The organism is Cohnella thermotolerans DSM 17683, from assembly GCF_000429825.1.
GTDB lineage: Bacteria > Bacillota > Bacilli > Paenibacillales > Paenibacillaceae > Cohnella > Cohnella thermotolerans.
In genome coordinates, this window is record NZ_AUCP01000001.1 from 115344 (window position 1) to 171338 (window position 55995).

Consider the following 55995-nt stretch of genomic DNA (forward strand, 5'->3'; position numbering starts at 1 on the left):
CGGGGTGTACCCGGCTTCCGCCCCGCGGATCAAATCCGCCGTGCTGCGCAGCTTCTCCCGCCAAGGATCGGGCAGCTCCCCGATCTGTTGTTCGAGCCGCATGAGCCCGGCCCGCAGCCGTTCGTGCCGCGCCGCAAGGCCGAGTTTCTTCTCGTAGTCTTCCAATATCTGTTCCGAGCGCTTCAGGTGTTCGTAAACCGCTTGCCGGCTGATGTCGAAATCGTCGGCAATCTCGCTCAAGGAATAATCGTCGTGGTAGTAACACTTCAGGAACATCTGCTGCTTCTCCGTCAGGAGAGACCCGTAAAAATCGAACAAAACGTTGATCCGATTCGTCTTCTCCAGCGCGTTCTCCCCATGCACAAAGGTTCACTCCTTCGCCTATGTCAAGGAAAACCACTTAACAGCCAAACTACGTTCCTTATGTTACGCAACATCGGGGCGGATGTCAAGGGATTTGCCTTAACAGTTTGGAGCCGGTCATGCGGCGCCTGCGCCAGCTTCGCAAACGCCTGATCGAAGGGCGGAGTGGACACTCAAGACCGGGGTCGGTCTTCCGGCACGGCTATCCACCCGACATAGGCTTCATCTGCGCGGTCGATCGGGGTGAAGAGGACGACGATCTTCCCGGACGACGGCGTCCACTCGTATGGGGAGATCCGGAAGTAATCTTGCATCAGCGCGGCCGGCCCGGTTCCGTCGGCTTTCGCCAGAACGAGCCTGGCCCCGCGAACGGCATCGCCTGCGCTCTCTCCGATCGCGCCGAGCTGATAAGCCAGCCGGGTCCCGTCCGGGGAGAACCGGAACCGTCGGGTCCGACGCGCCCCCCTTGAGACGCCGCCAAGTAGTAAAGAGCTGCGCCATCTCCCGGCTCCTGCGAAAAGTTCGGATTTTTTCGCGTGGCTTCGTCAAGTCCGTCCGGCCAAGGCACCACAGACAGCTTCGCGCCCGTGTCCGAGCAGAACGTCAGCTTGCCTTGTTCACTTATCAGGAGCTGCCTGGCGAACGGATTGTAAGCGTACCTGGCGTAATCGACATCGTCCGTCGACAAGATTTGCTTCTCTTGTCCGGCTTCCAGATCGACGACTTGGAGGCCGAAAACGTCGTCGAAGCCGTTCTTCGCCAGCAGGGTCCGCCCGGGCGTCATCCATTCGATCGCGCCCCAGAAGCCGCGCTCGAAGGGCAGGTCCTCGGACTTCCGGCCGGCCAGTTCGTATTTGGCGAGCCCGTATTTCGGGCCCGCTCCGTCGCCGAGCCGCTCCCCCGTATCCTTCAAATAAATAAAGCCGGAGCTGTCCGGAAGCACAGCGGCTGCGCGTCCCCTTTCCCCCTCGTCCACTGCTCGCGTGTCCCGGTCGCCGCATCGGCGCCCCAGATGCCGCCGCTCTCTTCCCCATAAGAGGCGATCCATGCTCCGTCGGGGCTCGTGCTCCGATAATCCGGAGAATCGCCCGCACCGGCGGAATCGCCGTCGGTTTGCCAATCCGACAACTCTCCCCTCGCCAGATCCAGACGGACCGTTTTGGCTTGATTGTTCGCTTCATTCCGAGGATGCCGGCTCCGGCTTGTCCGAGGACGGCAACTCGGCATTTCGGCAAGATGTCAGGGCGGCGGACACGATAAGCGCGATCGCGAGCGGAACGGCTCGTTTGAACACGGTCATGCTCCTTTTCTTGGAAAATCGCATCAGCATGGAATTTTATCGCCCATTTAGACGGAATCCGGCCGAACAATGTTTCGCGACGGACTTCGGCGAGCCCATTTTTATTGCGAAACTGGAAAAACCGTTGCTTCGAGCGACAATTCGGGGACCGCGTAAAGGTTAAAACGACGGCGTTCGACAACGCCGTAAACTTTGCCACGGCGATCGCCCCAACCAGATCGACTTCGGCCAAGCACCATTCGACGACGCTTGACCTTTTGGGACAGCCCCAGTTCTCCGCAAAGCTCCATCGGCGCGTGGGTCTGTCCCAGAAGGTCTAAATCAACGTCTGGGACAGACCACTGCTCGTTTCCGCCGAACGCCGGCTAAAGAGGCTCAAAATTTGAGCTACATTCGCCCATTCCGCCGAACGCCGGCCAAAGAAGTTCAAAATCTGAGCTACATTCGCCCTTTCCGCTGAACGCCGGCCAAAGAAGTTCAAAATCTGAGCTACATTCGCCCTTTCCGCCGAACGCCGGCCAAAGAGGCTCGAAATTTGAGCTACATTCGATAAGTCATGAAAATGACTGAGGGCTAGCCCCCTTTCCTCCTGAAGAAAGCGGTGGTTGTGGAAAACAAGGCAAGCAAAAAGGCGGGATAAACGTTCTTCTCCCCGCTTATTCCTGGCTTCAAGAAGCTGACTCTCGGTAGATTTATCTACTTTTGGGACAGCCCCGCCGTTGCACGCGAGATCGCGAAGTGAGGAACTCGCTTCCTCTCTTGGGAAGATGCGGGCCGGTATGCGGCGGAAGTCCATGCTTCGGGCTGTCTCCATTTCGTCAATTGTGCGGAAAATGGCAACTCAATTTAAAAAGAAGCTCTCTCCTGCGCGAGTCGATCGCACAAGAGACAGCCTCTTTTCCACGTCGGTCTCTTACTTGGCCCCGGCGTACACGTCCAGAGCCGCCTGAAGCGCCGCCCCGGCGGGAAGCTTCACACCGTGGCGCAGCAGCACGGCCTCGAACGCCCCGAGGAAATGCAGGACGTTTTTGCGGCTGCAGCTGTAGCCCATTGTGCCGATCCGCCAGATTTTACCTTTCAGCGGCCCGAAGGAGCTGGCGATCTCGATGCCGAACACGTCCAGCAGCATCGCGCGCACGGACTCCCCGTCGACGCCCTCGGGAATATTGACACAGGTGACGACGGTCAGCTTGCACGCAGGGTCGCCGTAGAACGAGACGCCCATCGCGCGGAGTCCGGCCATGAGCGCGGACTCGTGCAGGCGATGGCGGGCGAACCTGGCTTCCAGCCCTTCCGCGAGCACGATGCGCAGCCCTTCGCGCAGCCCGTACAGCATCGACGTCATCTCGGTGTGATGGTTCAGGCGGGCCGGGCTCCAATAATCCTGGAGCTGCGCCAGGTCGAGATAGTTGCTTTGGATCGGCCGCCGCTGCGCTTCCGGCGCCGCGTAATCCGGACCGCGCAAGCCGCGCTCGACTCTTTTGCGGGACAGCACCTTGCGCTCGGCCCGTTCGTTGTATGTGATCGGGGACATGCCGGACGGAACGGACAGGCACTTCTGCGTCCCGCCGATGACGGCGTCCAGATGCCACGCGTCCGTCTCGACCGGAACGCCTCCGATTGTCGCGACCGCGTCGACGACGAGCAGAACGTCCAACTCGCGGCACACCCGGCCGACCTCTTCGAGCGGCTGCACCCGGCCGGTCGACGTCTCGCCGTGGACGAGGGCGACGATGTCCGGCTTGGTCCGCCTGATGGCCGCGATAATTTCTTCCGGATCGAACACCGTTCCCCATTCCTTCTCGATCGTCGTCACTTCGGCCCCGCAGCGCTCGGCGATCTCGTGCAGCAGATGGCCGAATCTTCCGTAGATCGGAACGAGCACGCGGTCGCCCGGCTCGATCAAACTGTTCAGAACGGCTTCGAGGCCGGAGCGGGAAGTGCCGTCCACCGGGTAAGCCCAGCGATTGTCCGTCCGGAAGACGGCGCGGAGCATCTCCATCGTGTCGTTCATAAGCGCGGTAAATTCGGGATCGAACTGCCCGAGAATCGGATAGGACAAAGCCCTGAGCACGCGAGGATCCACCTCGACGGGACCGGGCGTCAAAATCGTGCGCGGCGACGGCGACAGTTCGGCGTATGTTTTCATATCCTTTGCTCCTCGTAAGCCAATTCGTATAGCATGGAAGCCAGCACCGACACGCCGTCGGCCAGCATCCTCGGTTCGGTAAATTCATGGGGAGAATGGCTGATGCCCGCCTTGCTCGGCACGAAGATCATCGCCGTCGGACAGACGGCCGCGAGCAGTTGGGCGTCGTGCCCCGCTCCGCTTACCATCCGCCGGTACGGCAAAATCAATTGCTGGCAGATCCGCTCCGTGGCGCGGGTCAACGACGGATTCATCGGCACCGGCTTCGTCGACAGCCACGGCGTGATGCGATGCTTCAGCCGCCGGCGGACGGCGATCCGCTCGATCTCCGATAACGCCAGCTCGCTGAAGGCGTTCAGCCGCCACTCGTCCGCATGGCGAATGTCCAGCGAAAAATCGACCGTTCCCGCGATGACGTTGGGCGTATTGGGCTGCGCTTCGATTTTGCCGACGGTGGCGACGAGCGGCTCGCCCCATTGGGACGCCAGCGCTTCGAGGCGCACGATGCATTCCGCTGCGCCCGCGGCCGCATCCTGCCGCATCGTCATCGGCGTCGTCCCGGCATGGTTGGCGGCTCCCTCAAGCGTGATTGCGTACCGCCGCTGGCCGACGATCGTCTCGACGACGCCGATCCGCTTCTCCATCCTCTCCAGCACCATGCCCTGCTCGATGTGCAGCTCGACGAACGCGGCCAGATCGGTGCGCCGGCATTCGGCAAGATCGTCGCGTCCGAACCCGCAGTCTTGCATCGCTTCCCGCAGCGGCACGCCCTCCTCGTCGGCCCTATCGCCATCTTTCCGCCAGTCGTAGACGCCGGTGGCGTTGCCGGAACCCCAATAGGCGAGGGGAAAACGGCTGCCTTCCTCCTCGCAGAAGGAGACGACTTCCAGCGTCCGGCGGGGAGAGCCGTGCATTTTCTTCAGGAATGCGACAGCGGCGAGACCGGCGACGATGCCGTAAGCGCCGTCATATTTGCCGGCCGAGCGGACCGTGTCGATATGCGAGCCGGTCAGCACGACGCCGGCGTCCGGATTCGTGCCGGGCAGACGGCCGTACAAATTGCCCACGGCGTCGAAGCGCGTCTCGAGTCCCGCCTCGGCCATTTTATCCGCCAGAAAGCGTTGGGCTTTCGACCAGGCCGGCGTGTACAGCAACCGGGTCACCCCGGGCTCCGCACCATCGGAAAAAGCCGCCAGCTCGTCGAGCAGCCGGGTCAGCTCGCCAATCATTTCGTTCGTTTCGGGCAAATTCGAGATCATATCGTCACTCTCCCCTTGAACGCCGAACGAATCGGGACGCCGCTATTCGGAAGCAGGATGCCGCGAGCCGATTCGTATACGGTACGGCCGCGGACCAGGGTCGCGGCGACCCGGCAGGAGAACGTCCGGCCGACGTACGGGCTGATTTTGTGGCGCTGGTACAAATCGTCCTTCGTCAACGTATAGGAAGCGTTCGGATCGACGATGGCCAGATCGGCGTCGAAGCCTACGGCGATCTCCCCTTTGCGGGGATAAAGCCCGAACCGCTTCGCGGGCTTCGCCGACAGCATCGCCGACAGCTCCGGCAGCGGAATGCCCCTCGCCACGTGGCCTTCGTGCAGCATCAGTTCCAGGCTGCTCTGCGCGCCGGCGATGCCGCCCCACGCTTCCGCGAACGTCTTGCCGGGCGCGTTCTTCAGCTCTTCCGGGCACGGCGAATGGTCCGACGCGATCACGTCGATCCGGCCTTCCGCGAGCAGCTCCCACATCCGTTCGATCCTCGCCTCGTCGCGAAGCGGCGGCGCGCACTTGGCGACCGGGCCGAGCCGCTCCATGTCGAGCTCGGACAGCGCCAAATAATGCGGGCACGTCTCGACCGTCACGTCCAGCCCCCGTCGCTTCGCCCGGTCGATCAGCTCCACCCCTTCGGGGCTGCTGATGTGCACGAAATGCAGCCGGCAGCCGGTCTGCTCCGCAAACAGCAGCGCGCGGTTCACCGCCTCCAGCTCGGCGATGACGGGACGGGTCGCGGCGAAATCCAGCGCTCCCGTCCTGCCGGCGCGCGCCGCCTCGTCCGCCAGCTTCGAGGTGATCGCGTCGCTCTCCGCGTGCAGCGCCAGCAAGCCTCCGAAGGAAGCGATCCGCTTCATCCCTTCGAGCAGCGTCCAGTCGTCCACCTCGCGGAACCGTTCCTCCCCGTCGCCGCCCGGGTTCGAGAGGAACGCCTTGAACGCGAGCACGCCTTCGGCGGCCAGCGGCTCCAGGTCGTCCAGATGGCCCGGCACGAGTCCGCCCCAGAACGCGTAATCGACGGCCGAACTGCCGGCGGCCAGCTCTTCCTTCATTCGCAGAGCCGGTACGTTCACCGTCGGCGGCAGCCCGTTGAGCGGCATGTCGACGTAGCTCGTGCAGCCGCCGGCCGCAAGCGCGGCCGAGCCGGTCGCGAAGCCTTCCCAATGCCCCATGTTCGGCTCATTGAAATGAACGTGAACGTCCACCATGCCGGGCAGAACCCATAACCCACGCGCGTCCGTCTCGGGCGTTCCGTCCTCCGCCTCCAGGCGGTCCGACAGCGCCGCGATGCGGCCGTCGCGAATGCCGATATCCATCACCCGCACTTCCCCGGGGAGCACCGTCTGCCCTCCCCGGACGATGCGATCGAAGCGTTCGCCCATCGTTAGTCCCCCTTAACTTCCGCGATAGGTGCTGTAGCCTCCCGGCGCAACCAGCAGCGGCACGTGATAATGGGACTCCGGCTCGGCCAGATGGAACCGCACCGGCACCCATTCGAGGAACGCGATGTGCGCGCTTCCCCGGTAATAATCGCCGACGTCGAACAGCAGCTCGTAGCTGCCGGCCATCATGGCTTCGCCCGCCAGCAGCGGCTCGTCGAGCCGGCCGTCTTCGTTCGTGTACGCTTCCTTCAGCAGCTCCCTGCCGTCTTCGGCCAGCCGCCAAAGCTGCACGCGCATGCCGGCGGCAGGCGTTCCGAGCGACACGTCCAGCACGTGCGTCGTCAGGCGCCCGCTCATGGCCGCCCCTCCCGAGCCGGCCGCGCCGGCTTCGCTTCGCTCCCGCGACCCGCCCGATTTTCCAGGCTGTATACGAATTTCCGTCCGCCTTCGAGTTTCGGCATGCCGGGATCCTCCCACCGCTTTATCGTAGTCGGTTCAATCGCTCACCAGATCGTTCAGCCGGAAGCCGGTGATGCGCCGGATTTGCTCCAGCGCCGCTTGCCGCTCTGCCGGAACGTCGTGATGAATGCGCTCCTTCATGGACGCCAGAATGTCGTCCTTGTTCTTGCCTCGGACGGCCAAAATGAACGGAAAGCCGAACTTGCCGACGTATCGTTCGTTCAGCGACGTCATCTCCTCGTATTCCTCCGGCGTCAGCCGGTCCAGGCCGGCCCCCGATTGCTCGGAGGCCGAATAATCGGTCACCTTCATCCGGGTGCCCAAATCCGGGTGAGCCCGGAGCAGCTCGAGAATCGCCGCTTCGGGCGAAGCGAGCACCGCCCCCATCATCGCATCGTGCAGCTCGGCGACAGATCGGAACGGACGCGCTTCCCAGCTTCGCTCCGCCACCCACGGGGAATGCTCGAAAATGCCGCCGAGCTCCCGGACGAACGTCTCCCGATCCATTCCGTTAACGGCTTGCAGCGTAAGTTTGGTCATTTCCAGTACCCCTCGTGCACGGCGACGACTTCGCTCTCGATCTCGGGGAAAGGCCCGATGACGACGATCGGCTTCCTTCCGCTCGCGAACACTTCGGTGCAAGGAAGATCCAGCGTCAAATTGCGCTCGTCGTCTCCCGTCAGCTCCGCGAGCCGCTTCTCCGTAATGCCGAACACGACCCGGCCGACGTTGCCCCAATAGATCGCCCCCGCGCACATCGCGCACGGTTCGGCCGTCGTATACATCGTGCAATGCCAAAGCTCCTCCTTGGAAAAGCGCTTGGACACTTCCTCCATGAGCGTCCGCTCGGCGTGGCCCGTGCAGTTGTGCTCGGTCACCTCGATATTGCCCTGCTCCCACAAGATCCTTCCGGCCCTGTCGACGAGAATGCAGCCGAACGGCGTGTTGCCGGATTCCCTCGCGCGTCTGGACACCTCGATGCTGCGCCGGAGATACTGAATGTGCTGTTCTTTACTCATTAGATGCCGCCCCTCCCGTTTCGATCGCCCGCGCCACCGACCGGAGAATGCCCCCGTAGCCGGTGCAGCGGCACAAGTTGCCGGACAACGCCTCTTCGATCTCTTCCATCGTCGGCTGCGGATTGGCGTCGAGCAGCGCCTTGACCGAGACGATCATGCCCGGCGTGCAGTAGCCGCATTGGTAGCCGCCCTCTTCCAGAAAACATTGCTGAACGGGATGCAGCCGCTCCTCCTCCGCCAAGCCTTCGATCGTCGTAACGCTTTTGCCCGAGCATTGGTACGCCATCGTCAGGCAGGAATTGAACGGCTTGCCGTCGATCAGCACCATGCACGCGCCGCAGCGGCCGATGTCGCACGAGCGCTTCGTCCCGGTCAGCTGCAGGTCGTCGCGCAATAGATCGAGCAGCCTGCGCGTCGGGGGCACGGCAAGCGACACCTTCTCGCCGTTGATTTCGCATTCCAGAAGCGACGGCGCGCTTCGTTCCGCCAACGTTTTGTCGGTCATGCCGGTTCGACCTCCTCCGATTCAAAATCGGGAACGGCTTGCAGCGCCTCCGGATCGATCGGCAGCTTCGCCGTCCGTACGCCCACCGCGTCGTAGACCGCCTGGGCGATCGCCGGCGCCAGCCCGACCGAGCCGATCTCGCCGATGCCCCGCGGGCCGTGCTCGTCGCCTTCAGGCAGCCCTTCGATCGGCAGCACCTCGAACCGTCCGCGAAGCTCGGCGATCGTCGGGATCAGATACGTGTCGAGGTTGCGGGTCAGGTAGACGCCCTCCTTCATGACGGCGTCTTCCATCAGCGTAAATCCGAGCGCCATGCCGCTGCCGCCTTCGATCTGGCCGAGATAGCCTTGCGGATTGACGACCGGGCCGGCCGCCACCGCGTGGAACTGGTCCAGCAGCCGGACCCGCCCGGTCAGCGTGTTGACCTCCACCTTCACCGCCACGGAGCTGTATGAGTACAAATAGTGCGAGCCGACCCGCTCGACGGGGGAAGTCGGATAGCTGAAGCTCGTCTCGCAGACGATCGGCTCCGGCGCCAGCTCGGCCAGCCGGCCGTAGGCGAGCAGCAGTTCGCCGGACGCCGCGTCGCGGATGCCGCCTTCGCCGAGGCGAAGCCGGTCGGCCGGCAGCCGCAGCGCTTCGGCCGCAGCGCCGAGCAGCCGCGACGAGAACGGCGCGCGAAGCCGCCGCAGCGACTGCCACATCATGCTGGTCGAACGGGAGGCGGTGCTGGAGCCGCTGTCGGGAACGGCGTCCGTGTCGCCGATCACGATGCGCAAGTCGGCGCTCCCGAAGCCGAATTGCTCGATCAGCATTTGCTCCAGCGAAGCGATCAGCCCTTGCCCGAATTCTTCGTAGCCGAACGCCGCCTCGATCTTCCCGTCCGGCGTGAGCGTGAGCCGGCCGCCCGCCGGATCGGGAATGCCGACGCCGAGTCCGGCGCCGTGCATGACGAACGCGGCTCCGTACCCAATCTTGAGCCAAGGCTCCGCAGGGGCAGCTTCGGCCGCCGCCCGCTCCTTCTCCCGCCACAGGCGGCTGGCCGGCAGCGCCTCCCACACCTGCCGGGCGCCGTCCGTCGGGGCGATCGGCTGGCCGAGCGGTCCGGGATCGTCCGGCTTGCGAAGATTGATCCGGCGGAATGCCCAAGGGTCCATACCGAGCTTCTCGGCGAGCCGGTCCATCTGCCCTTCGAGCGCGAAAATCGCCTGATTGCCCCCGAACCCCCGGAATTCGCCCGACATGCCGTTGTTGGTGAACACCGACACGCTTTTTACTTCGGCGGCCTCATATCGGTATGGGCCGAGCACGTGCTCGACCGCGAAGTTGAGCACTTCCGCGCTCAGCGTCGAGTACGGGCCGGCGTCGGAGACGACGCGCACCCGGTGCGCGAGCAGCTTGCCGCTTGCGTCCGTCCCCGTGCGCATCGTGATGCGCATCGGATGCCGCTTGAGCCCGGCGCGAACCGATTCGAAGCGCGAGTTGTGCAGCTTGACCGGCCGCCCGGTGGCGAGCGCCAGCAGCGATCCGTACGGCTGCACGTTCAGCTCGTCCTTCCCTCCGAACGAGCCGCCGATCGGGCTGGACACGACCCGGATGTCGGCTTCGGGCCGGTTCAGGATGCGCGCCAGCTGCATCCGGTCCATCAAACCGTGCTGCGTCGGCGAATAGACGGTCAGCCTGCCGTCCGCTTCGGGAACGAACAGCCCGCCTTCGGTTTCCATATAGACGTGCATCTGCCGCGGCGTCGAATACGTCTCTTCGACGATATGCGCGCACGCCCGGAACGCTTCTTCCACGTCGCCGAACGCGTAATCGTTGCGGTGCAGCACGTTGCCGTGCTCGTGGAGCCGCGGCGCGTCGTCCCGCAAAGCGAACTCCGGATCGTCGACGACCGGCAGCGGCTCGTACTCCACCTCGATCCGCTTCAGCGCTTCGGCCGCCAGCTCCGCCGTCTCCGCGGCGACGGCGGCGACCGCGTCGCCGACGAACCGGACGCGGTCCTCGCAGAAGACGGGATGGTCCGGGTGGGCGATGCCGAACCGGTTCAGTCCCGGCACGTCCTCGCAGGTGAGCACGGCATGAACGCCCTTCATGGCGAGCGCCTTCTCCGTCCGGATCGAGACGATCCGGGCGTGCGGATAGGGGCTGCGCAGCACCATGCCGTGGAGCATGCCCGGAACCGACATATCGGTCAAATAAGCGAGCCGTCCGGTCACCTTCGGCGGACCGTCGGGCCGGACGCGCCATCTCGTTCCGCTTGTTTCTCTGTTCAGCAGCATTCCTTCACCCCCTCGCTTCCGCCGGGCGGCAGAACGTCTTCCACAGCGCGGCGACGACCAGATTGGCCGCCGTCTTTTTCCGGTACGAATCGGCGGCGAACGGATCGGGCGCCGGAACGTAATCTTCAAGGATCGCCTCGTGAACGGCGGCCAGCAGCCGGGCATCCGGCGCCTTCCCGAGCAGAGCGTCCTCGGCGCGGGTCATCCGCTTCGGCACGGTCTGCCCTCCGCCGGCGGCGATTCGGATGTCTGCGATCGAGCCGTCCGCAGCGGACGCCGCCGCGATCGCCACGGTGACGAGCGACGGAGTGAACGCCTCGCGGCGTCCCACTTTATGATAGGCGAACGTTCGCCTCGCGTTCGAAGTCGGAGCGTCTTCCGCGATCGGAAGACGAATGGCGGTCAGCACCCGCGGAGCGGCGGAAGGGGCGCGAAGCCATTCCGACACGTCCTCCGTTCGGGAGCCTGTGCCGTCGTGCCAATCCAGCCTGGCGTCCAACGCCAGCAGCGCAGGCATCGCGTCGCCTACCCGGTAGACGACGTTGCCGCCGATCGTCGCCTGGTTGCGGACGGATCGCCCGGCAATTTGTTTGATCGCCTCGACGAGCAGCGGAGCTTTGTCCGCCAAGGCGGGATGCGCCCGGCAGTCGTCCAGCCGGGCGAGCGATCCGACGACCAGTTCCCCGTCCTGCTCCGCGATGCCGGCGAGGCCCGGAATCGAAGCCAAATCGATCAAATGCGGCGGCATGACCGCCGTGCCCGCTTCCCATTGCGTCCGGAGCAGCGTGCTTCCGGCCACGTAAACGGCGTCCGGTCCGAACGCTTCCTTCAGCCGGACCGCTTCGGCCGGATCGCGCGGCTGCCAGACGGAGGGTCGCCGAAGGATTTCCTTTTGTTCCATTGCCATCCTCCATCCCTCCTTGATGGCCAGATTCGAATCAAAATCTTTGCTCGCGAATGTAGGGCGTTCCGAGCGCCTCCGGCGAGCCTGAAGGCTTGTTGCGGTTGCGGTAGCCAAGGAACATCAGCACGAGAATCGTGACAATATACGGAATCATCTTCAGGAAGTACGAAGGAATGGCGCTGCCGATCAGCTGGATTTTGAAGCCGATTGTGTCCATCACTCCGAAGAAGTAGGCGCAGAACATCGCGCGCAGCGGATTCCACCGGGCGAAAATGATGAGCGCCACCGCGATCCAGCCACGTCCGGCCGTCATCCCTTCGATCCAGGTCGGCGAATAAATGAGCAGCAGGTCCGCGCCGGCCAGGCCAATCAGCATCGAGCCGACGACGATGCAGCCGTACCGGAACAGTTGGACCGGGATGCCCATGACGTCCGCCGTCGGCGGGTTGTCGCCGATGGCCCGCAGGTGCAGCCCCCAGGACGTGCGGTGAATGAACAGATGAAGGACGATGACGAGCAGAAAGCTGAACCACGTCAGCAGGTCCAGATGGGCGAACAGATCGCCGACGATCGGCACCGAATCGAGAAAATCGAGATCGAGCTTCGGAACGGCGCCCGGGATCGGGGTTCCGGTAATCGGCTTCCCCAGATAGGCGCTGAGGCCCGTTCCGAACAGCGTCATGGCCAGCCCGCTGACGATCTGGTTCACCCTCAGCGTGACGGTCAGGAACGAATGAATGAGGCCGAGCGCGGCGCTGACGGTGAGCACCGCGAGCAGCGTAAGCGTCAGGCTGCCGGTATGGATGTACGTGAGGCAGGCCATGACGGCGCCCATCAGCATGAGGCCTTCGGCTCCGAGCTGGATGATGCCCGACCTTTCGATCAGAATGCCGCCGAGCGTCGCGAATAGCAGAGGCGTGCCGGACGAGAGCGCGGCGACGAGCAGTTGAGTAATCAAGTCCATGGTCCTCGCTCCTTGTTAGCCGTTGCGGCGCAGCCGGAATTTCGCGATCATGTTGCCGGCGATCAGGAAGAACAGGATGGCGCCTTGCAGCATGTTCGAGATCGACGACGGCAGCCCCATCGTCTGCACGCTGTACCCGCCGACGATCAGCCCGCCGAACAGCACGGAGGAGACGACCAGTCCGAACGGATTCAGCTTGGCGATCCACGCCACGATAATCGCCGTATAGCCGTAACCCGGGGAGATGCCGTACATGAGCCGGTGCGTCACGCCCGACACTTCGCTCATACCCGCAAGTCCGGCCAGCGCCCCGCTGACGATCATCACGATAATAATGTGGCGCTTGATGCGGATGCCCGCGTTTTTGGCCGCTTCCGGATTCGCCCCGATGAGCCGCAGCTCGTACCCCCAACGGGTGTAGCGCATCGTGAAGGCGTAGAGCAGAACGGCGGCGAGCGCGAACACGAGGCCGAAATGAAGCCGGGTATCGCCCAGCACCGGCAGCGACTCCGCGTCGGTAAACATCGGCGTGCCGGGGAAGTTGAAGCCCTTCGGGTCTTTCCACGGGCCGAATACGACGTAATCGAGCAGCAGCAGCGCCACGTAGTTCAGCATGAGGGACGTAATGAGTTCGTTTACTTGAAAATATGTTTTGGGCAGCGCCGTCAGCGCGCCCCAGATGCCCCCGCCGACGATGCTGAACAGCACCATGAGCGGAATCGAGGCGTAGAACGGCAGATCGGGAAAATAAACCGTCACCGCCGTGGCCGCGATCGCGCCGGCGGCGAACTGCCCTTCGGCGCCGATGTTCCATACGGCGATCCGGTAGGCGATCGACACGCCCAAACCGCAGAGCAGGAGCGGAATCGCTTTGACGAGCGTCTCGGTAATGCCGAATTCGGTGGTGAAGGCGCCGGTAAACATTTTCTCGTAGACGGCCCAAGGATTTTTGCCGTTGGCTGCGATGAAGACGGCGCAGAACAGCAGCGCCAGCAGCACCGAGACGATCGTCATCCACCACGGGCTTTCCTTGCGGGACGGGTCGATCTCCAGGCGGATGATGAACCGCCGGGGCGCCGGGGCCGTTCCCGGCTCCAGCGGCAGCGCGCCGGCCGCGGGACGTTCGCTCATACCGCTTCCTCCTTCGCTTGCGCGATGCCTGCCATATAAAGTCCGATCGTCTCGCGGTCCGCTTCCTCCCGGCTCACTTCGCCGACGATGCCGCCGTTGTAGAGAATGAGGATGCGGTCGGACAGCTGCATCACTTCGTCCAAATCTTCCGAGATGAGCAGCACGCTTTTGCCTTCGTCGCGCAGATCGGTAAGCAGCCGGTGCACGCCTTCCGTCGCTCCGACGTCAAGACCTTGCGTCGGATGGACGGCGACCATGAGCAGCGGCTGGCGGTCGATCTCCCGGGCGAAAAGCAGCTTCTGCTGATTGCCCCCCGACAGCTGGCGCACCGGAGCGTCGAGACCGGGCGTCTTGACGTCGAACTGCTCGACGAGCCGCTGCGACCATTCCCGGTTGCCGCGAATGCGCAGGAAGCCGTATTTCGAACGCTCCTCCGTCCGGTACGATTTGAACAGCAAATTGTCGACGACGCCGAGGCTGCCCGCGAGGCCGCTCTTCATCCGGTTCTCGGGAACGTGGGAGATGCCCGCTTCGATCGCCGCCCGGACGGACGCGTCTTTGAATTCCCGGCCGTTGAAGACGATCTTGCCCTTTTTCCAGGGAATGAGGCCGTTCAGCACTTCGGCAAGCTCCTTCTGGCCGTTGCCGGCGACGCCGGCGACCCCGACGATCTCGCCTTCGCGAACCTGGAGGCTAAGATTGTCGAGCGCCTTGCGCCCATGCTCCCCGTAGACGTCCAGGTTCTGCACGTCCAGCATAACCTTGCCCGCCGGCCGGTTCCGGCTCTCGCGGCGGACGGCGGCGATCTCCTTGCCGACCATCAGCTTCGCCAGCTCTTTCTCGTTCGTATCGCGCTTGTCGAGCGTATGGATCATCCGGCCTTTGCGCATGACCGAGATCCGGTCCGCCGCGGCCATGACTTCCTTCAATTTGTGCGTGGTCAAAATGACCGTCTTCCCTTCGGCCTTCATCTGCTCGAGCGTCCGGAACAGCTGGTCGGCCTCGCCGGGCGTCAGCACCGAAGTCGGTTCGTCCAGAATGATGAATTCGGCGCCCCGATACAGCGTCTTGACGATCTCCACCCGCTGCTGCTCGCCGACCGAGAGCTGCCAGATTGGACGACCCGCCGGAAACGTCAGGCCGAAATGCTCCGCGATCGCCTCGATCTCTTCCTGCTTGCGCTTCATCCACCCCGGGCCGCGCCAGAACGACGACTTTTCCCCGAGCACGATGTTTTCCGCCGCGGTCAGCGTCTGCACGAGCCGGAAATTTTGGAACACCATGCCGATGCCGAGCTTCGTCGCGTCTTTGGGAGACCGGATTTTCACCTCCCGGCCGTGAATGTAAATCGCTCCGCTCGTCGGACGGTAGACGCCGGACAGCATGCACATGATCGTGCTCTTGCCCGCTCCGTTCTCCCCGAGCAGCGCGTGCACTTCGCCCGGCTTGCAAGCGAAATCGACATGATCGTTCGCCAAGACCGGGCCGAACCGCTTGACGATCTGCTTCATTTCCAGCGAGTAAGTTTCGCTATGCATCGCGATCCTCCCCAAATTGGACTTCATAATCAACAAATCCCTTGGGCAAGGGATTTGTTGATCGGATTATTGGAACGAAGGGAGCGCGAATCATTGCGGAATCGTGCCTTCTACCCCTTTGACGAACCAGTTCATTTCGAGAACTTCCGCGTCGGTCAGCGATTGGCCGGCCGCGACTTTCTCGGCTCCGCTTTGATCCGCGATCGGGCCGGTGAATACGTTCAGCTCGCCGCTGACGAACTTCGCTTTCGTGTCGTTCACCAGCTTCTTGACGTCGTCGGGAATGCTCTCGCCCATCGGCGCGATGTCGATCATGCCGTCCTGGAACGAGCCGAGGTATTGGTCGTTCGTCCAGGTGCCGTCCATCAGCGCTTTGACTTTCTTCACGTAATACGGGCCCCAGTTCCAGACCGGGTTGGTCAAATAGGCTTTCGGCGCGTACTTCGTCATATCGGAATCGTTGCCGCCTGCCAAGGCGCCTCTCTCGGCGGCCGCCTGAAGCGAAGCGGGCGAATCCTGGTAAGCCAATAGCACGTCCGCGCCCTTGTCCAGCAAGCTCACGGCGGCGTTGCGTTCGGTCGTCGGATCGAACCACGTGTTCGTCCAGACGACGTTGACTTTGACGTCCTTGTTGACGCTTTGGGCGCCGAGCGTAAAGGCATTGATGTTATAGATCAGTTCTGGAATCGGGAACGCGGCGACGTAGCCGAGCACGTTCTTCTTCGTCATTTTGCCGGCCGCGATGCCGCTCAAATAGCTGGCCTCCCAGTTTTTGCCGAAGTATGTCGCCATGTTGTCGTTTGTCTTGTAGCCGGCGGCGTGCTCGAACTTGACGTTCGGGAACTTCTTGGCGACGTTCAGGGTATAATCCATGTAGCCGAAGCTGGTGGTGAAGATGATGTCGTGATTTTGCGCCAGCTCGCTGATGATCCGTTCGGCGTCCGCGCTCTCCGGCACGTTTTCTACCGTATCCGCTTTAAGGCCCAGCTCTTTCTCCATGTACTGCCTGCCTTGGTCGTGCTGGTATGTCCAGCCGCCGTCTCCCGGCGGCCCGATGTACACGAACGCGACGCGGGGCTTCGCAATGCCGTTGCCGGAAGGGGACGCCGACGGCGATCCGCTTGCCGCCGTTGACGCAGACGCCGACCCCGAAGGCGACGCCGACGGCGATTCCGATGCGGAGTTGTTGTTGCTGCCGCTTCCGCACGCGGACAGTACCGCCGCCATCATAAGCACCAGAATTGTTCCAAGCGACCATGACCTCTTCATCCTTTTCATACATTTCCTCCCCGACTCCCTGTTTTCGTCATCTTGGCCGCCGCGGAAGCTTCTCTCCGTCTCTTCCGAACCGTTGGACCAGCGACTTACCTACACTATACTTTCGGACTATTTTAGCGTCAACTTCCTTTACATTGAATTGGTTTTACTGATGAAATGTACGGGATTTAATTGTGCATCGTGCACTTTATCCCTATTTTGTGTCAGATTATATGACTTCTAATGGGTAAAAAAAGCGCTTGCACCGGTGGCAAAGCCGCATCTTTGTCCAACCGGTTAAGCCGAGCGCCTGCCCCGGAATTCCACTAAAGTGAGTAACCTGCTTCCTCTCTTTGGCTCGCCGCCCCGGTCATCCGGCGCAAGGCACGCAGATCGTCCGGGGTGTCGGCGTCCGCGAAGACGCGGTCCGACGGGACATCCACCAGCTTCCCGTTCCACGACGCCTCGGCGAACAGCTTGCGGGCGCCCGCATCCCCCTCCAGCCGCTCGACCGCCGGGAACATCGCGGCGCCGAGCAAGACGGGAGGATGAGCGGAACCGCCGCGGCGGCAAGCCACGTAGTCGAGCGAGCGGTCCCGCCCGAACGCCGCCGCCAGTTCGCCCAGCAGTTCCGCGGTCACGAACGGCTGATCCGCCAGCGCGACCAGCACCGCGTCAGGACGGCCCGCGAGCGCCTCGGCGAGTCCGCGGCGGAGCGAATGCGCCATGCCCCGGTCGGCGTCCGCGCAAACGGCGAATCGCAGCTTCGCCCGCGCCTTATGCGTCAGCGCCGGGGCGGCCCACGCCAGATCATCCTCCGGCCGAACGACGGCGACAACCTCGGCCAGCTCCCGGCAGGCGAGCATAGCCCTCAGCGCGAAAGCGCCCAGCGCCTTACCGGGGGCAAGCTCCAAGATCAGCTTGTGCGTCCCCATTCGCCGGCTCCGGCCAGCCGCCAAATAAACGCCCGACACCCGCATTTGCTTCCGCCCCTTTCCCGGCCCGGCTGCGGCTTCTGGCGGCGACAAGCTCGGCCGCGATGCTGACCGCGATCTCTTCGGGCCCTTCGCCGCCGATGGCCAGCCCGACCGGCGCGTGCACGAACGGCGGCTTCGGCAATCCTTCGAACAAATAGTCGATGCGCTTCCGCGAACCCATCACGCCCAAGTAAACGGGCTGGACCGATAACAGCAGCTCCAGCATTTCCCGGTCTTTGCGGAGCTGATGGCCGCAGACGATCGCGTAATCCGAGGATTGCAGCCGCAGCGCGGCCGCGATGTCCGCCGCCGATCCGACCGCCAGCTCGGCGCCGGGGAACCGCTCGGCGTTCACCGCCTCTTCCCGCCAATCCGCGACCGCGAGCCGGAAGCCGATCCGTCCGGCCAACTCGAACAGGGGATCGAGATCCTGCCCGGCGCCGAACAGCACCAGCCGCGGACGGGGCGAGAACGTCTGCTCGAAGAACGGCTCCTCCTCCACCCGCCCGGCTCGGACGTCCGTCCCTTCGTCCGCGGCAGGCTTCAAACCGTAACGGATTCCGGCGCCGGACGAATACCGGAGGAGGCGGACCGACTCGCCCTTCTCGAGCAGCCCGTACGCCGTTCGCAGCAGCTCCCGCAGAAGCCCCGTCGCCGGCTCCAGCAATATCCGCAGCTTGCCGCCGCAGCCGACGGCTTCTCCCCAGACGGCGTCCTCTTCGGGGACCATATTATAGGTAACGATTTCGCAGCCGCCGCTCTCGAGCAGATGAGGCACCCTCATCTGCAGGTCGGCTTCGAGACACCCCGGACTCAAGCTGCCGACTTTCGTTCCGCCGGCCGCGAACAGCATCGTCGCACCGGTTTTGCGGTAGGCGTGGCCTTCCGCGCCGACGACGGTCGCCAGCACCGCCGGCTCGACCGAGCTTGCGGCCGCACGCAGAACGTCGTACGCATCCATTCCCATCCCCTCCTCCACAACGCGAGATCATGCCAAATCGGGCGACGCGGCTTCGATCAGCCGATTCTGGCGAGCAATTTCTTCAAGGAGCGGTCCGCTTCCTTAAGCACATGCGTCCGGTCGATCGTCAGCACGCGCTTGCCCGACATGACGACCTCCCCGTCGATCAGCACCGTGTCCACGTCGCCGCGGGTCGCCGCATAGACGACGCGGGAGAACAGATCGGCGTCGTAGGACGGATAGACGTGGAAATCTTCCAGATCGAGCAGTTGCAAATCGGCCAGCTTGCCGACCTCGACGCTTCCGATCTCCCGCTCCAATCCGAGCACTTCGGCTCCGCCCATCGTCGCCATGCGCAGCACCGTTCGGGCATCCATCACCGTCGGACCGTGCTGCACCTTCTGGATGAACGCGGTCAGCCGCATCTCCTGGTACATATCCAGATTGTTGTTGCAGGGCGCCCCGTCCGCGCCGATGCCGACCGGAATGCCCCGGTCCAGAAGATCGGGCACTTCCGCGATGCCGGACGCCAGCTTCAAATTCGATCCGGGACAATGGGTCACTTTCACGCCCCGTTCCTTAATAATCCGCTTCTCGTCATCGTCCAGCCAAATGCTGTGCGCGAGAATGAGATTCGGCTTCGCGAGTCCGATATGATCGAGGTAGACGACGTTGCGCATCCCCCGCTCGGCCTCGACCAGGGCAATCTCGTCCCGGTTCTCCGACGCGTGCGTATGCACGCGCACGCCGTATTGCGCGGACAAATCCCGCACGCCGACGAGCAGCTCTTCCGTGCAAGAGACGACGAACCGGGGACAGAACGCGTATTGAATCCGCCCGTTCGCCGCTCCGTTCCACTTCTCGAGCAGATCGACGCTTTCCTGAAGCGACTTCTGCGTATTCTCCTGAAGCGGAGGCGGCACTTCCGTGCCGTGGTCCATCATGACCTTGCCCGAGATCGCCCGCAGCCCGCTTGAAGCGATCGCCTGAAACGCGGATTCGGTATGATGAACGGTCTCCATGTCCAGAATCGTCGTCGTGCCGCTGCGGATCAGCTCGCCGATGCCGAGCAGCGCCGAGTAGTAGACCGAATCCTCCGAATGCGCCGCTTCGAGCGGCCAGATCCGCTTGCGCAGCCAGTCGATCAGCGCGAGGTCGTCGGCCCTTCCGCGAAACAGCGTTTGGCAGAGGTGAATGTGGGTTTGCACGAAGCCGGGCAAGAGCACTTTGCCGCCCGCGTCGATCACCCGATCGACGCCGCCTGCCGGCAGATCGGGCCCGATCGCCGCAATCCGGTTGCCGTCGATCAGCACGTCGCCCTCTACCACATCGTATCGGTCGTTCATCGTCAGAATTGATGCGTTGCGTATGAGCTTTTTCGCCAATAGAGGGCACCTCCGCTTATGTTCATCATTCAGAATGGATAAGTTCTGCGCGTATTCGTTTCCGAATGATCTCCGCCAAGCCCTTCGCCGTCCGAAGACGCCGAAGGCGTTTTGGGGCGCTATCGGTAACGATCCGCCGGAAATCCGTCCCTGGCCAGCATTCGGCGGAACAGGAACACCATCTTCAGTCTGAGCAAATCGTTAATTCGTTTGAAATCGACGTCGAGCAGCTCGCCGAGCTTCTCGATCCGGTAAGTGGCCGTATTGCGGTGAATGAACAGCTTCTTGGCCGTCTCGTTCAGCTGGCCGTCGTTGTCCAGATACGTCTCGAGCGTCCGCATCATCTCTTGCACATACTCCGGGTCTTTGCCCATCAGCCCGCCCAGCCACCGGTCGCAATACATTTGCATACGCGCTCGGGGTACCTGTTCGAAAATAAACGCCAGATCGAGCGTCTCGTACCGGACGATTCGATCTCCCATGCCCCAGTCCCGGGACAGCCGATGAGCTTCGCGGCATTCGCCGAACGCCTCCGCCAGCTGGCCGGCGGAACGCTTGCGGCCGCTAAGCGCCGACTTCAGCCCTTTCGCCCCGTTCTGCTGCGCCGCCGACAGGCACGAATCGAGCGCGGCGACGATCGCGTCCCCGCCGTCCTCCCCGGCGCTCGGAAACAGCGACAGCAGCCCTTCGTCCATGACGATGTGCAGCCCTTTGAGTTCTTGCAGCTTGGAGTGACTGAGAAAATCCGTCTTCAGCCGGTCGAGCTCCTCCGCCCGGGCGGCGTCCGAGGGCGCCTGCAGGTCGGTCAGCACGCAGCGGTAAGGCTGATCGAGCAGATCGATCTCCCATCGGACGGCATAGTCCGTTACCGTCTCAATGGCCAGGCCGTTCTTCAGGTGGCGTTTGATCAGCAGACCGAAGTCTTTCTGGACGGACAGCTCGAAATAGTCCTCGTAATTGAAGTTCAAATGGAAGGAGAGAAGCTCCGCCGCCTGAAAGTACAAGCTCTCTTCGATGGGGGACAGCAAGATGCGGGGCGTGAAAAACAGCACGTAGCCGGTGCACTGCTCCTGCTTCATGAGCGGCACCCGGAACGCTTGCCACGCTTTGTTCTTCACCCAGCTGTGGCGCTGCTGCCAAGGCCATTGATGGAGAAGCTCGGCGTCCGGGACGCCTGAGGAATTGTACACCATCTGTCCCCGGGAGCCGACGACCGCGATCGGCTCGCCGATGACGCCTTCGACCGTATCGAACAGATGACGGATCGGATTGGACTGCAGCGCGAACCGCATCAGCCTGACCTGCTTGTCGAGCACGTCCTGGAGAATGACGGTGTTGCGCTTCATCTCGGCGTTGAACAGCCCGTTCATCTGATCCGAGAACGTAAACTGATACGGCAATTCGATCAGCGGAAAACCGAGTTCGTCGGCGCGGGAGACGAGCGGCTCCGGGATGGCGGACCAGAAGCGGCCCAGCTTGATGCCGAGGCCGGAGCAGCCGCATTGGTCCAGCTTATAGAGCAGATCCGCCGCTTCCTCCGGCCGGTCCTTGATCAGATAAGCTGTCGTGAACAGCATTTCGCCTTCCTTGATCCAATCGGTAATGTCGGGAGCGTCCATGACGTTGACGGATTTGACGATCCGGCGGCTGCCCGACTTGCCGGCGATCAGTCTGCCTTCGGACAAGGGATAGATGGATAAAGCTTGCTCGACGGTCAAATGCACGGATACCCCTCCTCGGAATGGCGCTGGCGCGTTGCCGTGCCCGGTTTCCGCAAATGTTATATTTAATAACATTTTAGGGGCGATTCGTTTATTATGCAATATTAAATGTAAGATTTTATTACATTTGTTATCATTATTTTATGAAAAAGCTATTGAAACGATGACGTTTCCCCTGGGTAATCCGAGTCTTTTTTGTTACTTATCCCCACTTGAAGCCGTCTTCGCGGATGAGCAGCGTTCCCGTCGCATGGCTTCCCATGTCCCGTTTATATGAATGACGCCGCCGGATCTACGAGCCTCTCATGAACAGGCCGCCGACGACGAGAGCGAGAACGATGCCCCATACCGCGTTGATCTGGTAATACTGCACCATCACGAAAAACGCGGCTGCGAGCAGCAGCGGCAAGAACGGAACCGGTCCGTTCATCGGCTGGAACGCGTATTTGACGAAGTCCCACGCCAGCATAGCGAGCATGACGAAAATAACCGGCTGCACGCCGCGGATCATCCCTTTGATCGTCGGATTGCCGGACAGCTTCATCATGATCCCCGACAGGGCGATCATCACAAGCGCCGTCGGCAGCACGACCGCGATCAGCGCGACCGCCGCCCCGGCCCATCCGGCCACCTTGAAGCCGATGTAAGCCGCCAGCTTCGTCGCGATCGGGCCCGGGAAGGCGTTGCCGAACGCCAGCGCGCGGCCGAAGTCCTCCGAGTCGAGCCAATGGTAACGGCTGACGACCTGATGCTCGTACAGCGGAATAATCGAAGGCCCGCCTCCGTAGCCGAGCAGCGTTGCCACGCCGAACGCTTTAAACAGATTCCATAACGTGAGCAGCATGCCTTTCGAATCCCCCCGCCTCTCTCGATGTTCCGAATGTTCTGAGCCCATTGTAGGCGCTCGCGATTCCGGGCGGCAACGGAGGCGGGGCGATTTTGTTATATTTCATAACACAAGTTTGCCTTTTTGGGTTTTGCGCACGGTTCGTTCGGGAAATTAAGAGAAGGTAATCTAAGGCGTGAAAATCGCCTTCGGCTCCCTTGGACCTTCGGTCCGCGAGCGCAACGCAAAAAAGCCTCTTTCGAACCCTCGAGGGCCGAAAGAGGCGGAAGTAAAGGAACGATCAGGAATGCGTCGAAGCGGCGGTTCCGCTTTGCGTCTCCGCGCTGGCCGCGAAGTCCTTCTGCGGCTTCGTCTTGCGGATGAAGAAGGAAAGCGCAAGCGCGGCGATCGTCAGCCAGAACGCGTACAGGAACGCGTGGTTGATGCCGCTGACAGTCGCATGGTTGGTGACGTCGAGCATTTTGACCTTGTCGTTCGGGTCGATCTTGCCGGCGATAACCAATTCCTTGGCGACGTCCTTCGCCTTGTTGGACATGACCGTCACGAGCCATGCGGTGCCGAGCGCGCCGCCAACCGTCCGAAGCGTCTGGGACATGGCCGAGCCGTGCGGGTTCAGCCGCTGCGGCAGCTGGTTCAAGCCGGCCGTCTGAATCGGCATCATCAGCAAGGACATGCCGAACATCCGGATCGTATAGATGACGACCATATGCGTATACGTCGTATCGACCGTCAATTGCCCGAACTCCCACGTCGTCGCAGCGGTTATCACCAGACCGATGACGGCGAGCCAGCGAGCGCCGATTTTGTCGAAGACGGCGCCCGTTACCGGAGACATGATCCCCATCAGAATGGCGCCGGGGAGCAGAGCCAACCCCGATTTGACCGGCGACAGGCCGAGAATGTTCTGCATGTAGATCGGCGTCAGAATCATGCCCGCGTACATCGCCATCGTAATCAGAATGTTGATGACGGTCGTCAGCGCGAACATGTCGTATTTGAACACCCGAAACTCAAGCAGCGGCGTTTTCGAGAATAGCAGTTCCTTGAAAACGAACAGAATCACGGCGACAAAGCCGACGATCAGGCTGACGATAACCGTCGCGTTGTTCCAGCCGTTGTTGCCCGCTTCGCTGAAGCCGAACAGCAGGCCGCCGAAGCCGAGCGTCGACAGGATGACGCCGAGCGTATTCAGCTTCGGGTTCGTCAGTTGGCCGACATTCCTCATGAAGAGAATGCCGAACACAAGCGCGATCAGCGCGAACGGCGCAATGATGTAGAACAGAACGTGCCACGAATGATGCTCGACGATCCAGCCGGACAGCGTCGGGCCGACCGCCGGGGCGAAGATCATCGCGATGCCCATCGTTCCCATCGCCTTCCCGCGCTCTTCGACCTTGAAGATCGTCAGGATGACGATGGACATGAGCGGCATCATGATGCCGGCGCCTGCGGCCTGGATGATCCGGCCGGTCATCAGAATCGCGAAGCTGTCCGCGAAGGCGCAAAAAATCGTTCCGACCAAAAACAACCCCATGGCCGTTATGAACAGCTGTCTTGTCGTAAAGCGGCCGACCAAGTACGCGCTAAGCGGAATCAATACCCCGTTGACGAGCATAAAGCCCGTCGTCAACCATTGGGCGGTGTTCGTGCTGATGGCCAGATCGGCCATAATCTTCGGTAGCGCGACGTTCAGCAGCGTCTGGTTCAAAATCGTAACGAACGCGCCGATAATGATGGCCGCCATAATGGGGCCTCTTTTTATTTGAGCAGCAACCTGACTCATAGAATTTAGCCTCTCTCCACTACTGATAATTTCTGTACGATTAGCTGATGAATGCGAAGCAAGTGCTCTACGTCTTCATCGCTCATATCCAACAAGGCCGACAGTCTCTCCATGGAAGTCTCGTTCGCCTGCTTTAGCAATCGCTCTCCTTTCTCCGTCAGCATCAACGCGATGGATCGCCGGTCCGTCTCCAGCCGTTCGCGAACGACCATCTCCAATTTCACCAAGCGATCCACAATGCCGCTGGCCGCGCTGTTGCCGATGTAGATCAGCTCCGCAAGCTCGGTTAAACCGACCCCCGGATTCTGATTCAGCGTCTTCAGCACGAAAAATTGGATCGGGGTAAGCCCAAAGATCTCGGCTTCCTTCCAGATCGCATGGTGAAACGTCTGTTGAACCTCGCGAAACGACTTGAAGATAAGGCTGACCTTCTCGTAATCCGTCATCCCGGCCTCCATCCCTTACTTCTCAAAAGATTGCTAACAAATATTTCGCATACGAAGTATTCTAGCTCTAAGATATTCCTAAGTCAACAAAAAAATGGCTCCATTCCGCAGAATGTTGCCATTTTTTTGATGTTCCATTTAGGGGACAGGCCGCTCAGCCCTGGTTTTCTCCGGCTTCCGAATCGTCCGAATCGCCCGCCAGGCCGGCGAACAGCGCGTGCACGAACTGCTCGGCGTCGAAATCCTGCAAGTCGTCCATTCGCTCGCCGAGACCGACGAGCTTGACCGGCAGCGACAGCTCGTGGCGGATGGCGATGACGATGCCGCCTTTGGCCGTTCCGTCCAGTTTCGTCAGCACGAGGCCGGTGACGCCGCTTTTCTCCCCGAACAGCTTCGCCTGCTGCAGCGCGTTCTGCCCGGTCGTCGCGTCGAGCACCATGAGCGTCTCGTGCGGCGCGCCCGGAATTTCCCGTTGGATGACGCGGTGGATTTTCGCCAGCTCCTCCATCAGGTTCGCCTTGTTCTGCAGCCGCCCGGCCGTGTCGCAGAGAAGTACGTCGACATTGCGGCGCTTCGCTTCCTGCACCGCATCGAACATGACCGCCGCCGGGTCCGAGCCCGCCCCTTGCTTCACGACGTCCACACCGACGCGCTGTCCCCACACTTCCAGCTGCTCGATGGCACCCGCGCGGAACGTGTCGCCGGCCGCCAGCAGCACGGATTTGCCCTCTTGCTTGAAGCGCCAGGCCAGCTTGCCGATCGTCGTCGTCTTGCCGACGCCGTTGACGCCGACGAACAGAATGACGGTCATTCCGCTCGGCTGGATATTAAGCTTCGCAGGCTCGCCTTCGCCTTTGAGCAGGCCGACCAACTTCTCCGACAAGATCGGCTGCAGCTCGGCCGGATTTTCGATTTTGCGCTTTTTCGCTTCGGCGCGCAGTTCGTCGATCAGCTCCATGACCGTATTCACGCCCACGTCGGCGCCGATCAGAATTTCCTCCAGCTCCTCGAAGAAAGCTTCGTCGATCTTGCTGCGCCGCGAGAACAGCTCGGCCACCTGGCCGACGAACGCGTCGCGCGTCTTGGCGAGCCCGTCGCGGAATTTGCTCGTAACCGCCTCCGCCTTGGAAGCGATGCTTTCCCTCAGCTTTTTAAAAAAGCTCATTCATAATACCTCCAACCGGGAGCGGGGAAGGCCCCGTTTTGAATAACTGTATTTGTATCTTATCCCCGTCATTCAGTCTACGCTGAACCGCGGGGGTGTAATATCGATTTTCGATCTTGCGGCTTTGGTCGGCGCGTGCTCGCGGGCTGTAAGAGCGATTTTCGAGCTTACAGCCTCATCCGGAGCTTGCGAGCGCTCTGCAAGAGCGATTTTCGAGCTTACAGCTTCATGCGGAGCTCGTGAGCGCTCTGTAAGAGCGATTTTTGAGCTTGCAGCATCCAGTGTGCGCATGCGCGCGGGCTGTTTACGCCGCTGCCCGAGCAGCGCTCGCGCGCTAAGCCTAAGCCGTGGCGATCATGTCCTCGCCTTCCTCGAGGCGGACGGAGACGAGCTTGGAGACGCCGCCCTCCTCCATCGTTACCCCGTACAGGCGGTCGGCTTCCTCCATCGTCCCTTTGCGGTGCGTGACGACGATAAACTGCGTCTGCTCGGAAAACTCGCGCATATAGTGCGCGTAACGCGCCACGTTTGCCTCGTCCAGCGCCGCCTCGACCTCGTCGAGCACGCAGAACGGCACCGGCTTGACGTTCAAAATCGCGAACAGCAGCGCGATCGCGGTCAGCGCCCGCTCGCCGCCGGAGAGCAGCTGCAGGTTTTGCAGCTTCTTGCCGGGCGGCTGCGCGACGATGTCGATGCCCGTCTCGAGCGGCTTGTCCGGCTCGCTCAGAATGAGATCCGCCCGGCCGCCCCCGAACAGGCGGGAGAACACGACGACGAAATGCTTGCGAATCTCGTCGAACGTCGTGCGGAACCGCTTGGACATCTCCTCGTCCATCTCGCGGATAATGTCGTGAAGCTTCATCTTCGCGTCCATCAGATCGTTCTTCTGCGCGGACAAATACTCGAAGCGCTCGCTGACGCGGCGGAATTCTTCGATCGCGCCCAGGTTGACGTCGCCGAGCATCGTAAGACGGCGCTTCAGCTCCCGCACCTCGTTCTGCGTCCCGGCCACGTCTTCGGGCACCGGATATTTCTGCTTCGCCCATTCGAAGCCGATCTCGTATTCCTCGCTCAGCTTGCGCAGCAGGTTGTCGAGCTCCACGTCCATCCGGTTCGAGGAGATCTCCGCCTGGCGAAGCTGCTCCTCCACCTGCTTCAGGCGGGCGCGCTGCTCCTTCGTCTCGTTCTCCTTCAGCTCCAGCCGCTTCAACCGTTCCGCGCGGTCCGAACGCTTGAACTCGATGCCTTCCGTGAACTCGCGCTTTTGCAGCCTCAGCTCGTTGAGCCGTTCGCGCTGGGCGACCAGCTCGCGCTCGGTGCGCTCGCTCTCGGCCGCGTTCTGTTCCAGCGCTTCCGTCAGCTGCCGCTTCTCCGTCTCCAGCCGCTTCCATTCGGCCTGATGGCGGGCCGTCTGCTCGCCGATCGCCTGGCGGTCCTGCTCCAGCCGCGCCATCGCCACCTTCAGCTCGGTCAGCGACGCCTGCAGCTCTTCCTTGGCCGCTTGACTGCGGCGGCGAAGCTCCTCCGCCTCGCGGATCCGCTCCTGCAGCGTCCGCTCCTCTTCCGCCAGGCGGGCCAACCTCGCTTCCGCTTCGGCGCGCGCAGCGTCCAGCTCGGCGATCTCCCCGCCGATGACGGCCGCCTCGCCGCTAAGCGCCGCTTCCAGCTCGCCGTGCTGCTTCTCTTCGTTGCGGAGCTGCTGCAGCTCGGCGTTCGCCTGCTGCTCGTTCATCCGCTCGCGCTCGCCCAGCTCCCGGAGCTGTTCGATATTTTGGCTGACGATCGACAGCTCCTTCTTGACGTCGTCGACGCGGTCGCGCGCCGCCGCCCGGGATTGCTCGGCTTGCGCGATGTCGCGCTCGAGCTCTTCGAGCTGGCGCTGCCGTCCGAGCAGGCTCGACGACTTCTTCTGCAGACTCCCCCCGGTCATCGAGCCGCCGGGGTTGACGACGTCGCCTTCGAGCGTAACGACGCGATAGCGGTATTGCAGACGGGAAGCGATCTTGTTCGCCTGCTCCAGCTTCTCGGCGATCAGCACGTTGCCGAGCAGGCTGCCGACGATGCCCGCGTAGCGGGGCTCCGCCTTGACCAGCTCGGACGCGACGCCGACGAAGCCGTCGGCTTCCGAGGCATTGCGGCGGTCGCCGTCGCCGATCGTCCGCGCCCGGATGACGTCGAGCGGAAGGAACGTCGCCCGTCCCGATTGCCGCTGCTTCAAGTACGCGATGGCGGCCCGGGAGGTCGCCTCGTTCTCCATAACGATATTTTGCAGCGCCCCGCCGAGCGCCGTCTCGATCGCGGTCTCCAGATGGGCCGGAACGCCGATGAGCTCGGCGACGGCGCCGTGCACGCCGTGGAGCTGGCCGCGCTTCGACGCCTTCAGCACTTCGCGGACGCCGTGCTGGAAGCCGTCGTAATCGTTCTGCAGCTCCTTGATCGTGTCCCGCCGGGAGACGAGCGCCTCCCGCCGTTGCTCGGAACGCCGGGCTTCCGCCTGCGCTTCCTCCAGCTGGCGCTGCAAGTCGGCCGACTTGGCGCCTTCCGCCACGTAGCGGTCCCTTGCCTGCACGACCGCTTCCGTGCAAGCCGCTAAGCGCGCCTCCAGCTCCTCGCGGCGCCGGGCGAGCGCTTCCCGCTGCTCCTGCCACTTCGCGCGTTCTTCGGCCGTGCGTTGCATCCGCTTCTCCAGCACATCGCGCTGCTGCTCGCAATAGCGGATGTCGTTGCGCGCCTGCGCCATCGCGTTCATCGCGTCGAACAGCTCCGCCTTGAGCCGCTCCTCCGCTTCCCCGTCGCCTTCCGCGAAGCTGAGCTTCGTCTCCTCCTGCGCGAGCTTCGCGCGCAATTCCGCGAGCTCCTTCTCCGCCTGCTCGCGGCGGACGGCCAGCGCTTCGCCTTCGGCCGCCGCCTCGGCGAGCCGCTCCTCGGCCTGCGCGAGGCTCGCGGCCAAGCCTTCGCGGTTGCGCTCCAAGTTGGCGAGCCGCTCGCTGAGCAGCTCGCCGTAACCTTCGCTCTTCTCGGTCTCCTCGCTCGCATGCAGCAGCTCGTCCTGCATCTTCTCGAGCGTCTCCTCCAACCGGTGCAGCGCCTGGCGGTCTTCCTCGAGCATCGCGTCGTGACGGCTCACTTCCGCCGACAGCGCCAGTTCCTCTTCCTTCAGCTTCGCCAGCTTATCGTTCGTCTCGGCCCAGGAAGCGTGCACCGTCTCGATCTGGTGCACGTACAGCGCGATTTCCTTCGCCTTCAGCTCTTCCTTCAGCGCCTTGAACTTCTCGGCTTTCTCCGCCTGCTCCCGCAGCGGGCCGACCTGGTCACCCAGCTCGACGACGAGGTCATTGATGCGGAGCAGGTTCGCCTCGGTGTCCTCCAGCTTCTTCTGGGCTTCCTTCTTGCGCGCCTTGTACTTGACGATGCCGGAAGCTTCCTCGAAGATGCCCCGCCGGTCTTCCGAGCGGGTACTGAGAATTTCCTCGATCCGGCCCTGTCCGATAATCGAGTACGCTTCCTTGCCGATACCCGTATCCATGAACAGCTCCGTAATGTCCTTCAACCGGCACGGCTGCTTATTGATGAGGTATTCGCTCTCCCCGCTCCGGTGAACCCGGCGGGTGACCGTCACTTCGGTGAAGTCGAGAGGGAGCGACTTGTCGCTGTTGTCGAACGTGATGGACACCTCGCCGAAGTTGACCGCCTTGCGGGCGTCGCTTCCGGCGAAAATGACGTCCTGCATGTTGCCGCCCCGCAGGCTCTTGGCGCTTTGTTCCCCGAGCACCCAGCGGATGCCGTCGGAAATGTTGCTCTTGCCGCTGCCGTTCGGCCCGACAACCGCGGTGATGCCCCGTCCGAACTCGAGCGTCGTGCGGTCGGCGAACGATTTGAAGCCGGCGAGTTCGATACCCTTCAAATACATCGGTTAACCATCACCTCTCGCGTTCCTTGGGAGATCCGTTCGGTCCCGGAGCCTGTCCCGAAGCGCCGCTCTCCTGAAGCTGCCTGAGCGCGCGAGAGGCGGCCTGCTGCTCCGCTTCCTTCTTGGAGCGGCCGACGCCCTCGCCAAGCGGACGCTCCCCGACCGACACGACGACGACGAATTCCCGGTCGTGCGCCGGGCCACGCTCTTCGACCGTCTTGTATTCGAGCGGCCCCAAACTCCACTGCTGCACCTTCTCCTGGAGCTCCGTCTTGTGGTCCTTGAGCGGAAGCCGGCTCTCCTTCGGGAGATGGGGGAACAGGTGCGCGTCGAGAAACGACCGGACCGCGTTCAAGCCCTGGTCCAGGTACAACGCGCCGACGAACGCTTCGAACGCGTCCGCCAACAGCGAAGGACGGGTTCGTCCTCCGGTTTGCTCCTCCCCTTTGCCGAGCAGCACGACCTGACCGAAATCGAGCGCCTCGGCAAAACGGACAAGCGAAGGTTCGCAAACGATGCCCGCTCTGAGCCGGGTCAACTCGCCTTCCGGCCGGTCGGGATACATCCGGTACAGCACCTCGGATACGGTCAGCTGCAGCACCGCGTCACCGAGAAATTCGAGCCGTTCGTTGTGCTCGGCGCGATGCCCCCGTTGCTCGTTGACGTAGGACGTATGCGTAAAAGCCTGCCGCAGCAGTGCGGCGTCACGGAATCTCAAGCCCAGCCGCTCTTGCAGGCGGTTCAATGGATCGCTCATTCGGAAGCACCTCCGTAATCGTCAAATCGCGGGCAACGGAAAAACGCAGGCGGCTCGTGCCGCCTGCGTCACACGTTCGCGCCCTTAGGCTTCGTATTTGCGCATAATAATGGTGGCGTTGTGGCCGCCAAAGCCGAACGAGTTCGACAGCGCGACCTTAATGTCGGCTTTCCTCGGCTCGTTCGGAACGTAATCGAGATCGCATTCCGGATCCGGATGGTCGAGATTGATCGTCGGCGGCAGAATGCCGTTCTGCAGGGAGAAGGCGAGAATGACCGCTTCAACCCCTCCGGCGGCGCCGAGCATATGGCCCGTCATCGACTTCGTCGAGCTGACCGCCAGCTTGTAGGCGTGGTCGCCGAACGTCATCTTGATCGCCGTCGTCTCGGATTTGTCGCCGACCGGCGTGGACGTGCCGTGCGCGTTAATGTACTCGATCGCCTCCAGCTCGACACGCGCGTCCTTGATCGCCCGCTTCATGCAGCGGGCCGCTCCGTCCGGATCCGGCTCGGTCATGTGGTGGGCGTCGCCGCTCATGCCGTAGCCGATCACCTCGGCGTAAATCTTCGCGCCGCGCTTCTGCGCATGCTCCAGCGACTCCAGCACGAGCACGCCCGCGCCTTCGCCCATGACGAAGCCGTCCCGGTCGATATCGAACGGCCGGCTCGCCTTCTCCGGCTCGTCGTTGCGTGTGCTCATCGCGCGCATGTTGCTGAATCCGGCCATGGCGATCGGACGGATCGTCGCCTCGGCGCCGCCGCAGATCATGACGTCCGCGTCGCCGCGCTGGATCATCTTGAACGAATCGCCGATGGAGTGCGTGCCGGTGGCGCAAGCCGTCACCGTCGTCGTGTTCGGGCCTTTGGCGCCGGTCACGATCGAGATTTGGCCGCTGGCCATGTTGGCGATCATCATTGGGATAAAGAACGGGCTTACGCGTCGCGGTCCCTTCTCCATCAGAATCGTATGCTGATCTTCCCACGTGCCGAGCCCGCCGATGCCGGAGCCGACGCTGACGCCGACCCTCTCGGGATCGACGTTGTCGCCGATCTTCAGGTCCGCGTCCTTGATCGCATTCAGACTGGCGGCCAGCGCGAACTGGACGAAGCGGTCCATCCGGCGGGATTCCTTCTTATCGATACCGAAATCCTCGGGGTTGAAATTTTTCACTTCGGCCGCTATCTTCGTCGGATAGTCGGTCGTATCGAACGCCTCGATATAGCTGACGCCGGACTTGCCGGCCAGCAGGCTGCTCCAAAATGTATTCAAATCGCTACCGATCGAAGAGACGACTCCCATTCCGGTAACTACGACGCGTTGATCCAAAACGATGTTCACCTCTTCAGCCAAGTCGGCTTCGTCTTCCGGCTCCTGCCGGCGCTAAGCGGGCTTGGGCGCCGGGACGAAGGGATGCGGGAACGGCCGGCGGCACAAGACGGCCAGAGGCCGCGCCTTCCGGAGCCCGTTCCGACAATCGTACAAAAAAAAGATGTTCCGAATGCGGAGAAGTCCCGTTGCATTAACGGGACCCGTAGATCATTAGGCATGAGATTGTATGTAATTTACGACTTCTCCCACCGTTGTGATCTTCTCTGCATCCTCATCGGAGATTTCAAGATCGAATTCGTCCTCAAGCTCCATCACAAGTTCTACTACGTCGAGAGAGTCAGCGCCTAAGTCATCCTTGAAGCTAGCTTCGCTGGTAACTTCCGACTCTTCTACACCCAGGCGTTCGACCACGATGCGCTTTACGCGATCATAAATATCGGACATCCGGTTCACCTCCCTTACGGTATTATACGTGAATCATGGACAAAAAGCCATAGCGTAAACGTTTCCCTCCGCCGGGCCCGCCTTACATGTACATGCCGCCATCTACGTGCAGCGTTTGGCCGGTCATGTAGGCCGCCGCGTCCGAAACCAGGTAGACGACGGCGCTGGCGACGTCCTCCGGCCGGCCCATCCGGCCGAGCGGCACCTGGCCGAGAATGCCCTCGCGGATTTCCGGCGAGAGCTTGCCGGTCATGTCGGTCTCGATATAGCCGGGCGCGACCGCGTTGACCGTAATGCCGCGCGAAGCGAGCTCGCGGGCGGCGGACTTGGTCAGGCCGATGACGCCGGCCTTGGCGGCGACGTAGTTGGCTTGTCCGGCGTTGCCGAGCACGCCGACGACCGAGGAGATGTTGACGATCCGCCCGGAGCGCTGCTTCATCATCGGGCGGGTGACCGCCTTGATGCCGTTGAAGACGCCCTTCAGGTTCGTCTCGATGACGTCGTCGAACTCTTCTTCCTTCATCCGCATGATTAAATTGTCTCTTGTAATGCCAGCATTATTCACCAGTATATCCAGCTTGCCGAACGTTTCCAACGTCTTCTGCACCATCGCGTCGAATTCGGCGGCTTTGCCGACGTTCGCCTGCACGAGCAAGGCCTTGCGGCCCAGCGCTTCGACCGCTTTCGCCGTCTCGGCGGCGGCCGCTTCGCTGCCCGCGTAGTTGATCGCCACGTCGGCTCCGGCTTGCGCCAGGGCGATGGCGATGGCGCGCCCGATGCCTCGGGAGGCGCCGGTGACGAGCGCGGATTTGCCTGTCAGATCCAATGGGGACATGGCCGATCTCTCCTTCCGGATAATTAAGCCAGCGCCGCTTCGGACACGGCTGCCGCGCTGTTGATCGACACGACCCGGACGGTCTTGTCGATCTTCTTGATCAGCCCGGCGAGCACGGTGCCGGAGCCGATCTCCACGAAGGTGTCCACGCCTTCGCCGATCAGGAACTTCACCGTGTCCTCCCACTGCACGGGGGACACGACCTGCTTCACCAGCAGCTCGCGAAGCTCAGCGCCGGAGCTGACCGGCCGGGCGTCCACGTTGACGACGACCGGAACGGCCGCATCGCGGAACTCGACCTTCGCGAGTTCTTCCGCCAGCTTGTCGGCGGCGGGCTGCATAAGCGAAGAGTGGAACGGGCCGCTCACTTCGAGCGGAATGACCCGCTTCGCTCCAGCCTCCTTGCCCCGTTCCGACACGGCGGCGACGCCGGCCGCCGTCCCGGATACGACGATCTGGCCGGGACAGTTCACGTTGGCCAGCTCGACGAGCCCGACCGTGCCGGAGATGTCGCGGCAGAGCGCCTCGAGCGCTTCGCGCTCGGCTCCAAGCGTGGCGGCCATCGCGCCTTGTCCGCCGGGCACGGCTTGCTCCATGAACAGGCCGCGCGCGCGGACGAGGCGCACCGCGTCGTCGAACGCGAGCACGCCCGCCGCGACGAGCGCGCTGTATTCGCCGAGGCTGTGCCCGGCGACGTAATCGGGCTTCACGCCGCGCTCCTTGAACGCTTCAAGCAACGCGACGCTTGTCGTCAGCAACGCCGGCTGCGTGTTCGCCGTCTGGCGCAGCTGTTCGTCCGGGCCCCGGAACGCTAGGCCCGACAAGGAGAAGCCGAGCGCGCGATCCGCCCGGTCGAAGATGTCGCGGGACGCCGGGAACTGCTCGTAGGCGTCCTGTCCCATCCCGACGGCCTGGGCTCCCTGGCCGGGAAATACGAATGCGATTTTGCCCATAGGGACGATCCCTCCAACGTCTGATTGCATGCGGGCGGGCTTCGTTCCTTCGGCCTTGCGGCCGCCGGGGGCGGCCCGTCCCGCTTTTTACCATACGAGCACCGATGCTCCCCAGGTCAAACCGCCGCCGAAGCCGACCATGACGAGACGGTCGCCTTCCTTCAAGCGCCCCTGCTCGTCCGCTTCCGCCAGCGCCACGGGAATCGACGCCGCCGACATGTTGCCGTACCGGTCGACATTGATCATGCACTTGTCTTCCGGCAGGTTCAACCGCTCCAGCGCCGACTGGATAATGCGGATGTTGGCCTGGTGCGGAATGAGCAGGTCGATGTCCTCCTTGCTGAGTCCGGCCATCGCCAGCGCCTCCTCCGCCGCGCTTCCCATAATGCGGACGGCGAATTTGAAGACGTCCCGGCCGTTCATATTGAGGAAGTGCCGGCCTTCGGCCACCGTCGTCTCCGTCGCCGGCAGACGGGACCCGCCTCCGGGGATGCAGAGCAGATCGGCTCCGGAGCCGTCGGACCCCAGCTTGAACGACCGGAAGCCCCGCCCTTCCGGCACCCGGCCGAGCACGACGGCGCCCGCGCCGTCCCCGAACAGGACGCACGTGTTGCGGTCCGTATAATCGGTAATCCGGGACAACGTGTCGGCCCCGACGACGAGTACGTATCGATAAGTGCCGGTGGCGATGAAGCCCGACGCGTTGGCCAGACCGTAAATAAAGCCGGAGCAGGCCGCCGACAGATCGAACGCCGCCGCGTTCTTCGCTCCCAGCTTCTCCTGCACGATGCAAGCCGTCGAAGGGCAGAACATATCCGGCGTGACCGTGGCCACAATGATCAGATCGAGTTGATCCGCCGTTATGCCCGCGGCGGCGAGCGCCTTCAAGGAAGCCTCGTAGGCGAGATCGGACGTCGCTTCGTGCGGAGCGGCGATCCGGCGTTCCCGAATGCCCGTGCGGGTGACGATCCACTCGTCGTTCGTATCCACCATCGTCTCCAGCTCTTGATTCGTCAAACGGCGTTCCGGGCTGTACTTGCCGGTTCCCAGAATGCCGACGGGAAATCCATTCATGCGTTCCTCTCTCACTTTCCGCCGAATTCGTCGGCCAATGCCGGGATCAGTCCGTTGCCGATCGCCACCCGCGTCTGGCGGATGGCGTGCCACGTCGCGACGGCGTTGGAGGAACCGTGACTTTTGACCACGAGTCCGCTCACGCCGAGCAGCGGGCCTCCGTTATGCTCTTTGTAATCCATCATCCGCCGAACGCGCCGGAAATTCGGCTTCAGCACGGCGGCCGCCAGCTTCGAAATCCACGACGAGGTCAGTTCGCCCTTGAGCACGCCGAAGAGCGTGTCCGCCGCCCCTTCCATCGCCTTGAGCAAAATATTGCCTGCGAAACCGTCGCAGACAAGCACGTCGCAATTGCGCTCCAGCACGTCTCGCGCTTCCACGTTGCCGATGAAGTGGATCGGAGCCTGCTCCAGCAGTCCGTACGCCGCCTTGGTCAGCTCGTTGCCTTTGGCCGCTTCCGTGCCGACGTTCAGCAGGCCGACGCGCGGATTGGCCATCCCGTGAACCTTCTGGCGGTACATGCTGCCCATGAGCGCGTACTGGAGCAAGTGCTCGGGCTTGGCGTCCATATTGGCTCCGAGATCGAGCGCCAGCACGCCCGTCTTGTCCACCGTCGGCAAAATAGGCGCCAGACCCGGGCGCTCGATGCCTTTCATCCGGCCCAGAACGAGCAGCCCCACCGCCATCAGCGCGCCCGTGTTGCCTGCGGAGATCATCGCGTCCGCTTCGCCTTCCTTGACGAGACGCCCCGCCACCACCATCGAAGCGTTCGGCTTGCGGCGAACCGCCCGCACCGGCTCGTCGTCCGCCTCGATCGTTTCGTCCGTCTCCACGATCGAAATGTTGGACGGCTTGTCGCTGCCGAGCAACGGATGGAGCACGTCCGGCTTGCCTACCAGCAGAAGCTGCGTATCGGGCCATTCCTTCGCCGCCATAATGGCGGCTTCGACCGGGGCTTGCGGAGCGAGATCGCCGCCCATCGCGTCAATCGCGATTCTCACGAGCATCCCCTCCTTCCGATTCCATGCCGCCCGCCGCGCGGGAACGGTATACGACGAAGTTGCCTTGGAACACCATTTCGTCTCCGACGTACGTGAACACTTCCACCTTCGCCTTTCCTTTTTGCGAGCCGCTCGATCTTACGTAAGCCTTCGCGATGCACTTCTCCCCGAGCCGGGCCGGCCGGATGAACCGGATGTCGGCGGAAGCCGTCAAGGCGATCTCGTCGTTGATGACGGCCACCGCCAGCGAGTTGGCCTGCGCGAACACGTGATGCCCGCGGGCGATGCCGCTGCGGGAGAACACGTGCTCCTCGCGGATTTCGAACAGCGATATGCCGCTCTTGTCGAGCTGCAGGTCGACGATCTCGCCGATGACCTCGTGCAGGGGGAGCGAGCGAACCGGATCGTAAGAGCGCTCCGCCATCATCTTCAGCCGCTCCCTGAGTTCGGGAATGGCCAGCTCCAGACGATCCAGACGGATCGTCTGGATGCTCACTTTCAGAAGCCGTGTCAGCTCGCGATCGGTCAGAAACGGATTTTCTTCGATAAGCCGGCTGAGCTCCTGATGACGTTGACGTTTCGGAAGCCGTTCCATAACCGTCACCGCCTTTATAAGTTCATATTGATACCTGGTGCCAAATATGGATAAAGAAAAACGCGCCGGGACGCCAGTCACGCCGGGACGCGTTATCTTTATTATTGCTTGATGATCTCGCGAGCTTTGTAAGTGCCGCACACTTTGCACACGCGGTGCGCCAGCTTCAGTTCGCCGCATTGATCGCATTTGACCATGCCCGGGACAACCAGCTTGAAGTGCGTGCGACGCTTGTTTTTGCGGGATTTCGATGTTTTACCGAAAGGGACTGCCATGTTCCCACCTCCTTATCAGAGTCGAAAGCTGCCTTGTATTGGCGTTCAATGTCGGGTTAACGTCACTTCGGGCCGAACCAATCCTTCAGCGATGCGAGCCGGGGATCGATCTTCTCGTTGCTGCAGCCGCATTCGCGCTCGTTGCGGTTCTCCCCGCATTCCGGACAGAGCCCCTTGCAATCTTCGCGGCACAGCGGAGCGAGCGGCAAGTGCAGCAACAACTCTTCCTCTACGTAAGGTCGAAGCTCGAGACGTTCGCCGTGAACCGGCACGAAGTCGTCTTCTTCCCTGTCGTCAAGATCGCTTGTCTCCTTCGAGACCACCCGGAACGTCTCCCGGAACGGGATGTTCAGCTCCTCCCCGACCGGGTCGAGACATCGCGAACAGCGGAGCTGGAGCTTGCAGGCGATCGTTCCCGTCACGTCGATCGTCCGATCGGCGTATACGGCGGTCAATTCCGCCTTCACGGGACTGAGCGGCTTCACGTCCCGCATGTCTGCGAGCGCGTGCGCCGCGTCGAAAGACTCTTGAAGCGCAACCGGTTCCTTGCGAAGAGCCAGTTCCTGAACGTTGAGCAGCATCGTTATCACTCCAGACAAACAAAAATTATTATATCCGTCGCTTTGCGCTTTTGTCAACATTCGGGTGGACGACGGGCGCCTTGCCGCTTGCCGTTTCGTGCTTCCTCCCCTTCGCGTGTTATATTGTTGTTTAGAACATTTTTGCGAAAAAAGGAGTCTCCCATGCGCACGGTAGGCATCGTGGTCGAATACAATCCTCTGCACAACGGTCATCTCTATCATATACAACAATCGCGGAAAATAACGGAATCGGACGCGGTCGTCGCGGTCATGAGCGGCCATTTCCTGCAGCGGGGCGAGCCGGCGCTCGCCGACAAGTGGGCGCGGGCGGAGATGGCGCTGCGGGCGGGCTGCGACCTGGTGCTGGAGCTTCCGGTCGCCTACAGCTCCCAGCCGGCGCAATGGTTCGCTTACGGCGCCGTGGCCGTGCTGCACGCGACGGGCGTCGTGGACGCCCTCTGCTTCGGCAGCGAGAGCGGCGACGCGGACACGCTCGTGCGCATCGCGGACCGGCTCGCCGACGAGCCGGAGGCGGTCCGCCGCGAGCTCGCCCGGCTGCTCAAGGACGGCCTGCCGTATCCGACCGCTTACGCGGAAGCCGTCCGCCGCTTTCTGCGAAGCATCGGCGCCGAAGCCGACGCGGGCTTTCGGCTCGATCAGCCCAATCATACGCTCGGGCTGCATTATTTGCTTGCGCTGCGCCGGCTTGGCAGCTCCATCGCGCCGTATTCCATCCGCCGCGAACGGTCCGAATACGGCCAGACGTCGATTACCGACGCCGCGATCGCCAGCGCGACGGCGCTCCGGCGGCTGCTCGCCGAATCGGGCCATCTCGCCGACCTCGCTCCTTACGTGCCGGCCTCGACGCTCGACATTTTGCAGCGGGAAGCCCGCGCCGGACGCTCGCCGATCGTCTGGGAATCGTATGCCGGGCCGCTGTTCCATCAGCTTCTCCGGCTCGGTCCGGACGAGCTGTCCGACTTCGCCGAAGTGTCCGAAGGGCTGGAGTTCCGGCTCCGCCGCAGCGTTGCGCAGCTGTCCGGCTTTCGCGTCGAGGCGCTGCTTGAAGCGCTTAAAACGAAGCGCTACACCCGCACGAAGCTGCAGCGGATGCTCGTCCGCATCCTGCTCGGGCATCGCAAGAGCGACCTGTCCGCCGAACGGCTCGCTTCGGGCATCGAATACATCCGCGTCCTCGGGTTCACGGACCGCGGCCGGGAGCTGCTGCGCCGGATGAAGGGCGCCGCGTCCGTTCCCGTCGTGCAGTCCGCCTTAGGCGGCGACTGGCCGTATCTCGCCATGGACGCCCGCGCGTCCGCCGTCTATTCGCTTGCGTTCCGCGATCCGAGCGCCCGCCTCGCCATGCGGGACTACACGCTTCCGCCCATTCGGGTCTAGGCTCCCTTCCGGACAAGATGGTCTAACGGGGGACAGGCGAGCGTACATATTAATGGGATTGTTCGCCGCCTCGCCGCCTGCCTGCGAGGCCAGATTGAACCGTTCGGAAGGAATGAGGAAGATGCCCGATACGCCCTCCCGCCCCCGTTCCCGGAGACGTCAGGCCGTCCTGTCCGTCTTGTCCGGAGCTTGCGCGCTGCTTCTCGTTATCGGCATCGTCCGGGCGCCCCGCGAAGCGTTCCGCGCTTCCCTGGCCGGCCTCCAAGTCTGGTGGCAAACCGTGTTCCCCGGCCTGCTTCCGCCGCTCATGCTGGCGGAGCTGCTCGCGGCTTCGGGTCTGCTGCACGGGATCGGAACGTTGTGCGAGCCCTTCACGCGAAGATGGTTCCGGCTGCCCGGCGCGGCGGGCTGGGCCATCGCGTTCGGCTGGTCGGCCGGCATGCCCGCCGGCGCCCGGGAAGCCGCCCGTCTGCGGGACAAAGGGCTCGTCCGCGAGGCCGATATGGACACGCTGCTGCTCGTCTCCCATATGCCCAATCCGTTTATGGTCGTGCTCGTCGTCGGCAGCGGCTTCCTGCAAGCCCCCGCCTACGGCTGGGCGCTCGTTCTCGGCCTGTGGCTCTCGGCGATCGCCGCCGGCTTCCTGTGGGCGCGCGTCGCGAGGCCCGCCTCGCCGCCTTCGACGCCTGCGTTCCCGGCCGGCGAGCCGCGCGCGCTCCTTCTTCGCCTCGCCCGGGTCGTTCGCGAAGCGAGGGAAGAGGACGGGCGCCCGTTCGGCAAGCAAATCGCGGACGCGGTAAGCCATGCCGTCACGACGCTGATGGCCGTGGGCGGGCTCATCATGATGAGCTCGGTTCTGCTGCGCATGCTTCAGCTTGCCTGGCCCGAAGCCGACGCATGGCTGGCCGTTCCGGGCCTGTACGAGCTGCACCTCGGCGCCTTCGAGGCGAGCCGTTCCGCCCTGTTCGCCTCGTCTCCCGTGCAAGCCGTCTCCTTGCTCGCGGCGGTGCTTGCCTGGACCGGCTGGAGCGGCTTGCTTCAAGCCCGGGCCGCCTTCGGGTCCGGCTCCGCCTTTCCGTGGGGAAGGTTTATCGCAGCTAAGCTTCTGCACGCCGCCCTGGCGCTCGGCTTCACCTTTCCGCTCGCCTACGCCGTCCGGGAAGGCCATCTGTTCGGGCTCGTTCCCGCCTGGAACGTCTTCGGCTACGGCCGCTCCGAGTCCGCGGGCTGGGACGCGTCCTTGCCTTCCGGCTTGCAGGCGTTCTCGGACATGCTCGCGACCTCGCTCGCTTCCGTCGCGGTCTTCCTGCTCCTCGCCCTGCTCGCCGCGCTCATCCGTCCCCGCAAGCGCCCCCCGGGCGGCCGCCGCCGGCCCTAGTATAATGACAAAGAACCGTCTGGGAAGCCCGTTCCCGGACGGTTCTCTATTTTCAGGGCGCTCAGTCCGCCCCCGTTTTCAGGACTGCGTTCCGTATTTGCGGCGAAGCGCGGCTTCGACCGCCGGCGGGACAAGGTCCTGCACCTGCCCGTTGAATTTGGCGATCTCCTTGACGATGCTGGAACTTAAATAAGAATATTTCGGGTTCGTCATCATGAAGATCGTCTCGATCCCTTCGTCGAGCTGCCGGTTCGTCGAAGCCATCTGCAGCTCATACTCGAAATCCGTCACCGAGCGAATGCCCCGGACGCTAACCTGCGCGTTCCGCGAACGCATATAGCGGACGAGCAAATCCCGGAAGCTGTCGATTTCCACGTTCGGCAAATCTTTGGTTACTTCCTGAAGCAGCTCCACGCGCTCCTCCACCGTAAACAGCGGATTTTTCGACAAATTGTTGAGCACCGCGACGATCAGCTTGTCGAATTGCTTCGCGGCTCTGCGGATAATATCCAAATGCCCGAACGTCACCGGATCGAAACTTCCCGGGTATACCGCGATGCGGTGCTCTCCGTCCTGCCTCGTTATTTTTGCGTTCATCGGCTTTCTCCTCCATAGCGGTAAATGGACAATGCGGTTTCCCCGTATGTAGCATGTCTTTTCCGCGTGTATTCGCCGATCCGTTCGCCGTACTCCCTATCGGCCGCATGCTCCACGACGGCGACGGCGCCGGCTTCGACCAAGCCCCGCGACGCTATCTCTGCGAGCAGCTCGTCGCAATCCTTCATGGCATAAGGAGGATCGAGAAAAAGCAGATCGAACCGCTCCCCTCTTCGCTCCAGCAGCTTGATCGCTTTCCGCGCGTCGTTGCGGTACACTTCCGCACGGTCCGACAAGCCCGTCGCTTCCAGATTGCGCCTTACGACGTCCACGCTTCGCGGATTGGCGTCGATAAAGACGCAATGCCCCGCTCCGCGGCTGAGCGCTTCGATGCCGAGACCTCCAGTTCCGGCAAACAAGTCCAATACGTTCTCCCCGTCAAAGTACGGGCCGATGATGCTGAACATCGCTTCTTTGACCTTGTCCGTCGTCGGACGGGTCGTTTGGCCCGGCACGGCTTTGAGCGGGCGCCCTTTAGCTTCTCCCGATATGACTCTCAAGTTGTCATCTCCTGCGCAAATAAACGCCGCGAAGGCTTGACCGCCCCCGGCTTCCATCGGTGCTATGTTACCACATTCCTTCCGCCGGCAAAAGCGCAAGCGGCGGGCAACGCGATTTTTCGCTCAAAAAATTGTCCCGGGCGACGTATAAATTCCTTTCGCCGGGTCACACTGTTAGTACCGGCGCCTAACAACGCCGGGGACAACCGCGGAGAAGACTTACGTTTCCCCATAAGCTCTTCGTCCGGTTTCTCCTCTCCCATGAGGGCCTCGTCGCGAGACGGGGCTCGATTTTTTTGTGCTCCCCGCCGCAACCGGCAAACCAAATACGGACCGGAATGTCCGGCAATTCCTCTTTGTCCAAAGGCACCACCCCTTTCGAAGGCAAAATAAAAGAGCCTGCCCATTCGGGAGGCTCCAAATATGATATAATCGTGTCACAACAGAATGGCTTGCAAGGGCGGCCGGCTAATCTCCCGGAAGGGAGGTGATGCCGTGGAGGTCTATCAAACACTGACGCTAATGATTTCATTCGCGACACTGGTTGTGCTGATCCTCTCGTTCCATAAACGGAAATGACCGCCCACCCTGCAAGGTCGCGGTCATTCCTGCCGCAGCATCTAAAGCCGACCGCTCTTGGAGCGGCTGTTGTACGGAGGGCTGGCTGCAACCGGCCCTCTTTGTATTCTTATTCTATATTACCTATTGCATACATGCAATGGCGCGAATTTCTTTGCCTATTGTCATTGAAATAAATCCCCTGGTTAAGGGGACTCTCCCTATGCTTCGTCTTCTTTCTTGTCCAAGAACGAATCCCCCTCGATTCACTCTCCAGCCTTAGGCACTCTTAGCCAACTTGCTTCCACTTCCCTTTCTGACAAGGAGGCGACGCCGATTCCCCCCATCGCAACCAACCCACCATAAATTGTGTTATACTGTCATCCGCCGTTTTGTTCGTCGACGGCGAACCGCCGTACAATAAGTATTAATCCCGTCGCCTCCCCGATGCGAGCGGCATATGCTGATCGTGACACCCGCAGGGGAGGGACGGTTATGCCGAATTACCGAATGATCGTCGATCTGTCCGACCGGCAGCTTTATCTGCTCGACGGCAATGTCGTGCAGCGAGGGTTCCCCGTCGGCATCGGCCGAATGGTGACGCAAACTCCGGTCGGCGAATATACGATCGTCAATAAGCAGGCGAATCCGGGAGGCCCGTTCGGCGCCTTCTGGATGGGGCTGTCCAAGCCCCATTACGGCATTCACGGCACGAACGATCCTTCCTCCATCGGCAAGATCGTGTCGCACGGCTGCGTTCGCATGCACAACCGGGACGTAGTCGCTCTAGCCGCCCTTGTTCCCATCGGCACCCGCGTCACGATCCGGCCGTAGCTCGGGACCCTCGTATTGGCCGATCCACCTGACGATTTCGCCGAAATATTTCGCCAGACGCAAGCTGATTTCCGCCCGCATCACCTCGCGGACGATGCCCAGCCGGTCTTCGTAGCCCCGGCAAATGAAGCGGTGGTACACGACCAGATCGACCTGCTCGTCGCCGACGATCCGGATCCTTCTGCGGCTCAATTCGCGCCGCATCTTGTACATATCCTGGCTGATGCGCTTTACGATCGCCTCCGCCGCCGCCAGGAACGGACGCTTCATCAGATCGGAGGAGTTCCGCATCTCCTCCGTTCGCTTGTGCACGATGGTCAGCATGTGGGGCAGCAAAATGTAATCCCGGATCATCGTCAGTTCGTCCGGCGTAGGCCGTCCGGCCGGCCTCCCTTCCTTGCGCGCCTCGTACTGTTCCTGATGCTCGGTAAGCAGCATCTTGGACTTCCATCGTTCGTTCCCGTCCAGTTTGCTCATTACTTGTAATGCCCCCCGATCTGCGCCGCTCGCTCCCGGGCCACGCCGGACGGCAGCAAGGAAGAGGCCCGGATGACGGCGTCGCTGCCGTAACGGTCCTTGATCTTGTCGGTCGCCCGCTCCCTGCGGTAGATCGCGGCCCGGTCCTCGAACAGCGTCAGCTGCAAGACGCTGTCATCCGTCAAATCGGTCAACGCAACGCTCAAATTGCTGAGCGGCAGCCCGCTCCAATGGTCGACGAACAGCTTGTGCGCCGCAGCCGCAATCTCGTGCGTAAGCGACGTTGGCTGCGGCAGCGTCGTCTGGCGGCTGAACCACGACGAACGCTCGCCGTCCGTCTCCGCGGCCGCCACGGACAGCACGCGCCCCATATAGCCGTAACGCCGGCAGCGGCGGCACACCTCCACGACGAGTTCCAGCAGCACGATCTCAATATCGGCGAGCGTGCGGTACAAGCTGCTGCGGAGCGCCTTGCCGTGGCTGATCGACTTCAGTTGGCCCCGAATGCCCGCCACGACCGGACTCGGATCGATGCCCCTGGCCGTCTGCCAGTAATATTCCGCCTGAATGTCGCTCTGCTTCTTCATCTCCCGGCGCATCCGCTGCTTGAACGCCCCCAGCTCCAGACGCGCGATGTCGCCGATCTGCGGAAGCCCCATGCGGATGAAATGCTTGGTCATGCGGGAACCTACCATAAACATCTGGTGCACCGGCAGCGGCCAAAGCTCGGAGGCGATATTGTCGAAGTCAAGCGTAAAAATGCCGCTGTCCCGCTTCTTCGCGAAGTTGTCCGTTGCCATTTTGGCAAGAATCTTCGTCGGTCCGATGCCGACGCGAGACCAGACCCCGGTGCAGAGCTGCACGCGCCGCTGGATTTCGAGGGCGATGTCCTCCGGCGAACCGCAGCTGGCCGCCGAGCCCGTCACGTCGAGAAACTGCTCGTCGATGCTGTAAGGCTCCACTTGATCCGTAATGGATTCGAAAATTTCCGTAATAAGCAGCGAGTAACTGATGTACGTCTGCATCCTCGGGCGGATGACGACGAGATCGGGACACTTGGCCAGCGCCTCGCCGACCCGCTCCGCCGTCGTCACCCCGCGCGCCTTCGCGATCGGACAGGCGGCCAGAATGATCCCCGACTTGCGCGCCGGATCTCCGACCGTGATCGGCCGGTCGCGCAGCTCGGGGTGCGCCGCCTTCTCGATCGAGGCGTAAAAGGATTGGCCGTCGACGAGGAAAATCGTCCGTTCACGAGGCATGCCCGCTCACCGGCTCCCGCGCCAGAATGCCCTCCGTCCGGAACGTCCGCGGCCCTTGCCTCGTATGATCGTACGCCCGTACCCGGTCCCCGCGCACGGAATGTACGGTAATTCTTCGCTGGGTAAACCGGCCTTTGCGATCCAGGTAGATGATGTCGATGGTCAGTCCAACGCACTTCTCCATGGACATGACTGTCGCCTCCATTCTCGCTCCGTAAGGGAACGTTTGTTCCTATTTTATTACGAACAATTGTTCCCTTTCAACAGAGAATTTATTCCTCTTCGCAAATTCCGCAGGCGCCCGCTCCGCGGCAGTTTCGGAAGCTGGAACAATTTATCGGAGCCGAGGGAAGGCGGGACGCCGCTCTTACGGGAAGAGCCGGCGTTCGGGCGGATCGTTTTTGGCGTGATTTTATGCGCGTTCCGAGCTACAATAGACGACGGGCGTCCGGATGGCGGATCGAATCCGCGCCGGACGCCCGACTTGAATAGCAAGGAGAGGTCGGCGATATGCGAACGAGCGATCAAATCAAGCGGAAATACAACGAGCTGGCCGCGCAGAAAAAAACGCTGGAAGCCAGACTGGCCGACGCCGGTCCCGGCGAAGGGACGGAGGCCGTCCGGGCCCATATTGCGCGGCTGGACGAGCAGATGCTGCTGCTCGAATGGGTGCTGAACGAGCCGCAGGGAAGCTACCACGGCTAGCGGCTCATTCCCAATAGAAGCGCCGCGTGTTCGCCGCGATCGTCCGCTCCGCCTCCCGAACGTCCAAGCCGCGCAGCGAGGCGATCTCCCGGACGACGTCCCCCACCATGGACGGCTCCGTCGTTCTCCCCGCGAACGGCCCTTCGAACGGCCAGGGCCCGTCCGTCTCCGCCATCAGCAGCTCCAGCGGATAGGCGGCCGCCAGTTCGCGGATTTCCGGCTCGTACAGCACGTCGGGCGTCAGCGAGACGAAGTAGCCGCTTCGGATCATGCGCCGGACGGCCGACTCGCCGCCTTTGAACCAATGGAAGTGCGCCTTCCGGACGCGATAGCGCTCCAGCAGGTCCAGCGCCTTGTCCGCGTCCTCGTATACAGCGTGCAGGGCGATCGGCCGCCCGAGCTCCGCGGCCAGCGCGACGAAGCGCTCAAGCTGCCGGACGTACGGCGCTTCGTCGAATGGCTCCCCCTTCGCCTCGGCTTCCTTGCGCGTGTAATACGGGAGCCCCACCTCGCCGATGGCGAACGGCTCGCCGGCTCGATCGCGAATCCAAGCGCAGAGACGGCTCAGCTCCTCTTCGCCCAGGGCGGGCTGCTCCGGGTGATGGCCGTACGCCGGCATCACCCGGCCGGGATGCCGCTGCGCCAGCAGGCGGTTCGTCTCGCAGGATGCCGCCCCCATCGAGACGGCGACGACGCCCGCCACGCCGGCGTCGAAAGCCTGGCGGAGAAGCTCGTCCCTCCTCTCCGCAGGATAGCCGTCCGCGTGAAGATGCGCGTCATAAAGCATGTTCCGCTTCCGCCCCTTTCTGAAGCAGCTCCAGCACTTCTTCCTTCAGCCGGACGAACGCCGGCTCCTTCCAGACGTCCGCACGCCGCGGCCGGGGGAACGGCACGGCGATCTCCCGCAGCACCCGCGCCGGGCCGCGCGACAGCACGTAGAGACGGTCGGACAGCGTGAGCGCCTCCTCGATGCTGTGCGTGACGAACAGCACCGAGCGCCGCTCCGCCTCCCACAGGTCGAGCAGCCACGCCTGCATGTCCGCCCGCGTCAGCGCGTCCAGCGCGGCGAACGGCTCATCGAGGCACATGACGTCGCGGGGCATGAGCAGCGCGCGCAGGAACGAGACGCGCTGCTGCATTCCGCCCGACAGGACGTGCGGATACTCCTTCGCCACGTCGCCGAGGCCGATCCGCTCCAGCCATTGCGAGGCCAGCCGCGCCGCTTCCGCAGCTCCGACCCCCGCCGTCGTCAGGGCGGAGGATATGTTGGCCGCCACCGACATCCACGGGAACAGCGACGCCTGCTGGGGCATATAGCTGATGTGCCCCCGCTCGCCGGTCGTCTCCCGCCCTCCGATCCGGACGGTCCCTTCGTCCGGGCGCTCCACGCCGCCGATCAGCCGGAACAGCGTCGATTTGCCGCTGCCGGAAGGACCGATCAGCGTGACGAATTCGCCTTCCCGAACGTGCAGCGAGATGCGGTCGAGCACCGGGTAAGGGCGCTTGTCGCGAACGTAGCTTTTGGAGACGGCCTGCAGCTCCAGCTTCGGCTCGGCAAGCTCGCTCATGCGGATTTCCCTCCTTGCGGGGCCGTGCGGCGCGGGCGCCAGCGAATCGCCAGCCGCTCCAGCAGCGCGGCGGCGCCGTAGAACGCCAGCGCCAGAGCCACGATGCAAATAAGCGCGGAGAAGACCCCTTCGGTATCGTAGCCTTTGGACTTGAGCACGAGATAATGGCCGATCCCTTCGCTCGCCCCGAGCCACTCGGCCACGATGACGGCCGTGACGCTGTACGTCGCCGTCAGCTTCAGGCCGGTGAAGAAAGAAGGCAGCGACGCCGGCAGCTCCAGCCGCCGGAGCACCTCCCAGCGGCTCGCCCCGATCATCGCCAAATATTCGCGCAGATGCGGCTCCGCCTGTCCGAGCCCGGCCAGCATCGACCAGGCGACAGGGAAGAAGCAGACAAGCACGAGCAAAATGAGCTTGGGCAGGAGGCCGAACCCGAACCAGACGATCAGCAGCGGCCCGAGCGCGATCAGCGGAATGTTCTGCGTGATGATGATAATTGGAGACAACGCCGCCCGAACGCCCGGGATGAGATGGAACAGCAGCGCGGCGGCCACGCCGAACGCGACGCCGAGCCCGACGCCCTTCAGCGCGAGCCGCAGCGTAAACCAGAGCTGGCCGGCCAGCCGGGGGGCGTCTTCCGCCATATGCCGGGCAATGCTCGAGGGGGCGGGCAAAATCCACGGGTCCACCCGGAGCAGCCGGCAGCACGCTTCCCAGACGAGGACGAACAGAACGAGCGTCCCGGCGGGAAGCAGCGCCCTCCGCCATCCCGTCTTACTTGCCATCGGGGTATTTCTGCAGCAGCCGCGCCATCGAGGCGTTGCCGGCCGCATCCACCGACAGCTTGATTTGCGACAGCACGGACGGGCTGCCCAGCTCGAACATGGCCGCGTTCATGGCCTTGACGATGTCGAGCAGCCGGTCGAGGTCCCCTTCCATCGTCGTCTCCAGCGGCCCGACGCGGTAAGGAACGCCGGACGCCTTAATGATCTCGATCGCCCGATCGACGTACGGAACGATGTCGTCATCCCCCTGCTTCAGCTTGGGCAAAATTTGAATGCTCAGCAGCGCTTGCGCCATCCTGAACTCCTCCTGAACGATCCGGATAACGGATAAGAATTATAAAGGAACCATTACGGATTTTGCGGCAAAAACTCGTTCGTAAACATCGCGTTGTAGTCGAGATCGGCCTTGAGCAGCCCGTGCTCCTTCAGAAATTCGCCGTAGCCGGACCATACTTCCGCCTTCTGCTCGCCCCAGCGCGGCGCATCGTCCTGATACTTCGAAGCGAGCCACTTCTGGCTGGCTTTGACGAGATCGGCGTTCAAATCCGGAACCGCCTTGAGCAGAATATCCGCCGCCTCGTCCGGGTGGTCGATCGCGTACCGATAGCCTTCCGAAGCTCCTTCCACGAAGGCGCGGACGACGTCCGGCTTGTCCTGGATCATCTTCTCGTTCGTCTCCAGGATCGGCGTATAGTAATCCAGCTTCTTGTCGAAGTCCGACAGATACACCATGTTCAGCTTGACGCCCCGCTGCTCGGCTTCGATGCCTGTCCAGGCGTAGAAAATCCACTCGAAATCGATGTCTTTCTTGACCGCGGTGAAAAAGTCGGCGGTGCCGGCGTTGACGAATTTCACTTTGCTCACGTCCGCGCCCTGCTGCTTCATCATCGAGCCGATGACCGCTTCCTCCGCGGGAGAGCCCCAGCCGCCGTACGTATGGCCTTCGAAGTCCTTCGGCTCCTTGATGTTCTTCTCCGCGGGAGAAGCGAAGCCCGACGTATTATGCTGGATAATCGCCGCCAGCGAGACGAGCGGCAGCTTCTGCTCGCGGGCCAGCGTCAGCCCCTCCTGGGCGCCGACGCCGAATTCGGCCGCTCCGCTCGCCACCATGGCGTCCGCCCCGCTCTCCGGCGGCTGCACGATGTCGACCTTCAGCCCGCGCTTCTCCCAGAAGCCCTCGGCCGCCGCAACGTACAGCCCCGTATGGTTCGTGTTCGGCGTCCAGTCGAGGACGACCTTGACTTCGCCGAGCGACTTCGGCGCTTCCGAAGACGCCGGAGCGGACGCAGAAGCGGATGCGCTCGGCGAACCTTCCGGCGACGCCGCCGGGGAGGACGCCCCTCCGTTCGAGCCGCCCCCGCTTCCGCAGCCCGCCAGAACGGCCAGCGCCGCCAGCGCCGCAATCCCCTTGCCTTTCCAGGCTATTGCTTTCTCTCTCATGTCGATCTCCCTCTCCTTGGCAAATGCAAAAATGCGAGACTTCCCTCAACGCGACCCGGGCAAAACCGTCTGCGGCGGCTTCGGACGACGAAAAAACGCCCCCCGATCCCGGAGGGCGTCCAACGATTCACGGACGACTATGCGAGGCGGTCTTCCCGAAGCCGCCCGCGCCTTCCACCTCCGCGCCGAACGCGCGGACACGCCAAGGGACGCGCTTAAGGCGCGTCCCAGCGGTTATAGGTGCAAAGCAACTGCCTCCGCTGGAATTATCCAGATCAGGTCTGACGGTCGAAAGCGGATTAGCTTCCCTCTCAGCCAAGTTCCCTCAGCTCCCGCGTAACGTATGCGGTTGTCTTTTGTCTCGTCCTTCATCATAATCCTTTCGCGTCGGGAGGTCAATACGTTCCGGGCGGCGTTCGGGGGCTCCCCCTGCCCGGACTTAAATTTGTGTCATCGCATTGAATAGTTCGTCCATTCGGGAGCGGACGAGTTGTCATGCGATAAATTATCGAAAAACGAAAGGAGGTGGAAAAGTATGGGCCGCTTTGAGGCTGTCCCCGACTTATAAAAGCCTGACCATGGCTTTCCGGTTTAGAAATATCAAGACCACTGGATTCATCCAACCTCTCCCGTACAATTTTGCCGGCAGCCCCTAGACCTTCTTGTAATTCCATAGCATCGCTTATTATACGGTTCGATAAGAGCGGGCAGATGTAATGCGTCCGGACAGCCGTCCGGCGGCAATCCCGCCATGTTGTCCTTCGCATTCCAGCTGTTCCGGGACACGACTCCTCCGTAATTTGGCGTTCGGAACCGGATAGGATGGACAGGCGGATTCCGTTATAATGAGAGGAAATCGGATGAATCGGAGGAGCCTTCCATGTGCGGCAGATACACGATTACGGTGACGCTGGAAGACCTGATGGCCCGCTATTTCGCGGAAAATACGGGGATTCCGTTCCTGGAACCGAGATACAATGTGGCGCCCGGGCAGCTCGTTCCCGCCGTCCTGAGCGACGGCAGACGCAACCGGCTAGGGCTGCTGAGGTGGGGGCTCGTCCCTCCCTGGGCGGACGATCCCAAAGTCGGCTATAAGATGATCAACGCGCGGGCCGAGACGGTCGAGGAGCGTCCGTCCTACCGCGAGGCCTATCGAAGCAAGCGCTGCCTGCTGCCGGCCGACGGCTTCTACGAATGGAAGAAGACGCCCGGCGAGAAGAGCCGGCCGTTCCGGATCCGTCTGAAGACGGGAGGGCTGTTCAGCATGGCAGGCCTGTACGAGACGTGGACGGCGCCGGACGGATCGAAGCTGCACACATGCGCCGTGCTGACAACCGAGCCGAACGGGCTGATGGCCGGCATCCACGACAGGATGCCGGTCATCCTCCGGCCGGAGGACGAGCCGTTGTGGCTGGACCGCCGGCTGGGAGACCCCGGAAAGCTGCGGAAGCTTCTCGTTCCGTACCCGGCGGATGAGATGGAGGCTTACGAAGTATCCGACCGGGTCGGCCGGGCCTATAACGACGATCCCGGCTGCATCGAGAGGGTCGGCGAACAGATGAGCCTGCCGTTGGACCCTGCTTAACGGAACATCGCCCAGAGTTTGAGGAGATGGAACGTATTTCTCGGATCGATCTTCTGGGCGAGAACGAAGCTGACGATCTGCTCCTCCTGGATGTCCGTCAGCGGCTCGTTCAGAATGCGGGCGGCCGCCTTGACCCATTTCTTCACCTTCACCCGGTCCTGCAGATCGTACTTGGTCGCTCCGTCTAGCAGCTGACTGATTTTCTCCTTCGTCGCCGGGTTTTTCATTTTGAATTTGATGCGCTCCACCAGGTCCGGCCGGATGCCGAACTTTTGCCAGCTCATTCCTTCCACGTCCCTTCGGCATAATCCCGTTTATCCTATGCCGAACGCCTGTGCAAGATGACCCCGCACGGGCCTATTTAATCCAGCGGCTCGCCCTGGAACAGAGCCTCTCTCCGCAAGTACTCCCGCAGCCGCTCATACGCGGGGGACGTCCAGAACTCCGGTTTGGCCGTCAGCTCGGCGGCGTCGTCCCGCGCTTGCTCGAGCGCCGCGAAATCCTCCACGAGATTCGCCACCTTAAATTCCGGCACCCCGCTCTGCTTCGTGCCGAAGAAGTCCCCCGGCCCGCGCAGCTCCAGGTCGCGCCGGGCGATCTCGAAGCCGTCGTCCGTGTCCGTCATCGCCTTCATCCGTTCCTGGCCGTTCTCCGACTTCGGGTCGGCGATCAGCACGCAGTACGATTGATGATCGCTCCGGCCGACGCGCCCGCGCAGCTGGTGCAGCTGCGACAGCCCGAATCGCTCGGCGTCCATGACGATCATCAGCGTCGCATTGGGCACGTCGACGCCGACCTCGATGACCGTCGTCGACACGAGCACGTTCGTCTTGCCGGCCGCGAATTCGCCCATCGCCTCTTCCTTCTCCGCCGGCGTCATGCGCCCGTGCAGCAGCCCGATCGCCAGCTCCGGGAGCGCCTGCCGCAGCTGCGCATGCAGGTCGATCGCGTTCTGCACGTCCAGCTTCTCCGATTCTTCGATCAGCGGGCAGATGAAGAACGTCTGATGGCCGAGCGCCGCTTCCCGGCGGATAAACCCGAGCACCCGGTCCATCATCTCGTGCTTCACCCAATACGTCTTGATCGGCTTGCGCCCCTTCGGCCGCTCCTTGATGGTCGACACGTCCATATCCCCGAAGACGGTAATGGCGAGCGTCCGCGGAATCGGCGTCGCCGTCATCATGAGCACGTCCGGGTTCAGCCCTTTCTTCCGCAGAATGCTGCGCTGGTTGACGCCGAACCGGTGTTGCTCGTCCGTGACGACAAGACCGAGCCGGCGGAAATAGACGTCCTCCTGGATGAGCGCGTGCGTTCCGATGACGATGTCGATCAGCCCCATCTGCAGCGCCGCCAACACGTCCTTGCGCTTGCGCTCGGTCAGGCTGCCCGTCAGCAAGCCGACCTGAATGCCGTAAGGCTCGAACAGCTTCGTCAGCGAGCGCGCATGCTGTTCGGCCAATATTTCCGTCGGCACCATAAGCGCTCCCTGACAGCCCGACCGCACCGTCATGAACAGCGCGACCGCCGACACGACCGTTTTGCCCGAGCCGACGTCTCCCTGAAGCAGCCGGTTCATCGCGTAAGGCCGCTTCATGTCGTAGGTAATCTCGTTGATGACCTGCTTCTGGGCGTCGGTCAACGCGAACGGCAGCGACGAGACGAACGCCCGGACTTCCTCGCTCTTCACCTGATGGGCGATGCCGTCCGGCTGCTTGCGATTCGCGGCGCGGTACGCTTGCAGCTTCAGCTCGAACAGGAACAGCTCCTCGTAGACCATGCGGCGTCTCGCTTCCTGTCCTTCCTTCGTGTTCTCGGGACGGTGAAGACGCAGAACCGCTTCCCGCCGGGGAATGAGCGCGTGGCGGTTCAACAGCTCGGCGGGCAGCAGCTCGGGAATCATCGCGCCGTACTGGTTCAACGCCTCGTCGATTTTTTTGCGCATCCACGCCTGCGTCAAGCTTCCGCCGACGGAATAGACCGGCTGCAGCGTCCCCGTCTTCGCGCCTCCCCGGTCCGGGAACTCCGACTCCGCCACCGTAATTTGCCGGCGGCGCGCATCCCACTTCCCCGTCAGCGTAATGTCCCGTCCGATCTCGAGCTGATCCTTCAGGTAAGCCCGGTTGAACCAGACGGCCGTCACGAGCAAGCCGTCCACCGTCACCCGGCACAAAAGCCTTGCCGTACGGCCGTATCGCTGCAGGGAGGAGGCCGTCGCGATCCGCCCCTGCACCGTAATCTTCTCTCCGTCCTTCGCCTCGTGAAGGGGACGAACCCGGTAATCCTCGTAACGGAACGGATAATACTCGATCAGATCCCCGACCGATGAAATACCCAAGGCGTGAAGCTCCCCCGCCTTCTGGGTGCTCACGCCTCGGAGTCTCTCTACGGGGATAGCGAACAAATCGTTAGCCATACCCTTCACCTTTCATACTGCGCTTCATTCCGCGGGTGACGGCGTGAAGAACACCCCGACCGTGCCCGGCCCCGCATGCGTGCCGATGACGGGACCGATCTCGGATCGGTTGAACCGGCGAATCCGGAACCGCTCCTTCAAGATGCCGATCAGTTCCTCCGCCATCTCCGTGCGCCCCGGCGTCACAACGACCGACATGTCGGCGGGAACGTCGGCGAAGTCCGCATCGAGCATTTCGACGATGCGCGCGAACGCCCGCTTCTGCCCGCGGGCCTTGTCCAGCGCCGTAACGTAGCCTTCGTCGTCGATGGTCAGAATCGGCTTGATGTTCAGCAGCGAGCCGAACATCGCCGACGCCCGGCCGATTCTCCCGCCTTTATGCAAATATTCCAGCGTATCCACGAGAAAATAAAGCTTCGTCTCCCGTTTCAAACGCGCCACCCGCTCCAAAATTTCCTCCTTGGACGCTCCCTGGCGGGCGAGCTCCGCCGCTTCCACCGCCAGCATGCCGTATCCGTAGGAAGCCGACTTGGAATCGACGACCGTGACGTCGCCTTCGCCTTCCAGCATCGATTGCGCGAGAACCGCGGATTGGTACGTCCCGCTGAGCGCGGAAGACAGATGGAAGGACAGAACCTGCCGTCCTTCGTCCGCATGGCGCTTGAACACTTCGTAGAAATCGGCGGGTGACGGCTGCGACGTCTTCGGGAGCGCCTGGGAAGCCTGAAGCTTCGTGTAAAAATCCGCAGGCTGCAGCGTGACGTTGTCGAGATACGTGTCCTCTCCGAAATGAACCCGGAGCGGCACCATCTCGATGCCGAGCCTCTCCCGCACCTCTGCGGGAATATCCGCGGTGCTGTCCGTTACGATCGCGATCGAATTCATGGACGCTTCCTCCGTTCGTAGTATCGTCCGCCCGGCCTGACTAAAAGACCGGTGAAAAACAGGCGCTGGGGAGCGGATCGTTCTTCCGATCGCTTTTGTCCCCAGATTTCTCTGATTGAATCACCCCTGAAGGGGTTGAAATCCGGGGACAAAGGCGAGCGACCACTTCGTTTCTCCAGAACGATTCCGCTCCGGACGCTTGTTATTCACCACGCTTCTAAATCGGCTCCACCATAAACCAATAAGGATACAGCGGCTGTCCTCCCTCGTGCACCTCGACTTCGGCTTCGGGGTAGCGTTCGTCCAGCCAGGCGACCAAAGCGCCGGTGCATTCGGAATCGGCCCCTTCGCCCGTCAGAATCATGACGAGCTCGTCGCCGGATGCCATCATCCGGTCGAGAAGCAGGCGGGCGGCCTCCTTCATGCTGTCCTCGGCGACGACGATCTTCTTGTTCAGAATGCCGATGTACTGCCCGTCGCGAATGACCAGGTTGTCCATCCGCGTATCGCGAACCGCGCGCGTGAGCTGCCCCGTCGATACCCCTTCGATCGCCTTGAGCATGCGCGCCGCGTTGACGTCGGCCGAATCCTCCTCGCGGAAGGCGAGCAGCGCCGCCATCCCTTGCGGAATGCTGGTCGAAGGGATGACCGTGACCGGCCGTTCGGCGAGCTCCGCGGCCTGCTTCGCGGCCATATGGACGTTCGGGTTGTTCGGCAGGAGGAAGACGTGCTCGACCGCCAGCGCGTCGATCGCCTTCATGAAGTCTTCCGTGCTCGGATTCATGCTCTGGCCGCCGGAGATGACGGCGTCGACCCCGAGGCTGCGCAGCAGCTCCTCGTTGCCCTGGCCGACGCTCACCGCCACAATCCCGAACGGCGCCAGCTCGTAAGCGTTCGGATTGGGCGCGACGCCTTCCGCGATCGAGACGCCCGCATCCGCCGGTCCGGTCTCCGCCGGCAAGCCCGAAGCCGCCTCCAGGCCGATCGTTTCTCCTTCGTCCGGTTTCGGCCGCGGCGCCGCGGGTCCCGGTTCCGCGTCCGCGCGCAGCAGATCGCGGTGCTGGTCCTGCATATTGAGAATGCGCAGCTCGGTGAGCTCGCCGTAGACGATCGCGGCGTTCAGCACGTCGCCCGGCCGGCGGGAATGAACGTGCACTTTGACGATGTCGCCGTCGTCGATCAGAATGATCGAATCCCCGTCCTTCTCCAGCGCCTCACGGAAAGACGCTTCCGGGAACGGAATTCGGGCCGCCGACGCGTCCCGGCGAATGAAAAATTCCATATCGTACGGATATCGGATCGATTCCGTCGTCAGCCGCGATTGAGCGCTGTGACGAACGTTCGGTTCCCCGGCGGCGTTCAGGGCGGGAGCAGCCGCAGGCTGCGGCCCGGACGGCCCGGTCGGCGCTTGGCCGAAAGGAACGTCGCCGGCGGCAAACGAGTCGGCCTCGTTCAAATAATCGGCGAACCCTTCGTATATATAAACGAGACCTTGTCCGCCCGAATCGACGACGCCGACCTGCTTCAGCACCGGAAGCATGTCCGGGGTGCGGGACAGCGTCTCGACCGCCTTGGCGTGAACCTCGCTCATCCATTCGGCCAGATCGGCCGTGCGCCGCGATGCCGCCAGCCCGTGGCGGGCGGCTTCCCGGGCGACCGTCAGAATCGTTCCTTCGACCGGTTTGCCGACCGAATTGTAAGCGGTGTCAACTCCCTGTTGTAGAGCTGCCGCGAACGCCGGCACCGTCAATTCGCGCTGGCCGGACACCGCGCGCGCGAAGCCGCGGAACAGCTGGGACAGGATGACGCCGGAGTTGCCGCGGGCGCCCATGAGCAGCCCTTTGGCCAGCACCTCCGCAGCCCGACCGACCTCTTCCGAAGGTTTATTTTTTAATTCGGCCGCACCGGCCGACATCGTCATGTTCATGTTCGTTCCTGTATCCCCGTCCGGAACGGGAAAAACGTTCAGTTCGTTGACGCGCTCCTGGTG

Annotated in this window: 56 protein-coding genes and 1 riboswitch (2 of these 57 running past the window's edge); of the genes, 6 read left to right on the forward strand and 50 right to left on the reverse strand. The window is 62.6% G+C overall.

The genetic code is table 11. The annotated features are described in order from the left end of the window. From ylxM to G485_RS30305, 36 genes are all read right to left on the reverse strand, one after another. Window positions 1-363 carry the 5' portion of a YlxM family DNA-binding protein gene (gene ylxM, locus G485_RS0100555; protein ID WP_027090897.1) on the reverse strand. 21 nt of this gene lie to the left of the window's left edge, so 363 of the gene's 384 nt are visible here — the first part of the coding sequence; it begins with the start codon at window positions 361-363; its stop codon lies off the left edge, out of view. 313 nt (window positions 364-676) lie between these two features. Then, window positions 677-1306: a hypothetical protein gene (locus G485_RS0100565; RefSeq protein WP_027090898.1), complete on the reverse strand. Its 630-nt coding sequence runs from the start codon at window positions 1304-1306 to the stop codon at window positions 677-679. Further along, window positions 1273-1491: a hypothetical protein gene (locus G485_RS29640; protein ID WP_156922031.1), complete on the reverse strand. Its 219-nt coding sequence runs from the start codon at window positions 1489-1491 to the stop codon at window positions 1273-1275. The genes G485_RS0100565 and G485_RS29640 overlap by 34 nt, the downstream gene beginning before the upstream one ends. 488 nt (window positions 1492-1979) lie before the next feature. After that, on the reverse strand, window positions 1980-2459 hold the full coding sequence (locus G485_RS0100575) for a hypothetical protein (RefSeq protein WP_027090899.1): 480 nt from the start codon (window positions 2457-2459) through the stop codon (window positions 1980-1982). A gap of 117 nt (window positions 2460-2576) precedes the next feature. Further along, window positions 2577-3812, reverse strand: a complete 1236-nt coding sequence (locus G485_RS0100580) for a pyridoxal-phosphate-dependent aminotransferase family protein (protein ID WP_027090900.1) — start codon at window positions 3810-3812, stop codon at window positions 2577-2579. Next, entirely contained in the window at window positions 3809-5071 is a 1263-nt protein-coding gene (allC, locus tag G485_RS0100585; RefSeq protein ID WP_035154296.1) for an allantoate deiminase, read from the reverse strand. Before allC ends, G485_RS0100580 begins: the two co-directional genes overlap by 4 nt. Continuing rightward, a complete protein-coding gene (locus G485_RS0100590; protein ID WP_027090902.1) occupies window positions 5068-6465 on the reverse strand; it encodes an allantoinase in 1398 nt (465 codons plus the stop codon). Before G485_RS0100590 ends, allC begins: the two co-directional genes overlap by 4 nt. A 12-nt stretch (window positions 6466-6477) precedes the next feature. Beyond that, window positions 6478-6822 carry a hydroxyisourate hydrolase gene (gene uraH, locus G485_RS0100595; RefSeq protein WP_027090903.1) on the reverse strand — a complete coding sequence of 115 codons (345 nt, stop codon included), beginning with the start codon at window positions 6820-6822 and terminating at the stop codon, window positions 6478-6480. 138 nt (window positions 6823-6960) lie between these two features. Then, a complete protein-coding gene (gene uraD, locus G485_RS0100605) occupies window positions 6961-7464 on the reverse strand; it encodes a 2-oxo-4-hydroxy-4-carboxy-5-ureidoimidazoline decarboxylase (RefSeq protein ID WP_027090904.1) in 504 nt (167 codons plus the stop codon). Beyond that, window positions 7461-7943 (reverse strand): nucleoside deaminase, encoded by a 483-nt coding sequence (locus G485_RS0100610; protein ID WP_027090905.1) that lies wholly within the window; start codon window positions 7941-7943, stop codon window positions 7461-7463. The genes uraD and G485_RS0100610 overlap by 4 nt, the downstream gene beginning before the upstream one ends. Further along, window positions 7936-8448, reverse strand: a complete 513-nt coding sequence (locus G485_RS0100615; protein WP_051317922.1) for a (2Fe-2S)-binding protein — start codon at window positions 8446-8448, stop codon at window positions 7936-7938. The genes G485_RS0100610 and G485_RS0100615 overlap by 8 nt, the downstream gene beginning before the upstream one ends. Beyond that, window positions 8445-10730, reverse strand: coding sequence for a xanthine dehydrogenase subunit D (gene pucD, locus G485_RS0100620; RefSeq protein WP_027090907.1), 2286 nt, complete (start codon window positions 10728-10730; stop codon window positions 8445-8447). Before pucD ends, G485_RS0100615 begins: the two co-directional genes overlap by 4 nt. 4 nt (window positions 10731-10734) lie before the next feature. Continuing rightward, window positions 10735-11637 (reverse strand): FAD binding domain-containing protein, encoded by a 903-nt coding sequence (locus G485_RS24650; protein ID WP_051317923.1) that lies wholly within the window; start codon window positions 11635-11637, stop codon window positions 10735-10737. Window positions 11638-11668: 31 nt separating this feature from the next. After that, a complete protein-coding gene (locus tag G485_RS0100630) occupies window positions 11669-12598 on the reverse strand; it encodes an ABC transporter permease (protein ID WP_027090908.1) in 930 nt (309 codons plus the stop codon). A 15-nt stretch (window positions 12599-12613) separates the two neighbouring features. After that, the gene (locus G485_RS0100635; RefSeq protein WP_027090909.1) at window positions 12614-13729 is read right to left on the reverse strand and encodes an ABC transporter permease; all 1116 of its coding nucleotides are present in this window, start codon (window positions 13727-13729) and stop codon (window positions 12614-12616) included. Beyond that, complete coding sequence (locus G485_RS0100640; RefSeq protein ID WP_027090910.1) at window positions 13726-15267, reverse strand: ABC transporter ATP-binding protein; 1542 nt, start codon at window positions 15265-15267, stop codon at window positions 13726-13728. The genes G485_RS0100635 and G485_RS0100640 overlap by 4 nt, the downstream gene beginning before the upstream one ends. 90 nt (window positions 15268-15357) lie before the next feature. After that, entirely contained in the window at window positions 15358-16545 is a 1188-nt protein-coding gene (locus G485_RS0100645; protein ID WP_027090911.1) for a BMP family ABC transporter substrate-binding protein, read from the reverse strand. 305 nt (window positions 16546-16850) lie between these two features. Further along, entirely contained in the window at window positions 16851-17459 is a 609-nt protein-coding gene (locus G485_RS24655) for a nucleotidyltransferase family protein (protein WP_051317924.1), read from the reverse strand. Beyond that, window positions 17419-18462: an XdhC family protein gene (locus G485_RS24660; RefSeq protein ID WP_084423039.1), complete on the reverse strand. Its 1044-nt coding sequence runs from the start codon at window positions 18460-18462 to the stop codon at window positions 17419-17421. The genes G485_RS24655 and G485_RS24660 overlap by 41 nt, the downstream gene beginning before the upstream one ends. Window positions 18463-18518: 56 nt before the next feature. Further along, complete coding sequence (locus G485_RS0100660) at window positions 18519-19847, reverse strand: 5'-deoxyadenosine deaminase (RefSeq protein WP_027090912.1); 1329 nt, start codon at window positions 19845-19847, stop codon at window positions 18519-18521. A 119-nt stretch (window positions 19848-19966) separates the two neighbouring features. Further along, window positions 19967-21571 carry a PucR family transcriptional regulator gene (locus G485_RS0100665; RefSeq protein WP_027090913.1) on the reverse strand — a complete coding sequence of 535 codons (1605 nt, stop codon included), beginning with the start codon at window positions 21569-21571 and terminating at the stop codon, window positions 19967-19969. A gap of 289 nt (window positions 21572-21860) precedes the next feature. Then, window positions 21861-22412 carry a chromate transporter gene (locus G485_RS0100670; protein ID WP_027090914.1) on the reverse strand — a complete coding sequence of 184 codons (552 nt, stop codon included), beginning with the start codon at window positions 22410-22412 and terminating at the stop codon, window positions 21861-21863. A gap of 283 nt (window positions 22413-22695) precedes the next feature. After that, on the reverse strand, window positions 22696-24159 hold the full coding sequence (locus G485_RS0100675) for a DHA2 family efflux MFS transporter permease subunit (RefSeq protein WP_276203321.1): 1464 nt from the start codon (window positions 24157-24159) through the stop codon (window positions 22696-22698). 44 nt (window positions 24160-24203) lie between these two features. Beyond that, on the reverse strand, window positions 24204-24644 hold the full coding sequence (locus G485_RS0100680; protein WP_027090916.1) for a MarR family winged helix-turn-helix transcriptional regulator: 441 nt from the start codon (window positions 24642-24644) through the stop codon (window positions 24204-24206). 154 nt (window positions 24645-24798) lie between these two features. Beyond that, window positions 24799-25809 (reverse strand): signal recognition particle-docking protein FtsY, encoded by a 1011-nt coding sequence (ftsY, locus tag G485_RS0100685; RefSeq protein ID WP_027090917.1) that lies wholly within the window; start codon window positions 25807-25809, stop codon window positions 24799-24801. 340 nt (window positions 25810-26149) lie between these two features. Then, window positions 26150-29719 carry a chromosome segregation protein SMC gene (smc, locus tag G485_RS0100690; RefSeq protein ID WP_027090918.1) on the reverse strand — a complete coding sequence of 1190 codons (3570 nt, stop codon included), beginning with the start codon at window positions 29717-29719 and terminating at the stop codon, window positions 26150-26152. A gap of 10 nt (window positions 29720-29729) precedes the next feature. Further along, window positions 29730-30476, reverse strand: coding sequence for a ribonuclease III (rnc, locus tag G485_RS24665; RefSeq protein WP_051317925.1), 747 nt, complete (start codon window positions 30474-30476; stop codon window positions 29730-29732). Between the two features lie 84 nt (window positions 30477-30560). Continuing rightward, a complete protein-coding gene (gene fabF / locus G485_RS0100700; RefSeq protein WP_027090919.1) occupies window positions 30561-31802 on the reverse strand; it encodes a beta-ketoacyl-ACP synthase II in 1242 nt (413 codons plus the stop codon). Window positions 31803-32015: 213 nt separating this feature from the next. Next, a complete protein-coding gene (acpP, locus tag G485_RS0100705) occupies window positions 32016-32249 on the reverse strand; it encodes an acyl carrier protein (RefSeq protein ID WP_027090920.1) in 234 nt (77 codons plus the stop codon). Window positions 32250-32331: 82 nt separating this feature from the next. Further along, window positions 32332-33084: a 3-oxoacyl-[acyl-carrier-protein] reductase gene (gene fabG, locus G485_RS0100710; protein WP_027090921.1), complete on the reverse strand. Its 753-nt coding sequence runs from the start codon at window positions 33082-33084 to the stop codon at window positions 32332-32334. 23 nt (window positions 33085-33107) lie between these two features. Continuing rightward, a complete protein-coding gene (gene fabD / locus G485_RS0100715; RefSeq protein ID WP_027090922.1) occupies window positions 33108-34037 on the reverse strand; it encodes an ACP S-malonyltransferase in 930 nt (309 codons plus the stop codon). A gap of 87 nt (window positions 34038-34124) precedes the next feature. After that, on the reverse strand, window positions 34125-35111 hold the full coding sequence (locus tag G485_RS0100720; protein ID WP_027090923.1) for a beta-ketoacyl-ACP synthase III: 987 nt from the start codon (window positions 35109-35111) through the stop codon (window positions 34125-34127). An 11-nt stretch (window positions 35112-35122) separates the two neighbouring features. After that, window positions 35123-36112 carry a phosphate acyltransferase PlsX gene (gene plsX / locus G485_RS0100725; RefSeq protein ID WP_027090924.1) on the reverse strand — a complete coding sequence of 330 codons (990 nt, stop codon included), beginning with the start codon at window positions 36110-36112 and terminating at the stop codon, window positions 35123-35125. Next, window positions 36096-36707 carry a transcription factor FapR gene (fapR, locus tag G485_RS0100730; RefSeq protein ID WP_027090925.1) on the reverse strand — a complete coding sequence of 204 codons (612 nt, stop codon included), beginning with the start codon at window positions 36705-36707 and terminating at the stop codon, window positions 36096-36098. Before fapR ends, plsX begins: the two co-directional genes overlap by 17 nt. A gap of 101 nt (window positions 36708-36808) precedes the next feature. Beyond that, window positions 36809-36982: a 50S ribosomal protein L32 gene (rpmF, locus tag G485_RS0100735; RefSeq protein WP_027090926.1), complete on the reverse strand. Its 174-nt coding sequence runs from the start codon at window positions 36980-36982 to the stop codon at window positions 36809-36811. A 62-nt stretch (window positions 36983-37044) separates the two neighbouring features. Beyond that, window positions 37045-37563, reverse strand: coding sequence for a YceD family protein (locus G485_RS30305; protein ID WP_027090927.1), 519 nt, complete (start codon window positions 37561-37563; stop codon window positions 37045-37047). A 162-nt stretch (window positions 37564-37725) separates the two neighbouring features. Here G485_RS30305 and G485_RS0100745 point away from each other — a divergent pair, with 162 nt between their 5' ends. Together G485_RS0100745 and G485_RS24670 are read left to right on the forward strand one after the other, a co-directional pair. After that, complete coding sequence (locus G485_RS0100745) at window positions 37726-38961, forward strand: nucleotidyltransferase (RefSeq protein WP_027090928.1); 1236 nt, start codon at window positions 37726-37728, stop codon at window positions 38959-38961. 121 nt (window positions 38962-39082) lie between these two features. After that, window positions 39083-40339 (forward strand): hypothetical protein, encoded by a 1257-nt coding sequence (locus G485_RS24670; RefSeq protein ID WP_051317926.1) that lies wholly within the window; start codon window positions 39083-39085, stop codon window positions 40337-40339. 78 nt (window positions 40340-40417) lie between these two features. On the opposite strand, the gene coaD is transcribed toward G485_RS24670, so the two are convergent. Both coaD and rsmD read right to left on the reverse strand, forming a co-directional pair. Beyond that, a complete protein-coding gene (gene coaD / locus G485_RS0100755; RefSeq protein ID WP_051317927.1) occupies window positions 40418-40936 on the reverse strand; it encodes a pantetheine-phosphate adenylyltransferase in 519 nt (172 codons plus the stop codon). Next, window positions 40933-41496 (reverse strand): 16S rRNA (guanine(966)-N(2))-methyltransferase RsmD, encoded by a 564-nt coding sequence (gene rsmD / locus G485_RS0100760; protein ID WP_027090930.1) that lies wholly within the window; start codon window positions 41494-41496, stop codon window positions 40933-40935. Before rsmD ends, coaD begins: the two co-directional genes overlap by 4 nt. Window positions 41497-41943: 447 nt before the next feature. On the opposite strand from rsmD, the gene G485_RS31395 reads away from it, so the two are divergent. After that, entirely contained in the window at window positions 41944-42075 is a 132-nt protein-coding gene (locus tag G485_RS31395; RefSeq protein WP_420805708.1) for a putative holin-like toxin, read from the forward strand. 474 nt (window positions 42076-42549) lie between these two features. After that, window positions 42550-42888, forward strand: coding sequence for a L,D-transpeptidase (locus G485_RS0100765; RefSeq protein ID WP_027090931.1), 339 nt, complete (start codon window positions 42550-42552; stop codon window positions 42886-42888). Here G485_RS0100765 and G485_RS24675 read toward each other — a convergent pair. The 3 genes from G485_RS24675 to G485_RS0100780 are packed head-to-tail and all read right to left on the reverse strand — an operon-like array spanning window position 42841 to window position 44814. Further along, window positions 42841-43365 (reverse strand): YhjD family protein, encoded by a 525-nt coding sequence (locus G485_RS24675; protein WP_205620097.1) that lies wholly within the window; start codon window positions 43363-43365, stop codon window positions 42841-42843. The two genes, G485_RS0100765 and G485_RS24675, sit on opposite strands and share 48 nt — an antisense overlap. Further along, entirely contained in the window at window positions 43365-44624 is a 1260-nt protein-coding gene (locus G485_RS0100775; protein ID WP_027090932.1) for a DNA polymerase IV, read from the reverse strand. Before G485_RS0100775 ends, G485_RS24675 begins: the two co-directional genes overlap by 1 nt. Beyond that, on the reverse strand, window positions 44614-44814 hold the full coding sequence (locus tag G485_RS0100780) for a hypothetical protein (RefSeq protein ID WP_027090933.1): 201 nt from the start codon (window positions 44812-44814) through the stop codon (window positions 44614-44616). The genes G485_RS0100775 and G485_RS0100780 overlap by 11 nt, the downstream gene beginning before the upstream one ends. A 320-nt stretch (window positions 44815-45134) precedes the next feature. Between G485_RS0100780 and G485_RS0100785 the strand changes: the two genes are divergently transcribed. Further along, window positions 45135-45329 (forward strand): hypothetical protein, encoded by a 195-nt coding sequence (locus G485_RS0100785; RefSeq protein ID WP_027090934.1) that lies wholly within the window; start codon window positions 45135-45137, stop codon window positions 45327-45329. A 4-nt stretch (window positions 45330-45333) separates the two neighbouring features. Here G485_RS0100785 and G485_RS0100790 read toward each other — a convergent pair whose 3' ends face one another. From G485_RS0100790 to G485_RS0100810, 5 genes are read right to left on the reverse strand one after another with little or no spacing between them, the layout of a single operon-like run. Continuing rightward, a complete protein-coding gene (locus tag G485_RS0100790) occupies window positions 45334-46116 on the reverse strand; it encodes a TatD family hydrolase (RefSeq protein ID WP_027090935.1) in 783 nt (260 codons plus the stop codon). Continuing rightward, window positions 46106-46897 (reverse strand): ABC transporter ATP-binding protein, encoded by a 792-nt coding sequence (locus tag G485_RS0100795; RefSeq protein WP_027090936.1) that lies wholly within the window; start codon window positions 46895-46897, stop codon window positions 46106-46108. The genes G485_RS0100790 and G485_RS0100795 overlap by 11 nt, the downstream gene beginning before the upstream one ends. Then, window positions 46894-47682: an ABC transporter permease gene (locus G485_RS0100800; RefSeq protein WP_027090937.1), complete on the reverse strand. Its 789-nt coding sequence runs from the start codon at window positions 47680-47682 to the stop codon at window positions 46894-46896. Before G485_RS0100800 ends, G485_RS0100795 begins: the two co-directional genes overlap by 4 nt. Further along, window positions 47672-47977, reverse strand: a complete 306-nt coding sequence (locus tag G485_RS0100805) for a thiamine-binding protein (RefSeq protein WP_027090938.1) — start codon at window positions 47975-47977, stop codon at window positions 47672-47674. The genes G485_RS0100800 and G485_RS0100805 overlap by 11 nt, the downstream gene beginning before the upstream one ends. 53 nt (window positions 47978-48030) lie before the next feature. Continuing rightward, window positions 48031-49122, reverse strand: coding sequence for an ABC transporter substrate-binding protein (locus G485_RS0100810; RefSeq protein ID WP_035154301.1), 1092 nt, complete (start codon window positions 49120-49122; stop codon window positions 48031-48033). A 235-nt stretch (window positions 49123-49357) separates the two neighbouring features. Further along, window positions 49358-49468, reverse strand: a riboswitch (TPP riboswitch). Window positions 49469-50002: 534 nt separating this feature from the next. Between G485_RS0100810 and G485_RS0100815 the strand changes: the two genes are divergently transcribed. Beyond that, window positions 50003-50707, forward strand: a complete 705-nt coding sequence (locus G485_RS0100815) for an SOS response-associated peptidase (protein WP_027090940.1) — start codon at window positions 50003-50005, stop codon at window positions 50705-50707. Here G485_RS0100815 and G485_RS0100820 read toward each other — a convergent pair. The 4 genes from G485_RS0100820 to G485_RS0100835 all read right to left on the reverse strand — a co-directional run. Continuing rightward, complete coding sequence (locus G485_RS0100820) at window positions 50704-50991, reverse strand: stage VI sporulation protein F (RefSeq protein WP_027090941.1); 288 nt, start codon at window positions 50989-50991, stop codon at window positions 50704-50706. The two genes, G485_RS0100815 and G485_RS0100820, sit on opposite strands and share 4 nt — an antisense overlap. A 77-nt stretch (window positions 50992-51068) precedes the next feature. Next, a complete protein-coding gene (gene recG, locus G485_RS0100825) occupies window positions 51069-53120 on the reverse strand; it encodes an ATP-dependent DNA helicase RecG (protein ID WP_027090942.1) in 2052 nt (683 codons plus the stop codon). A gap of 24 nt (window positions 53121-53144) precedes the next feature. After that, entirely contained in the window at window positions 53145-54005 is an 861-nt protein-coding gene (locus tag G485_RS0100830) for a DegV family protein (RefSeq protein ID WP_027090943.1), read from the reverse strand. 217 nt (window positions 54006-54222) lie between these two features. Beyond that, window positions 54223-55995: the 3' portion of a DAK2 domain-containing protein gene (locus G485_RS0100835; RefSeq protein ID WP_027090944.1), read on the reverse strand. Its footprint extends 72 nt past the window's final position; the window shows 1773 of its 1845 coding nt (coding positions 73-1845); its start codon lies off the right edge, out of view; the stop codon is at window positions 54223-54225.

Coding starts and splice junctions, on each gene's coding strand:
- G485_RS0100575 (WP_027090899.1), bottom strand. CDS start 2,459: ATGGACTTCCGCCGCATACCGGCCCGCATCTTCCCAAGAGAGGAAGCG.
- G485_RS0100580 (WP_027090900.1), bottom strand. CDS start 3,812: ATGAAAACATACGCCGAACTGTCGCCGTCGCCGCGCACGATTTTGACG.
- allC (WP_035154296.1), bottom strand. CDS start 5,071: ATGATCTCGAATTTGCCCGAAACGAACGAAATGATTGGCGAGCTGACC.
- G485_RS0100590 (WP_027090902.1), bottom strand. CDS start 6,465: ATGGGCGAACGCTTCGATCGCATCGTCCGGGGAGGGCAGACGGTGCTC.
- uraH (WP_027090903.1), bottom strand. CDS start 6,822: ATGAGCGGGCGCCTGACGACGCACGTGCTGGACGTGTCGCTCGGAACG.
- uraD (WP_027090904.1), bottom strand. CDS start 7,464: ATGACCAAACTTACGCTGCAAGCCGTTAACGGAATGGATCGGGAGACG.
- G485_RS0100610 (WP_027090905.1), bottom strand. CDS start 7,943: ATGAGTAAAGAACAGCACATTCAGTATCTCCGGCGCAGCATCGAGGTG.
- G485_RS0100615 (WP_051317922.1), bottom strand. CDS start 8,448: ATGACCGACAAAACGTTGGCGGAACGAAGCGCGCCGTCGCTTCTGGAA.
- pucD (WP_027090907.1), bottom strand. CDS start 10,730: ATGCTGCTGAACAGAGAAACAAGCGGAACGAGATGGCGCGTCCGGCCC.
- G485_RS24650 (WP_051317923.1), bottom strand. CDS start 11,637: ATGGCAATGGAACAAAAGGAAATCCTTCGGCGACCCTCCGTCTGGCAG.
- G485_RS0100630 (WP_027090908.1), bottom strand. CDS start 12,598: ATGGACTTGATTACTCAACTGCTCGTCGCCGCGCTCTCGTCCGGCACG.
- G485_RS0100635 (WP_027090909.1), bottom strand. CDS start 13,729: ATGAGCGAACGTCCCGCGGCCGGCGCGCTGCCGCTGGAGCCGGGAACG.
- G485_RS0100640 (WP_027090910.1), bottom strand. CDS start 15,267: ATGCATAGCGAAACTTACTCGCTGGAAATGAAGCAGATCGTCAAGCGG.
- G485_RS0100645 (WP_027090911.1), bottom strand. CDS start 16,545: ATGAAAAGGATGAAGAGGTCATGGTCGCTTGGAACAATTCTGGTGCTT.
- G485_RS24655 (WP_051317924.1), bottom strand. CDS start 17,459: ATGGGGACGCACAAGCTGATCTTGGAGCTTGCCCCCGGTAAGGCGCTG.
- G485_RS24660 (WP_084423039.1), bottom strand. CDS start 18,462: ATGGATGCGTACGACGTTCTGCGTGCGGCCGCAAGCTCGGTCGAGCCG.
- G485_RS0100670 (WP_027090914.1), bottom strand. CDS start 22,412: ATGCTGCTCACGTTATGGAATCTGTTTAAAGCGTTCGGCGTGGCAACG.
- G485_RS0100675 (WP_276203321.1), bottom strand. CDS start 24,159: ATGGCGGCCATCATTATCGGCGCGTTCGTTACGATTTTGAACCAGACG.
- G485_RS0100680 (WP_027090916.1), bottom strand. CDS start 24,644: ATGACGGATTACGAGAAGGTCAGCCTTATCTTCAAGTCGTTTCGCGAG.
- ftsY (WP_027090917.1), bottom strand. CDS start 25,809: ATGAGCTTTTTTAAAAAGCTGAGGGAAAGCATCGCTTCCAAGGCGGAG.
- smc (WP_027090918.1), bottom strand. CDS start 29,719: ATGTATTTGAAGGGTATCGAACTCGCCGGCTTCAAATCGTTCGCCGAC.
- rnc (WP_051317925.1), bottom strand. CDS start 30,476: ATGAGCGATCCATTGAACCGCCTGCAAGAGCGGCTGGGCTTGAGATTC.
- acpP (WP_027090920.1), bottom strand. CDS start 32,249: ATGTCCGATATTTATGATCGCGTAAAGCGCATCGTGGTCGAACGCCTG.
- fabG (WP_027090921.1), bottom strand. CDS start 33,084: ATGTCCCCATTGGATCTGACAGGCAAATCCGCGCTCGTCACCGGCGCC.
- fabD (WP_027090922.1), bottom strand. CDS start 34,037: ATGGGCAAAATCGCATTCGTATTTCCCGGCCAGGGAGCCCAGGCCGTC.
- G485_RS0100720 (WP_027090923.1), bottom strand. CDS start 35,111: ATGAATGGATTTCCCGTCGGCATTCTGGGAACCGGCAAGTACAGCCCG.
- fapR (WP_027090925.1), bottom strand. CDS start 36,707: ATGGAACGGCTTCCGAAACGTCAACGTCATCAGGAGCTCAGCCGGCTT.
- rpmF (WP_027090926.1), bottom strand. CDS start 36,982: ATGGCAGTCCCTTTCGGTAAAACATCGAAATCCCGCAAAAACAAGCGT.
- G485_RS30305 (WP_027090927.1), bottom strand. CDS start 37,563: ATGCTGCTCAACGTTCAGGAACTGGCTCTTCGCAAGGAACCGGTTGCG.
- G485_RS0100745 (WP_027090928.1), top strand. CDS start 37,726: ATGCGCACGGTAGGCATCGTGGTCGAATACAATCCTCTGCACAACGGT.
- G485_RS24670 (WP_051317926.1), top strand. CDS start 39,083: ATGCCCGATACGCCCTCCCGCCCCCGTTCCCGGAGACGTCAGGCCGTC.
- coaD (WP_051317927.1), bottom strand. CDS start 40,936: ATGAACGCAAAAATAACGAGGCAGGACGGAGAGCACCGCATCGCGGTA.
- G485_RS31395 (WP_420805708.1), top strand. CDS start 41,944: ATGGCTTGCAAGGGCGGCCGGCTAATCTCCCGGAAGGGAGGTGATGCC.
- G485_RS0100765 (WP_027090931.1), top strand. CDS start 42,550: ATGCCGAATTACCGAATGATCGTCGATCTGTCCGACCGGCAGCTTTAT.
- G485_RS24675 (WP_205620097.1), bottom strand. CDS start 43,365: ATGAGCAAACTGGACGGGAACGAACGATGGAAGTCCAAGATGCTGCTT.
- G485_RS0100775 (WP_027090932.1), bottom strand. CDS start 44,624: ATGCCTCGTGAACGGACGATTTTCCTCGTCGACGGCCAATCCTTTTAC.
- G485_RS0100780 (WP_027090933.1), bottom strand. CDS start 44,814: ATGTCCATGGAGAAGTGCGTTGGACTGACCATCGACATCATCTACCTG.
- G485_RS0100785 (WP_027090934.1), top strand. CDS start 45,135: ATGCGAACGAGCGATCAAATCAAGCGGAAATACAACGAGCTGGCCGCG.
- G485_RS0100790 (WP_027090935.1), bottom strand. CDS start 46,116: ATGCTTTATGACGCGCATCTTCACGCGGACGGCTATCCTGCGGAGAGG.
- G485_RS0100795 (WP_027090936.1), bottom strand. CDS start 46,897: ATGAGCGAGCTTGCCGAGCCGAAGCTGGAGCTGCAGGCCGTCTCCAAA.
- G485_RS0100800 (WP_027090937.1), bottom strand. CDS start 47,682: ATGGCAAGTAAGACGGGATGGCGGAGGGCGCTGCTTCCCGCCGGGACG.
- G485_RS0100805 (WP_027090938.1), bottom strand. CDS start 47,977: ATGGCGCAAGCGCTGCTGAGCATTCAAATTTTGCCCAAGCTGAAGCAG.
- G485_RS0100810 (WP_035154301.1), bottom strand. CDS start 49,122: ATGAGAGAGAAAGCAATAGCCTGGAAAGGCAAGGGGATTGCGGCGCTG.
- G485_RS0100815 (WP_027090940.1), top strand. CDS start 50,003: ATGTGCGGCAGATACACGATTACGGTGACGCTGGAAGACCTGATGGCC.
- G485_RS0100820 (WP_027090941.1), bottom strand. CDS start 50,991: ATGAGCTGGCAAAAGTTCGGCATCCGGCCGGACCTGGTGGAGCGCATC.
- recG (WP_027090942.1), bottom strand. CDS start 53,120: ATGGCTAACGATTTGTTCGCTATCCCCGTAGAGAGACTCCGAGGCGTG.
- G485_RS0100830 (WP_027090943.1), bottom strand. CDS start 54,005: ATGAATTCGATCGCGATCGTAACGGACAGCACCGCGGATATTCCCGCA.